Origin of the sequence: Pseudomonas sp. Larv2_ips (genome assembly GCF_963879675.1) — a bacterium.
Lineage (GTDB): Bacteria > Pseudomonadota > Gammaproteobacteria > Pseudomonadales > Pseudomonadaceae > Aquipseudomonas.
Map to the genome: position 1 here is coordinate 1 of NZ_CAWOAW010000031.1, position 50004 is coordinate 50004.

The window sequence follows — 50004 nt, forward strand, 5'->3', positions numbered from 1 at the left end:
TTTGTTTACCAAGGAGTTTTCCGTTTCGACTGCGCCGGAAGTGGGGCGAATTATAGACTTCCAGAATCTGCCGTCAACACCTTTTTTCACATTTCTGTCATATCGGTCAAAAACCCCGCAGAAACACGAAAGCCGGCCCCAAGGGGCCGGCTTTCAGCCCACCTTACAAGCTAGGAAAGGCAAACTGCGACGCTTCATGGCTGGCCCGTTGCGGCCAGCGCTGGGTGATCGCCTTGCGACGGGTATAGAAACGCACCCCATCCGGCCCATAGGCATGCAAGTCGCCAAACAGCGAGCGCTTCCAGCCGCCGAAGCTGTGATAAGCCACTGGCACCGGCAGCGGGACGTTCACCCCGACCATGCCCACTTCGATCTCGTCACAGAACAGGCGCGCCGCCTCACCGTCACGGGTAAAGATGCAAGTGCCATTACCGTATTCGTGATCATTGATCAGCTGCATCGCCGCTTCCAGGCTATCTACCCGAACGACACACAGCACCGGCCCGAAGATCTCTTCTTTATAGATGCGCATCTCAGGGGTCACATGATCAAACAGGCTGCCGCCCAGGAAGAAACCTTCCTCATGCCCGGCAACACTTAAACCACGGCCGTCGACCACCAGCTTGGCACCCGCCGACACGCCATCTTCTATATAGCCGCTGACCTTGTCGCGCGCCTGGCCCGTCACCAACGGCCCCATATCCAGGCCGCAGGACGTGCCCGCACCAATCTTCAGCGCTTTGACCTGCGGCACCAGCTTGGCGATCAACGCATCCGCCACCTGATCACCCACGCACACCGCCACCGAGATCGCCATGCAACGCTCACCGCACGAACCATACGCCGCGCCCATCAAGGCACTCACGGCATTATCCAGGTCTGCATCCGGCATCAGCACCGCATGGTTCTTCGCCCCGCCCAGCGCTTGCACACGTTTGCCGCGCTTGGTCGCTTCGGAGTAAATGTATTCGGCAATGGGCGTCGAGCCCACAAAGCTCAGTGCCTTAACTTCCGGCGCTTCGATCAGCGCATCCACCGCGCCCTTGTCACCGTGCACCACGCTCAACACACCCTTAGGCAGGCCGGCTTCCTGCAGCAACTGCGCGATCAGCAGCGTAGAACTTGGATCACGCTCCGACGGCTTCAGGATGAAACAGTTGCCGCAGACAATGGCCAGCGGGTACATCCACAATGGCACCATCGCCGGGAAGTTGAACGGCGTAATACCAGCCACCACGCCCAACGGCTGGAAATCCGACCAGGCATCAATGTTCGGCCCCACGTTACGGCTGTACTCGCCCTTGAGAATCTCCGGCGCCGAGCACGCGTACTCGACGTTCTCGATCCCGCGCTTCAATTCACCCGCCGCGTCCTCCAGCGTCTTGCCATGCTCCTCGCTGATCAACTGAGAGATGCGTGCTTCGTTCTGCTCCAGCAATTGCTTAAAACGAAACATCACCTGGGCACGTTTGGCCGGCGGGGTATTGCGCCAGGCCGGGAACGCGACCTTGGCCGAGTCGATCGCCTGTTGAATGGTTTCACGACTGGCCAGTGGCACTTGGTGAATCACCTGACCGGTAGACGGGTTATATACGTCGGCACTCCGGCCGCTGTCATTGACCAACTCACCGTTGATCAAATGCTGGATAAGGCTCATGCAGGGCTCCTGAAAAGGTGTTCTATATAGAAGGAGAAATCAGTCGATCTTGTTCAGCACTTCGCCGACCGCGTCAAACAGGCGATCCAGGTCCTGCGGCTTGCTGTTGAAGGTTGGCCCGAACTGCAGGGTGTCGCCGCCAAAGCGCACGTAGAAGCCGGCTTTCCACAAGGCCATGCCGGCCTCGAATGGACGCACGATGGCATCACCGTCACGCGGAGCAATCTGGATCGCGCCGGCCAGGCCGTAGTTACGAATGTCGATCACGTTCTTGCTGCCCTTCAAACCGTGCAGCGCATTCTCAAAGTGTGGCGCGACTTCGGCCACGCTCTGCACCAGGTTTTCCTTCTGCAGCAAGTCCAATGCCGCCAGGCCAGCCGCGCACGCCACTGGGTGCGCCGAGTAGGTATAGCCGTGGGGGAATTCCACGGCGTACTCCGGCGTCGCCTGGTTCATGAAGGTCTGATAGATCTCGCTGCTGGCAATCACCGCGCCCATCGGGATCGCGCCGTTGGTGACTTGCTTGGCGATGCACATCAGGTCCGGGGTCACGCCGAAGCTGTCGGCGCCGAACATCGAGCCGGTACGGCCGAAACCGGTGATCACTTCGTCGAACACCAACAGGATGTTGTGCTGATCGCAGATCTCACGCAGGCGCTTGAGGTAACCCTGTGGCGGCACCAGCACGCCAGCGGAGCCGGCCATCGGCTCAACAAACACGGCGGCAATGTTCGACGCGTCGTGCAGTTCGATCAACTTGAGCAGCTCATCGGCCAAGGCAATACCGCCCTGCTCCGGCATGCCACGAGAAAACGCATTGCTCGCCAGCAAGGTGTGAGGCAGGTGATCCACATCCATCAAGCCCTGACCAAACAGCTTCCGGTTACCGTTGACGCCGCCCAGGCTGGTGCCGGCGATGTTGACACCGTGATAGCCACGGGCGCGGCCAATCATTTTGGTCTTGGTCGCCTGCCCCTTCAGCCGCCAGTAGGCGCGCACCATCTTCACCGCGGTATCGGCGCACTCGGAGCCGGAATCCGTGAAAAACACGTGATTCAGATTGCCCGGCGTCAGGTCGGTGATCTTTTCTGCCAGCTGGAACGACAGCGGATGGCCGTACTGGAAGCCCGGGGAGTAGTCCAGGGTGCCCAGTTGCTTGGCGACCGCTTCCTGGATTTCCTTGCGGGTGTGCCCGGCGCCGCAGGTCCACAGGCCCGACAACGAGTCGTACACCTTGCGGCCCTTGTCATCGGTCAACCAGCTGCCTTCGGCGGCCACGATCAGGCGCGGGTCACGCTGAAAGTTACGGTTGGCGGTGTAGGGCATCCAGTGCGCATCCAACTTCAATTGGCTGGCCAGGGACGTCGGGGCGTTTTCGGGCATGTTCATCAGCAAAACCTCGCAGGGCAAAAGGCAGCGTCGGGATTGAAAAGCGTTCTTGCAGCTAAATTGCCACGGGGATAAAGTCGGTGAAATTCAACTCTTCTAACCTTCAGTCAGGCCTTCACTAAACTATGAGCAGCCGCCGACCCGACCCTCTGGCCCAAGTCAGTGACTTCGATATCCGCCTGTTGCGCATCTTTCGCAGCGTGGTGGAGTGCGGCGGCTTCTCGGCAGCAGAAACCGTGCTCGGCATTGGCCGCTCGGCCATCAGCCAGCAGATGAGCGACCTCGAACAGCGCCTGGGATTGCGCCTGTGCCAACGCGGGCGTGCCGGTTTCTCGCTCACCGAAGAAGGCCGCGAGGTCTACCAATCGGCCCTGCAGCTATTAAGTGCCCTGGAAAGCTTTCGCACTGAGGTCAACGGCCTGCACCAGCATTTGCGCGGCGAGCTGATCATCGGCCTCACCGACAACCTCGTCACCCTGCCCCACATGCGCATCACTCACGCGCTGGCACAGTTGAAGGAGCGTGGCCCGGACGTGCAGATACAAATCCGCATGATCGCCCCCAATGAAGTCGAGCAAGGCGTACTCGACGGCCGCCTGCATGTCGGCGTTGTCCCCCAGGCCAGCGCGCTGTCGGGCCTGGAATACCAGCCGCTCTACAGCGAACGGTCGCTGCTCTATTGCGCGGTTGGCCACCCGCTGTTCTATGTCGACAACAAACAACTGGACGACGCCCGCCTCGACAGCCAGGACGCCATCGCCCCCACCTTCCGCTTGCCCGCCGAGATCCAGGCGCATTACCAGGCACTCAACTGCACCGCCAGCGCCTCGGACCGCGAAGGCATGGCGTTCCTGATCCTCACGGGCCGCTACATTGGTTACCTGCCTGACCACTACGCCAGCCTGTGGGTGCAACAAGGCCGACTGCGCGCGCTGAAACCGACTACACGTTTTTACGATTTGAGCCTCGCATCGGTCACGCGCAAGGGCCGTCGCCCTCATTTGGTGCTGGAAAGCTTTCTCGAGAGTCTGGCGGCAACGCGCTAGCTCGGGCCTTTCGCCAAAAGCTGAGCAACTGGACAGCTTTTTGCAAGGCACAAGGACCTTGAACCGTCCGCCCTGAGTTTGCCCGCCATGCCACCAGAAACCTCCAGCCCCAGCGACCTGATCTACGGCCTCAACGACCGCCCGAAACCCATCCCGGCGATACTGGCCGCCGCGCAACACGTGCTGGCGGCCTTCGTCGGCATTATCACGCCGCCCTTGATTATTGGCTCCACGCTGGGCCTCACCGCCCATTTGCCCTACTTGATCAGCATGGCGTTGATGGTCTCCGGCGTCGGCACCTTCATTCAGGCACGCAGACCCTTTGGCATCGGCGCCGGGATGATCTGCCTGCAAGGCACCAGCTTTGCGTTTCTCGGCGCGGTGTTGTCGGCAGGCTTTCTGGTCAAGCAACGCGGTGGCAGCCCGGAAGACATCATGGCGATGATCTTCGGCGTGTGCTTTTTCGGCGCGGCGGTACAGATCGTGTTGAGCCGCTTTATCGGCCAACTGCGCCGAGTGATCACGCCCCTGGTCACCGGGATTGTGATCACGCTGATCGGCATCAGCCTGATCAAGGTGGGCATCACCGACCTCGGCGGCGGTTTTAACGCGCCCGACTTCGGCGCTCCGGTGAACCTGGCGTTGGGCGTGTTCGTGGTGCTGACGATCATTTTGCTCAACCGCTCCAACACCCCGTGGGTTCGCCTTTCGGCGATCATCATCGGCTTGGCCCTCGGCAGCCTGGCCGCCTGGTTCAGCGGCAAACTGGTACCTCAGGCCCTGCCCGACTTGCCCTTGATCAGCGTGCCAATGCCCTTTCGCTTTGGTTTCAACTTCGACTGGAGCGCTTTTTTGCCCATCGCGCTGATTTATCTGATCAGCAGCATCGAGACCGTCGGTGACCTCACCGCCAATTGCATGATTGCGCGCCAACCCATCAGCGGCCCTTCTTATATAAGCCGACTCAAAGGCGGCGTCTTGGGCGATGGTGTGAGTTGCATGATCGCCGCTACCTTCAGCGCCTTTCCCAACACCACTTTCGCGCAGAACAATGGCGTGATCCAACTCACCGGCGTCGCCAGCCGTTACGTCGGCTTGTACATCGGCGTGCTGCTGTTCTGTCTCGGCTTGTTTCCGTTGATTGGTGCCGTGCTGCAGCAAATTGCCAAGCCGGTATTGGGCGGCGCCACCCTGGTGATGTTCGGCAGCGTGGCCGCTGCCGGTGTGCGCATCCTTGCGCAGGCGCCACTGGACCGGCGCAGCATGCTGATCATCGCCACCTCGTTCGGCGTCGGCCTGGGCATTGCCGCCCAACCGGACCTATTGCACTTGATGCCGTCCCTGGTGCAAAACCTGTTCGACTCAGCCATCACCAGCGGCGGCCTGACCGCCATCGTGTTGTGCCTGTTGTTACCGGAAACCAAAACGACCTGCGCTGCCGCAAACCACGCGCCGGAAAGCGACACGCTGGAACCGCTTTGACGGTTTTATTGCATCGGGACTTGTCTGAGGCTTGAGGGTGGGTTATCTGTGCACACGTCGTCTCTATCGATCAGCACGGAAACCTCCATGAGCCTCGAAGTTCCTGCCCACAGCAACCACGCCGGTAAACCCGCCAGCCGCATTCGGCAAAAGAACGAACAAGCGATTCTGCAGGCTGCTGAAGACGAGTTCGCGCGCCATGGCTACAAAGGCACCAGCATGAACACCATTGCCTCGAGTGCCGGGCTGCCCAAGGCCAACCTGCATTACTACTTCACCAACAAGCTCGGCCTGTACATCGCGGTGCTCAGCAATATCCTCGAACTGTGGGACAGCACCTTCAACGCGCTGACCGCCGAGGACGACCCGGCCGTGGCGCTCACTCGCTACATCCGCACCAAGATGGAGTTTTCCCGGCGTCACCCGCAGGCCTCGCGGATCTTCGCCATGGAGATCATCAGTGGCGGCGAATGCCTCACCGAATATTTCAGCCAGGATTACCGCGCCTGGTTCAGCGGTCGCGCTGCCGTGTTCCAGGCCTGGATCGACGCCGGCAAGATGGACCCCATCGACCCCGTGCACCTGATCTTCCTGCTGTGGGGCAGCACCCAGCACTACGCCGACTTTGCCACCCAGATTTGCCGCGTCACCGGGCGCACCAAGCTGACCAAACAAGACATGGAAGACGCCGGCAGCAACCTGATCCACATCATTCTCAAAGGCTGTGGCATCAAGCCCGCCCTATAAACGAAGCGACTTATGCCTTTCACGCTTACCGGCCTTTGCGAATTTCGTGAAGAAATACGCAAAAGCCGCTTTATTACCCTCGCGGCGCCGATCACCAGCGCGCAAGACGCCCAAGCGTTTTTCGAGCAACACAGCGACCTCAACGCCACGCACAACTGCTGGGCCTGGAAACTCGCCGATCAGTACCGCAGCAACGACGATGGCGAGCCCGGCGGAACCGCGGGGCGGCCGATTCTGGCCGCCATCGAAGCCCAAGGCTTTGATCAGGTCGCCGTGCTGGTGATTCGCTGGTACGGCGGCATTCAGCTGGGCACCGGTGGCCTCGCCCGTGCCTATGGCGGCGGCGCGAACAAATGCCTGCAAAATGCCGAGCGCATCGAGCTGATCAGCCGCGTGCCACTGAGCTGCGCCTGCGGCTTTTCGGAGCTGAACCTGGTGAAACTGCGTGTCGCCGAACTGGGTGGGCTGGTGGTGGACGAAACCTTTACCGCCAATGGTGTGGAGCTGCAGCTGGCACTGGGCGAGGCGGCTATCGACACGCTGCAAACCCAACTCGCCGACCTGAGCCGTGGGCGCATCCTGCTGGAGCGCTGAAACTGCCCACATCTACTGTGCACCTGCCTGTGGATAACCTGAGCACATCCGCCTGTAACCCTTCTGTCATAAGGGCTTACGGGCACCGGTCATTTTTTGATCAGTCTTCACGGGGACAATTTGCGCGATGCCCCACGCCCCCTCAAACAGCAACGTTACCCACAGCACCGCCGTCGCGCCCTGCATCAGCGCGTAGAGCTGCCAGGTCGCGAACAGTGCGCGGCCGGCCGCGTCATAGAGGCCAAACTGGCGCTGCGGGTCGCGAATTCGCAGCACTGCCCACACGCACACAATCGAGCCGAGCAAATTGGCCATCAGTACATGCGCCGGTGCAAACGCCGGCAACGTCCCCGGCAGGTTCAAACCCTGCAATACGCTGTGCACCAACACAAAGCTCCACGGTGTGACAAACGCCGCGGTCACGATCAAGTCATACCAGGCGCTGGCGCGCACCAGTGTTCGGTATTGGGCAGCGGTCCACATATCGGCAAGCTCCTTGAATTAAGAAGCCAGCAGGCTAAAGCCTGGAGTATGCTCCAGGGTCAAGCCCTTTCGAGCCCGCCCCATGCGTATTGGCGAACTAGCCCAGGCCAGCCAGGTCAGCCGCGACACACTGCGTTTCTACGAGCAGCGTGGGTTGATCGCAGCACAACGCAGCGCCAATGGTTACCGCGACTACCCGCCGGACATGGTGCAACTGGTGCTCTACATCAAAACTGCGCAACGCCTGGGCTTCAGCCTGGGCGAGATCGGCAGCAGCGTCGCCGCCCTCTGGCAGGCGCCCGACCCCGACAGCGCTGTCACACAATTGCTGCAAGACAAGCTCAACCTGATCGAAACCCGTATCAGCGAACTCGGCCACCTGCGCCAGGAGTTGCAGCAAAGGCTCGGGCAACGTTGTCCACTGAATCCGTGAACCTCCATTCCAAAGGATGCCTTTCATGTCTACGCCAAAAACCGCACTGATCATCGGCGCCTCGCGCGGGCTGGGCCTTGGCCTGGTCAAACAATTGCTTCAGGACGGCTGGGATGTGACCGCCACCGTGCGCGACCCGAACAAGGCCGATGCGCTCAAAGCCGCAGGCCCGGTACACGTCGAGAAGCTGGACATAGACGATCAGCAAGCCGTGATCGCTCTGAGCCAGCGCCTCAAGGACCGCACCTTTGACCTGCTGTTCGTCAACGCCGGCGTCAAAGGCCCCGCCAATCAAGAGCCTGGCCACGCCACCCTGGCGGAAGTCGGCCAGCTGTTCTTCACCAACGCCGTGGCGCCGATCAACCTGGCCCAGCGTTTTGTCGGGCAGATTCGCAAAGACAGCGGCGTGCTGGCCTTCATGAGCTCGGTGCTCGGCAGCGTGACCATTCCCGACGGTGCGGACCTGGCGCTGTACAAGGCCAGCAAGGCTGCACTCAACTCCATGACCAACAGCTTTATCACCCAACTCGGCGACCACAAGCTCACCGTGCTGTCGCTGCACCCGGGCTGGGTGAAGACGGATATGGGCGGTGAAAACGCGCTCATTGATGTCGACACCAGCGTGCGCGGCCTGATCGATCAGGTAAATGCCTACACGGGCAAGGGCGGCCATCACTTCGTGGACTACAAAGGCGACACCATCGCCTGGTAATACCCCGGTTCTACATGCGGGAGCGGGCTTGCCCGCGAAGACGTCGGCCCAGCCAACATTAATGTTGACTGGCGCACCGCTATCGCGGGCCAGCCCGCTCCCACAGGGGACTGCTTAACTGAACGGCATTGGTGACTCAAGAGCACCTCGCGCCTACAGCTGGACCGGATCCGGAACTCCACGTAATCTATCGACCTCGCCTTAACCGGCGACCCTGGATCAGCAGACAGGGCAACACTGAGCTGGCAAACCTGAACCCATCATTCAGAGGAGCCGGCCAATGCCTGCGACCCGTATCTGGTTAAAAAACCCCCTCGCGATTTTCACTGCCAATGGCCTCGATGCCCGTGGCGGCCTGGTGCTGCAAGACGGTGTGATCACCGAACTGCTGGGCTGGGGACAAGAGCCTGCGGTGCCCTGCGCACAGGTGTTTGACGCGCGCGAACATGTGATCCTGCCGGGGCTGATCAACACCCATCATCACTTCTACCAGACCCTGACCCGCGCCTGGGCACCGGTGGTCAACCAGCCGTTGTTCCCGTGGCTCAAAACCCTCTACCCGGTGTGGGCCCGGCTGACCCCGGAAAAGCTCGCCCTGGCGTCCAAAGTCGCCTTGGCGGAATTGCTGCTCTCAGGCTGCACCACCGCGGCCGATCACCACTACCTGTTCCCTGACGGCCTGGAAAATGCCATCGACGTGCAAGTGCAAAGCGTGCGCGAACTGGGCATGCGCGCCATGCTCACCCGCGGTTCCATGAGCCTAGGCGAAGCCGACGGCGGCCTGCCGCCGCAGCAAACCGTGCAACAAGGCCAAGTGATCCTCGACGACAGCCAACGCCTGATCCGCGAATACCATGAGCGCGGCGACGGCGCGCAGATCCAGATTGCCCTGGCGCCCTGCTCGCCGTTTTCGGTCACCCCGCAAATCATGCAAGCCAGCGCCGAACTGGCCAACAGCCTCGATGTGCGCCTGCACACGCACCTGGCGGAAACCCTCGACGAAGAAGACTTCTGCCTGCAGCGCTTCGGTCTGCGCACCGTGGATTATCTCGACAGCGTCGGCTGGCTCGGCCCACGCACCTGGCTGGCCCATGGCATTCACTTCAACCCGGATGAAATCGCGCGCCTGGGCGCCGCCGGTACCGGTATCTGCCATTGCCCAAGCTCGAACATGCGCCTGGCCTCCGGCATCTGCCCGACCCTGGACCTGCTCGCCGCCGGTGCGCCGATTGGCCTTGGCGTGGACGGCTCCGCGTCCAACGATGCCTCGAACATGATCCTCGAAACCCGCCAGGCCTTGTACATCCAGCGCCTGCGTTACGGCGCGGAAAAGATCACCCCCGAAGGCGTGCTGGGCTGGGCGACCAAAGGCTCGGCGCAATTACTGGGGCGTACGGATATCGGTGAGCTGGCCGTGGGCAAACAGGCTGACCTGGCACTGTTCAAGCTTGATGAGCTGCGTTTTTCCGGCAGTCACGATCCGATTTCGGCGCTGCTGCTGTGCGGCGCCGACCGGGCGGATCGGGTGATGATCGGAGGCAAATGGCGGGTGATTGACGGGCAGGTTGAAGGCCTGGATTTGAAAGGTTTGATTGCCGATCACACACAGGCGGCGAAACAGCTGATCGCCGGAACCTAAGCCAGGCATATCAAAATGTGGGAGCTGGCTTGCCTGCGATAGCATCATCTCGGGGCAACTGAAAAACCTGGGTGTCTGCATCGCAGGCACGCCAGCTCCCACAAAACCCAGCTCCCACATTGAGTTCTGCGGTTTCTACAACCCCAACAGCGACAGCATAATAAACGTCGCAAACAACACGAAATGGGTCATCCCTTCGATGGCGTTCGTCTCGCCATCGTTGAGGTTGATCGCACTGACAACCAGCGTGATCAACACCATCACGGTTTGCACCGGCGTCATCGCCATCTGGAACGGCTGGCCGGTGTAGAGCGCCATGGCCTCCATCACCGGCACCGTCAAAATCACCGTCGACAACGATGCACCGAGTGCGATGTTGACCACCGACTGCATGCGGTTAGCCAAGGCTGCCCGCAAGGCCGTCAGAATTTCCGGCGCCGCCGAAATAGCCGCCACCACAATCGCCGTGATCACCGGCGGCGCGCCCGTGCCTTCCAGGCCCAGGTCGAGGGTCTTGGACATCACCTCGGCCAGTGCGCCGATCACAACCACGCCAAACACCAATGTGCCAATGGAGAAGGCCAGGCTGATTGGCGGTTCCTGCTGTTCTTCGGGCTGTTTCTTGCGGCGTTTTTCCGGGTAGCTGTAGCTGAAGAAGTAACTGTGCGGCCCCACCTGCATGCGCAAAAACAGGGTGTAAAGCAGCACCATCGCGCCGATGGTGAACGCCGAGTAAATTTTCCAGTCGGCCTGGGGGATGAATTCCGGCACCACCATCGACACGCCCATGGCGGTGAGGATCATCACGCTGTAGCTGCGTGCCGAGTCATCGTTGTAGGACTGTTCGCCATGTTTGATGCCGCCCATCAGCGCAGCCAGGCCGAGGATGCCGTTGATATCGAGCATCACTGCCGAATAAATCGTGTCGCGTACCAAGGTGGGCGATGGCTCGTTGCTCATCATGATCGCCAGGATCACCACTTCCACCAGCACCGCGGCGAGGGTCAGGATCATGGTGCCGTAAGGGTCACCGACCTTTTCCGCCAGTTGCTCGGCGTGGTGGGCAACACGCATCGAGGCCACGACGATGAAGACGATCAACGCCACGCCGCTGAGCAACGCCACCATCTGCCCGCTGTGCAGCATCCAGTGCTCCAACGGGTAGGCGACGATGGCGGCAATCAGCGCCAGCACCATGTATTTTTCTTGCTTGAGGGATGTGAACATTCCGGGCCTTTTCATGCAGCAAATCAGTCATTGATGGGGTACAGACTGCACCACGCCGCTAACGTTTCGTTACACCTTAGTTCACGTGGCCCTTGCACGAATAAAACCAATACTCTCCTGCTGGTCAGGTTTTGCCGATTATTTCGGCCATGGCCTGTAGAATGCCGCCATTGCACCTGATGAGAATTTAGAAAATGTACGATTGGCTCAACGCCCTGCCCAAGGCTGAATTGCACCTGCACCTGGAAGGCTCGCTGGAGCCTGAGTTGCTGTTCGCACTGGCCGAACGCAACAAGATTGCACTGCCTTGGAACGACGTCGAAACCCTGCGCAAGGCTTACGCCTTCAACAATCTGCAAGAGTTTCTCGACCTGTATTACCAGGGCGCCGATGTGCTGCGCACCTCCCAGGATTTCTACGACCTGACCTGGGCCTACCTGCTGCGCTGCAAAGAACAGAACGTGATCCACACCGAACCCTTCTTCGACCCGCAAACCCACACCGACCGTGGCGTGCCGTTCGAAGTCGTGCTCAACGGCATCGCCGCTGCGCTCAAAGATGGCGAGCAGCAACTGGGCATCACCAGCGGTTTGATCTTGAGTTTCCTGCGCCACTTGAGCGAAGCCGAAGCCGAGAAAACCCTCGACCAGGCGCTGCCGTTCCGTGACGCGTTTGTGGCTGTAGGCCTGGACAGCTCGGAAATGGGTCACCCGCCGAGCAAGTTCCAGCGCGTGTTCGATCGTGCCCGCCACGAAGGCTTCCTCACCGTGGCCCACGCCGGCGAAGAAGGCCCGCCCGAGTACATCTGGGAAGCCATCGACCTGCTGAAAATCCAGCGTATCGACCATGGCGTGCGCGCCATCGAAGACGAGCGCTTGATGCAGCGGATCATCGACGAGCAGATCCCGCTGACCGTGTGCCCGCTGTCCAACACCAAGCTGTGCGTGTTCGACGACATGGCCCAGCACAACATCCTCGACATGCTCGAGCGTGGCGTGAAAGTCACGGTGAACTCGGATGACCCGGCGTACTTCGGCGGTTACGTCACCGAGAACTTCCACGCGCTGTACACCTCGCTGGGCATGACCCAGGACCAGGCCAAACGCCTGGCGCAGAACAGCCTGGATGCGCGGCTCGTGAAGCCTTAAGCAACAACCGCTGACACGACAAAATCAATGTGGGAGCGGGCTTGCTCGCGAAGGCGATGTATCAGTCAATACCTGTGTCGACTGAAACACCGCCTTCGCGAGCACGCCCGCTCCCACAGTGGTGGTGTGCTGTTCCTCAGACTTCGGTCAGTTCTTCCAGCGTCTTGCCCTTCGTCTCCCGCCCAAATACCCACACCACCAGCGCCGCTACGGCAAAACACAGCGCGCCCAAGGCAAACACCCCGCCCTGCCCCGTTATCGGAAACACCAGCCCCGTTACCAACGGCCCGAGCAACGAGCCCACGCGACCAATCGCCGAAGCGAACCCAGAACCGGTTGCCCGCGCCGACGTGGGATACAGCTCAGGCGTGTAGGTGTACAGCACCGCCCACATGCCAAACAGAAAGAACTGCATCAACAGCCCCGACGTAATCAGCAGCCCCACGTTGCCGCCAAACACAGCGCTTTGCCCGTACACAAACGCCATCACGCCACCGCCCAGCAAGGTCACAACGCAGACCGGCTTGCGCCCCCAACGCTCCACCAGCCAGGCGGCCATCAGAAAGCCGGGAATCCCGCCCAGGGAAATGATCACCGTGTAGTACACCGACTGAGTGACCGCAAACCCCGATTGCTGCAACAACGCGCTCAACCAGGAGGTGAGCCCGTAGAAGCCGAGCAATGCAAAGAACCACACACTCCAGATCATCATCGTGCGTTGCCGATACTGCGGCGACCACAGCTGCTCAAACGCCGAGAAAAACGTCCCCGGCACGCTCTCAACCCGTGGCAGGGCAATTGGCGCAGGCAAGTCGGCGCTCCCCAGCGAAACGCGCACTTTTTGCTCGATACGCTGCAACACCTTATCCGCCGCCGCGTGCCGTCCGGCCTGCTCAAGCCAGCGCGGCGACTCCGGGATAAAAAACCGGATCGCCAACACAAACACCGCCGGTACAGCCAACACCAAAAAGATGTCACGCCAACCAATCACTGGCAGCAGGAAGTAAGACAGCACACCCGCCGCCACAAAACCCAACGGCCAGAAGCCATCCATCAGGGCGATGTAGCGCCCGCGCCCCTTGGCAGGAATCAACTCCGAAAGCATCGACTGCGCAATCGGGAACTCCATGCCCATGCCGATCCCCAGCAACACGCGAAACAGCGTCAGCGTCTCCACCGTCTGCGCCGTGGAACACAGGTAGCTGGCAACGCCCCACAGCACGATGCTCCATTGGAACACTGGCTTGCGTCCAAACCGGTCCGCCAACATTCCGGATAAAGATGCACCGACCACCATGCCAAAAAAACTCGAACTGGCCAGCAACCCGGCCTGGGCCGTACTGAGGCCGAACTCGGTTTTGATCGACCCCAACAGGAAAGTCATCATCGCCAGGTCCATGGAGTCGAAGAAAAACGCCAGCGCGATGATGATGAAGATGATTCGGTGATAGCCGCTGATGGGCAACCGTTCCAGCCGTTCTGCTGCGCTATAGCCTTGCATGCCCATGCCGCACCCCCTGTATGAAAAATCCCCAAAGCGAGTGTGCGGTATCGTTTTGCCTGGTTATTGCTGGATGCGACCTGACTGAAACTCTGAGCGACCATTGCCTTCCTGGGGCGCGGCGAGGCGGTTGATTTCCCCAAGCCCGACGTCGGAGAACTGCAGGGCGTGGGACTCGTTGACCACGCTGACCCAGCCCGACTGCAAAAACAGCTGCAACAGCCCCGCCCCCAAAGCGCCCCCCAAGTGCGGTTGCTGCTGACTCCAGTCAAAGCAGTCGCACGCCAGGGGCGAGGCCAACGCGTGGGTGAAAATGCCCAGGCCTGCCAGGCGCTGCGCGCCTGTGACGGTGACCTCAGTACGTTGTTCATGACGGTCGATCCATCCCGCCTGAAACATGCGCTGGTAAAGCCCTGCGCCCAGTTCCCCGCCCAGGTGGCCATGGCATAACCGGGCTCGGCGCAACGACGCGGGCGCCACCAGCGCCGGCGGCACACCCTGCTGCGGCGCACTGCGCACGGCGCTGGCCATGGTGGTACTGGCCAACGCGTCGATGGCAACGCTGACGTCAACGGCGGCGACACGAAACACGCGCTTGCCACGCTGGGCTTCAACCCGCAGCAAACCGCTTCCAGTCAGGCGCGACAAATGCGCGATCGCCGAAGCCGACGACAGCCCGGCCAGCATCGCCAGTTCCTCTGACGATTTCGCCGACCCGTCCATCAAGGCCCAAAGCATGGCGGTGCGCTTGGGCTCGCCGAGCAAGCTGGCAATGTGACTGATGCAGGGTGCTTCTTCCATGTATTCACTCCTTGTTAAACCATTTGTCTGCTGCGGTTGGAACCGAAGTATAGGGGCGCAAACCGCCCGTTCCGCGGCGTCTGACAGCGCGGATAGGGACAGGATCTGAGTGAAATTTCTTGCTTTGATGGAGGCTATTGCGCGGTGCTCAATCGCTCCGGCCATTGCGCAGTCAATGTCGCACAGCGGGCCACGAGCATTTCCCGCAACAGGTTGATGGGCTTGCTCAATTGCGCACGATGCGCGCACAGCAGGTTGAGCGGCGTGCGCTCACCGCGCAGCTCCGGCAGGATCACGCGCAGACGCCCGGCCAGCACGTCGCTGCTCACATCCAGCCAGGACTTGTAGGCGAGACCGACACCCGCCACTGCCCAGCGCCGCACCACATCGGCGTCATCACTGAAGCGGTCGCCGCTCACCGTCAGGCTGACTTCACGCTTGCCATCGTGAAAACCCCAGTGGTCGTGTACGCGGCTGCCGAGCATGTACAGCAGGCAATTGTGTTGCGCCAATTGCTCCAGATGCCGCGGCTCGCCATGCCGTGCGAGGTAGCTGGGCGCGGCACACAGCACACGCCTGTTGTCCGGGGCGATGGGCAGCGCGATCAGGCTGGAGTCTTCGGGCTCGCCGTAACGCAGGGCGATATCCACCGGCTGGCGGAACAGGTCGGCGATCCGGTCGCCCAACAGCAGGCGCACGGTGAGTTGCGGGTACTCGCGCTGGAATTCATCGAGCCAGGGCAACAGTTGGTTGCGCCCGAAATCCGACGGCGCCGACAGCTGCAGCACACCGCTGACATGGTCCTGGCCGCTGGCCAACAAGCGCCGCCCTTCGTCCAGCGAACTCAAGGCTGCGCGGGCATATTCCAGAAAGCCTTCACCTTCGGCGGTCAACCGCAGGCTGCGGGTAGAGCGCGCCAGCAACCGCGTGCCCAATTGCTCTTCGATGCGCTTGAGCGCCGCGCTGGCCACGGCGGGCGACAGGTCCATGACCCGCGCGGCAGCCGACAGACTGCCCAGGTCTGCCGCGCGTACAAACAACTGCAAATCATCAAAACGCAGCATGCATTACCGCCGATTATCAAAATTTTATTGAAACAGACTGCTGTTTTAGCGGGTTTTATCTTCACGGGAAATAGCCAATCATCTGCCCATCCCGTTCACCACGTGCCAGGAGTTGAATATGTCCACTGCCTTTAACGTCATCGCCACGCTGATCGCCAAACCCGGCCAAGGGGCAACCCTGGAGACCCTGCTGCGCGGTCTGCTGGAACCGACCCGCCTGGAAGCCGGTTGCGAGCAATACGACCTGCACCAGGACCTGCAACATCCCGAGACCTTCTACATGCTCGAACGCTGGAGCGATGACGCAGCGCTGGCCGACCACGACCAGAGCGCACACATCCAGAACTTCCGCGCCAAGGCCGCTGATGTGATCGAACACTTCGAACTCAAGCGCCTGAAATTTCTTGCCTGATCACTGCCCTTTTCCGGAGTCCCCATGAAAGCCATTGCCTACTACGCTGCACTGCCCATCACCGATCCAAACTCCCTGCAAGACATCGAGCTGCCGGAGCCAGTCGCCGGCCCGCGCGACCTGCTGGTGGAAGTCAAAGCCATCTCGGTCAACCCGGTGGACACCAAGGTGCGCCAGAACGTCGCCCCGGAAAACGGTGCCGCCAAGGTGCTGGGCTGGGACGTGGCGGGTGTGGTGAAGGCCGTTGGCAGTGAAGTGACCCTGTTCAAAGCCGGAGACAAGGTGTTCTACGCCGGCTCGCTGGTACGCCCGGGCGGCAACAGCGAACTGCACACCGTGGATGAGCGCATCGTCGGTCATATGCCCAATAGCCTGGGGTTTGCCGACGCCGCCGCGCTGCCGCTGACCGCCATCACGGCCTGGGAGTTGCTGTTCGAACGCCTGCAAGTGCGTGAAGGCAAGGAAGATGAAGGCCAGAGCCTGCTGATCGTCGGCGCCGCCGGGGGTGTGGGTTCGATTCTGACCCAGCTGGCCAGCCAGCTCACTGCACTGAAAGTCATCGGCACCGCCTCGCGTCCGCAAACCCAGGAATGGGCCAAGGCGCTTGGCGCCGACCTGGTGATCGATCACAGCCAACCGCTGAGCGAAGCGCTGAAAAACGCCGGCCACCCACAGGTGACCCACGTCGCCAGCCTGACCCAGACCGATCATCACCTCGACCAGTTGGTGGAAGCCCTGGAGCCACAAGGCAAGCTGGCGTTGATCGACGATCCGAAGTCGCTGGATGTGAGCAAGCTCAAGCGCAAGAGCCTGTCGCTGCACTGGGAGTTCATGTACACGCGCTCGATGTTCGAGACGCCGGACATGATCGAACAGCACAACCTGCTCAACCGCGTGGCTCAACTGATCGACGCCGGCACCTTGAAAACCACGGTGGGCGAGCACTTTGGTGTGATCAATGCCGAGAACCTGCGCCGCGCGCACGCGCTGCTCGAAAGCGGTAAGGCCAAGGGCAAGATCGTGTTGGAAGGGTTTTAAAACGGTCTGTCAGTGTCGTCCTTTATTCCTCTGAGTAATGGACGACACCGCTAGTCAGAGAGTTGACCTTTGTCATATTTGTGAGCGCATTCGGGTTTATATTGGCCGCCTTTGCCACGATTCTTTTACGTGAGGAAGTCAGCAATGAAGATCCTGATAAGAGCGTTAGCAAAATCCCCAGGCAACAAATGGCAGGTCAGCCTCGACGGCGACGCGTTCACCTTCCGCACTGAGGCCGAGGCCCGTGCCTTCGCCGACACCCTGCAAGCGCGCATCCAGGCGCCGCACCGCATTCCCCTCAGCCAGCAACGCTCCGCCGCTGGCTGATCCACACTTCAGACCTGCGCTTGCACGGCCCTTGCCCGTTGCAGGCGCTGGGTCGACATTGCAATCGTTACGGCCAGTACACCGCACAAGCTGATGACCATCGCCATCGGCATCGCCGTGCCGTCGTGCAACACGCCGACCAGCGACGCCGCGCCCGCCGCCACACCAAACTGAATGCAGCCCAGCAGCGCCGAGGCGCTGCCGGCCCGTGCGCCCTGCCCGCTCATGGCGCAGGCCGAGGTATTGGGCAAAATGCAGCCTAGGCTGGCGATGCAAATAAACAGCGGCACCAGAAGCGGCCACAACGCGTCGGTGCGCAAGGCGGCAATGCCCGACAGCGACAGCGCCGCCGCCACATACACCCACACCGTGCGCGACAACAGAAACGCCGGGCCACGCTTGGCCAGCAACCGCGCATTGAGCTGCGCCACCAGGATAAAGCCGGCCGCGTTGGAACCGAACAGCCAACCGTAATGCTCGGCAGGCACGCCGTAGAGCTTGATGAACACAAAGGGTGAGCCGGCAATGTAGGCAAACATCCCGGCAATCGAGATGCCGCCGGTCAGGGCGTAGCCCAGGTACACGCGGTCCGACAACAGCGCGCCGTAGCGGCGCAGCGAACCGGACAGTGGCTGGCGCGGCTGATGGGCCGGGAAGGTTTCCGGCAAGCCGACTGCCACGGCGATGGCTGCCATCACGCTGAATATCGACAGCGCCAGGAAAATCGACTGCCAGCCCCACAACCCGACCATCACGCCACCCGCCAACGGTGCGAGGATCGGCGCCAGGCCGGTGACCAGCATCAGTTGCGAATAAACCTTGGCTGAGCCCACGGCATCACATTTGTCGCTGACCACCGCACGGGAAATCACCATGCCCGCACACCCGCCGAGGGCTTGCACGAAGCGCGCGCCGATCAGCCAGTCCAGGGACGGCGCATACGCGCAGGCAAAGGAGGCGACGGTAAACAGCGTTACGCCACTGAGCAGCGGCACGCGCCGGCCAAAGCGATCGGCCAGCGGCCCGTAGATCAATTGGCCGATGGCCAGACCGCCGAAATACACCGCCAACGTCAGCTGGATATGTTTTTCGTCGGTGGCGAACGCCGTGGCCATTGCCGGAAAGCCCGGCAAGTAAAAGTCGATCGCCAACGGCGCGAAGGCGCTCAAGGCGCCCAGGATCAGGATTATGCGGAGGTTCATCAGACACCCAAGTGAGTCGGCAGCCCGACAGTCTAGCCGCGCTTGGGTGCCATGAACATTACGTTAGCTCGCTAACTATCAGAAAACTCACGCGAGCTTGGCGCTGTAGCCTTCTTCGGTGATCAGCTCGATAACCTGCTCGGCAGACAAGCGACTTTCAACACCGACTTCCTTCGCCGCCAGGTTGACGTTGACGCTCGCCGCAGGATCCTTGCTCTGCACCGCCTGGGTCACCGCCCGCACGCAATGGCCGCAGGTCATTCCTTCCACGTTGAATACTTGCATGACATGACTCCTTTGATGAGGTGGGCGCCAGTCTCGACCTTGCCACGATGGCAAGGTCAAGTTTCAAAAACATCCGCCGGGCTGGTATTCAGCCGCCGCCTCGGCCAAGCTTCATCCCTCTTGGATTTGAACCACGGAGCATTCGCCATGCGCTGGTCGTTTTTGGCCCTTATCGGCCTGTTGAGCTTGTCTGCCGCTGCGCCCATGGCCTTCGCCGATGAAGACTATGCGGTGCTGATCATCTCCCGCGAGCGTCTGGAAGTGCCGACCAGCTGCGAGATCGGCCTGTATATCCAGGACCAGTTGGCCGGGCGCCTGTTCCAGGAACAGGCCACGTCGTTCAACTTGCCGGCGGGCAACGTGTCACTGCGCTTGAAACTGCTGCCGGGCCAAGCCCCTGGCTGCTTGCCGGGCATGCTCGCGCCGCCCGCGCAGAACATCACGCTGAAGGCCGGTGATGTGCGCAAGTTGCGTATTGCCCAAGGCCCGGACGGCATGTACCTGAAACCCGCCGCCCTCGAATACTGAACACCTGCCTTGCCGGCCTCGGGTCCTTGTGTGCGCGCCTGATTCACGGTCGTCATCGCCGGGCAGCCAACCGCCTGAGGCAAATAGCCCCTTGACCTTCCCCACAGGTCAAGGTTGATCCTAGGGGCATCGTCTTCTGGAGGACTGCCCCATGAATGGATCGACCACGTTTGAGCTGCCCATCAGCGGCATGACCTGTGCCAGCTGTGCCGGCCGTGTCGAGCGCGCGCTGGGCAAGGTGCCGGGAGTGCAACGTGTCAGCGTCAACCTGGCCAACGAACGCGCCCACGTCCAAGTGCTGGGCCAAATGGACCCCGGCGTACTGATCGCCGCCGTCGACAAGGCTGGCTACACCGCCACCCTGGCGCAAAGCGAAACCGCCACCGACGCCAATCAAGCCCAACGCCTGCATCGCGAGCGTTGGTCGCTGCTGTTGGCGATCGTGCTGGCCCTGCCGCTGGTGCTGCCGATGCTGGTGCAGCCCTTCGGCCTGCACTGGATGCTGCCCGCCTGGGTGCAGTTCGCCCTGGCTACGCCGGTGCAATTCATCTTGGGTGCGCGCTTCTACAGCGCCGCATGGAAAGCCGTGCGCGCTGGCGCCGGCAATATGGACCTGCTGGTGGCCATTGGCACCAGCGCCGGTTATGGCCTGAGCATTTATGAATGGCTCACCACGCCCGCTGGCAACATGCCACACCTGTACTTTGAAGCCTCGGCTGTGGTGATCGCGCTGGTGCTGCTCGGTAAATACCTGGAAAGCCGCGCCAAGCGCCAGACCGCCAGCGCCATCCGCGCCCTCGAAGCCTTGCGCCCGGAGCGGGCAATTCGAGTGCTGGACGGCCGCGAAGAAGACGTCGCCATCAGCGCGTTGAAGCTCGGCGACCGGGTGCTGGTCAAACCCGGCGAGCGCTTCCCGGTGGACGGTGAAGTGATGGAAGGCCAAAGCCATGCCGACGAGGCCTTGATCAGCGGCGAGAGCCTGCCGGTGCCGAAACAGCCCGGCGATAAGGTCACCGGCGGCGCCATCAACGGCGAAGGTCGGTTGCTGGTGCGTACCCAGGCGCTGGGCGCCGAAAGCGTGCTGGCACGCATCATTCGTCTGGTGGAAGACGCCCAGGCGGCGAAGGCACCGATCCAGAAACTGGTGGATAAGGTCAGCCAGGTGTTTGTGCCCGCCGTGCTGGTACTGGCGCTGATCACCCTGGTGGGCTGGTGGCTCTACGGCGCGCCGCTGGAAACCGCGATCATCAATGCCGTGGCGGTGCTGGTGATTGCGTGCCCGTGTGCGTTGGGCCTGGCCACGCCCACCGCGATCATGGCCGGCACCGGCGTCGCTGCGCGCCATGGCATCCTGATCAAAGACGCCGAAGCCCTGGAACGCGCCCATGCAGTCAGCGCCGTGGTCTTCGACAAGACCGGCACCCTCACCTCCGGCGCGCCGAAAATTGCGCACTTGGCAGCGGTGGATGGCGATGAGTCGCTGCTGCTGCAACGCGCCGGCGCACTGCAGCGCGGCAGCGAGCACCCGCTGGCCAAAGCCGTGCTGGATGCCTGCAACGCCCAAGGCTTGAACGTGCCAGATGTGACTGCCAGCCAAGCGCTGAGCGGGCGCGGTATTGCGGGCACCCTCGACGGCCGACAACTGGCGTTGGGCAATCGCCGGCTGCTGGAAGAAAACGGCTTGAGCGCGGGTGACCTCGCGGCGTCCGCCAGCGCGTGGGAAGCCCAAGGGCGCACGTTGTCCTGGTTGATCGAACGAGGCGCGCAACCGCGCGTGCTGGGCCTGTTCGCCTTTGGCGATACGCTCAAGCCCGGCGCACTGGAGGCCGTGGAACAACTCAGGGCCCGGCGCATCAGCAGCCACTTGCTCACCGGCGACAACCGCGGCAGCGCCCGTGTGGTGGCCGAGGCACTGGGCATCGACGATGTACACGCCGAAGTACTTCCGGCCGACAAAGCCGCCATCGTCGCGCAGCTGAAAAAGACCGGCGCAGTGGCGATGGTCGGCGACGGCATCAACGACGCTCCGGCCCTGGCAGCTGCCGATATCGGCATCGCCATGGGGGGCGGCACCGACGTGGCGATGCACGCGGCGGGCATCACCTTGATGCGCGGCGACCCGCGCCTGGTGCCGGCCGCGCTGGAGATCAGCCGCAAGACCTACGCAAAAATCCGCCAGAACCTGTTCTGGGCCTTTGTGTATAACTTGATCGGCATCCCACTGGCGGCATTCGGCTTGCTCAACCCGGTGCTGGCGGGCGCGGCCATGGCCCTGTCCAGCGTCAGTGTGGTGAGCAATGCGTTACTGTTGAAAACCTGGAAGCCCAAGGATTTGGAGGATCAACGCCCATGAACATCGGCCAAGCCGCCCGTCAGAGCGGGCTGAGCGCAAAGATGATTCGTTACTACGAATCCATCGGCCTGCTTAAAGCCGCCCACCGCACCGACAGCGGTTACCGCGTGTACGGCAGCGACGACTTGCACACACTGGCGTTTATCAAACGCTCGCGGGATCTGGGATTTTCGCTGGAGGAAGTCGGCAAGCTGCTGACCTTGTGGCAAGACCGCCAGCGCGCCAGCGCCGATGTAAAAGCCTTGGCGCGCGAGCACATCGAGGCACTGAACCAGAAGATTCTGGAGCTGGGGCAACTGCGCGACACATTGCAGGACCTGGTGGAGCACTGCCAGGGCGATCATCGGCCCGATTGCCCGATTCTCAAGGAGTTGGCGTCTGGCAGCTGTTGCGCCTGATCAATGCTGATCAGACACCTCAGAACTACATGTGGGAGCGGGCTTGCTCGCGAATGCGTAGTGTCAGTCATACATCATTTGACTGAGCCATCGCATTCGCGAGCAAGCCCGCTCCCACATCAGCTCTTCCCCAGGCCGAAGGCCCGCTGTTAGGTCACTGCATCCAGGGCGGCGGCGGTTCTTCCGCGGTCTTGGTCGGTGGCGCATCATCCGCCGCGCGAATCGCTTGCTTGCGCTCTTCGTCCAACCGCGCCGCTTCAATCTCGCGAATAACACCGCCCACGTCCGCCAACTCTTCCGGCTCGTCGAACTCGCCGGTTAACGCGCTGGCCGGGTGCAAGGTGCCGGCTTCGTACAACGCCCACATTTCCTTGGCGTACTTGGTCTTCTTCAACTCCGGGGCAAAGCGCCCGAAGTAGGAAGCCATGTTGCCCACATCCCGCTCCAGCATGTTGAACGCGTGGTTGTTGCCCGCCGCATCCACCGCCTGAGGCAGGTCGATGATCACCGGGCCGGTCGGCGTGAGCAGCACGTTGAACTCGGACAAGTCACCGTGCACCAGACCGGTACACAGCATCAGCACGATCTGGGAAATCAGGAAGGCGTGGTATTCGCGCGCCTGGTCCGGCTCCAGCGTCACGTCATTCAGACGTGGCGCCGCATCGCCGTACTCGTCGGCCACCAGTTCCATCAACAGCACGCCTTCAAGGAAGTCGTACGGCTTGGGCACGCGAACACCCGCACCGGCGAGGCGGAACAGCGCCGCCACTTCGGCGTTCTGCCAGGCATCTTCGGTTTCTTTCTTGCCGAACTTGGAGCCTTTGGCCATGGCCCGGGCCTGGCGGCTGTTACGGACCTTACGGCCTTCCTGGTATTCGGACGCCTGACGAAAACTTCGTTTGTTCGCCTCCTTGTAAACCTTGGCGCAACGCAATTCGTTGCCGCAGCGCACCACATAAACAGCTGCTTCTTTACCACTCATGAGTGGGCGCAGCACTTCGTCGACCAGACCGTCTTCGATCAGGGGTTCAATGCGTTTAGGAGTCTTCATCAGCTTTTATTGTGGGTCCTTTATTACCAAACACGCGTATGGCACTCGTTATACGGCAATCGGCTCGCCTCGGGGAGAGGCTAGCGACCTTTGGCACTCAAGAATGCATCCAATATGCCAATTTTTCTGCGCAACTCAGCGCTCGATAATCGCCGTCACGCCCTGCCCGCCCGCGGCGCAGATCGAAATCAGCCCACGGCCCTTGCCCGCCGCGTCCAGCAGCTTGGCCAGGTTGGCGACAATGCGCCCGCCGGTGGCCGCAAACGGATGCCCGGCAGCCAATGAACTGCCCTTGACGTTGAGCCGGCTGCGGTCGATGGCGCCCAGCGGCGCGTCCAGCCCAAGACGGGTTTTGCAGTATTCAGGGTCTTCCCAGGCTTTGAGCGTGCACAACACTTGGGCAGCGAACGCCTCGTGAATCTCGTAGTAATCAAAGTCCTGCAGCGTCAGGCCATTGCGAGCCAGCAAACGGGGCACGGCGTACACTGGCGCCATCAGCAGGCCTTCGGCGCCGTTGACGAAATCCACGGCCGCCGCTTCGCCATCGCGCAGGTACGCCAGGATCGGCAAACCGCGCTCCTTGGCCCAGGCTTCACTGCCCAGCAACACCAACGAGGCGCCATCGGTCAGCGGCGTGGAATTGCCGGCCGTGAGCGTGCCCTTCTCGCTGCGCTCGAACACCGGTTTGAGGCTGGCGAGTTTTTCCAGGGTCAGGTCCGGGCGCAGGTTGTTGTCGCGGGTCAGGCCGAGAAAGGGCGTGAGCAAATCGTTGTGCCAGCCTTCGGCGTAGGACGCGGCCATTTTCTGATGGCTTTCAAGCGCCAACTGGTCTTGTTCGGCGCGAGGAATCTGCCAGGTCTGCGCCATCAACTCGCAGTGTTGACCCATGGACAGCCCCGTGCGCGGTTCGCCGTTGCGCGGCAGTTCCGGTTTGAGGTGATGGGGACGAAGTTGTAACAAGACTTTTAATTTGTCCGCCATGGACTTGCTGCGGTTGGCCTGCAGCAGGATCTTGCGCAGGCCTTCATTGACACCGATCGGCGCGTCGGACGTGGTGTCGACGCCACCGGCAATCCCGCACTCTATCTGCCCCACGGCGATCTTGTTGGCCACCAGCAACGCCGCTTCAAGCCCGGTGCCGCAGGCCTGTTGAATATCGTAGGCCGGGGTTTGCGGCGAGAGGCGCGAACCCAGCACGCATTCGCGCGTGAGGTTGAAGTCGCGGGAATGCTTGAGCACCGCACCCGCGGCCACCTCGCCAATGCGCAGGCCGTGCAGGTTGTAGCGTTCGATCAGGCCTTCCAGGGCTGCGGTCAACATCGCCTGGTTACTCGCCGTGGCATACGGGCCGTTGGATCGGGCGAAGGGGATGCGATTACCGCCAATGATCGCTACACGGCGCAATTGAGTCATGGAAAGCTCCCTGAAGGTTGTGGGTGGAATCATCCAGCCTAGCCTAGGCTGATCGAACGACTACCGCACCGGGGTGGTCAACCCTTTGAACCCCAGCCTTCGGAGAGCGTTCCATGTCTGACCGTTATATCGACTTCGCCAACTCAAGCCTCGGCCATCGCCTGGTCGCCGCCATTGGCCTGCCGTCACCGGTACGCCTGGAACGCTGGCAGGCCGGGCGCCTGCGCCCGGTGGAAGGCGCGCTGCTGCTGGGCGGCGGCGCACTGGCGGCCAACGTGCTGCCGTTTGCCAATAAGCTCACGGACGCTATTTACAGTTACGGTACCGCACCGCTGACCGCACCTGCCTGGATCCCCGGACACGGCCCCAAGCTCAAGGCCGTGGTGTTCGACGCCAGCGACCTGCAGCACACCGATCAGCTCAAGCAACTGCGGGAATTTTTTCAGCCGCTGCTGAAGAATCTCGACCACAGCGCGCACCTGGTGATTCTTGGCCGAGCGCCGGAAAGCCTCAGCGATCCTTTTGCAGCCAGTGCACAGCGTGCCCTGGAGGGTTTCAGTCGCTCGCTGGCCAAGGAACTGCGCAGCGGCGGCGTGTTGCAATTGTTGTATGTGGGCGAAGGTGCCGAGGACCAGCTGGAAGGCGCGTTGCGGTTTTTCCTGTCGCCTAAAAGCGCCTACATCTCTGGCCAGGTGATCCGCCTGCAAGCCTGCGCCACGCCGGTCGAGGATTGGACTCGCCCATTGGCCGGGCGCAAGGCGCTGGTCACCGGCGCGGCGCGTGGGATTGGCGCCTCGATCGCCGAAACCCTGGCGCGCGACGGCGCCGAGGTGATCGTGCTTGATGTGCCGCAGGCCAAGGCCGATCTCGACGCCCTCGCTGCACGCCTGGGCGCCCGCACCGTGGTGCTGGATATTTGCGCCGAAGACGCGGCAACGCAATTGATCGAACACCTGCCGGACGGCATCGACATCGTGGTGCACAACGCCGGCATCACCCGCGACAAAACCCTGGCCAATATGACCCCGGAATACTGGGACGCGGTGCTGGCGGTCAACCTCAACGCGCCGCAGGTGCTGACCAAGGCCCTGCTCGACAGCGGCACCCTGCACGACAACGGGCGCGTGGTGCTGCTGGCGTCCATCAGCGGCATCGCCGGCAATCGCGGGCAAACCAACTACGCCGCGAGCAAGGCCGGGCTGATCGGCCTGGCGCAGGCCTGGGCACCCTTGTTGAGCGAACGCGGGATCAGCATCAATGCCGTGGCGCCTGGCTTCATCGAAACCCAGATGACCGCGCACATTCCCTTCGCCCTGCGCGAGGCCGGGCGGCGCATGAGTTCACTGGGCCAGGGCGGCTTGCCGCAGGACGTGGCCGAAGCAGTGGCCTGGCTCGGCCAACCGGGTTCCGGAGCGGTCAGCGGCCAAGCGTTGCGGGTGTGTGGGCAAAGCCTGCTGGGAGCGTAAATATGGAATGGCAGACCTTAGGCACGACCCCGTTTCTACCGCCGCTGTACTGGCGTGCAGCGCTCAAGCGCAAGATCACCGGCAGCACCTTGCCCGAACAGGGATTGCGCTGCCGGGTAAGCGTCAATCCCAAGGCCGTGGCGGCCTATCGCAAGGTCTGCGGCTTTGCTGACAGCCCCATTCTGCCGGCCACTTACCCGCACATCCTGGCGTTCGGTTTGCAGATGCAATTGCTCACCGCAAAAAACTTTCCGTTCCCTTTGCTGGGGTTGATTCACCTGAGCAACCGTATTCGCATCCATCGCCCATTGGGCGCGGTCAGCGAGCTGACGGTGGCCGTGCATGCGCAAAATCTCAAGCCGCACGCCAAGGGCGCAACCTTTGAAGTGGTCACCACCGTCGAGGACGCCCTTGGCCTGCTGTGGGAAGCCGAAAGCCAGATGCTCTGCCGGGGCGTGAAGCTCGAAGGCGAGTCGGTAAGTGACGCTTTGCCCAGCCCCACGCAGGTTACCGAACTGAGTCGCTGGAAAGCTCCCGCCGATATCGGCCGCCGCTACGCCCGGGTGTCGGGCGACTACAACCCGATCCACTTGAGCGCCCTGACCGCCAAGGTATTCGGCTTCCCCCAGGCTATCGCGCATGGACTCTGGAACACGGCACGCACCTTCGCCGCACTGGGTGAACACTTGCCTGCGGCCACTATTGAAATCGTGGTCGAGTTCAGAAAGCCGGTCCGCCTGCCCAGTGAAGTAACGTTGCTCGCCAGTGCGCCAGGTTCCAGTGGCGAGTTGCTGTTAACGGGCGCCGGCAACATTGAACACATGGTAGGAAAGTGGCAACCGATTGCGTGAATAACGCTGATTAATTGTATATATATAGCTTAAGTTATAGCGGACCTTTAAAGGTCCGCTTTTTTATTCAAGCCATTGATTTAAAACAGATATACCTCCCCTCTCTATACCTTTGGCATTAGTCGCTAAGCACTGACGGGCGACCCGTATATAAATCGTTAATACCAAGTTGAGCGTTGCGAGAAAGAGTGCCCGGGTCTGTGATAACACCACGGACAAACGTATCGCTATCCCTAGAAGTAACGAGCGTTTGAAAACAACCAAGGTTGTACAGGTGCAAGGGAACTCAATCATGAAAACTCAAACTCAAGTAGTGCTATGGAAAGCAAGTACCGCGCTGGCCCTGATCATGGCGATGAGCCTCGGTGGCTGCAGCAGCGGTGGCGGTGGACATCACAGCAGCGTCGCCGCGTCGTCGCCTGACGCAGGCGCCGGAACCGGCACAGGTACCGGAGGCGGTACAGGCGGTGGCTCCGGTGGCGGCACTGGCGGCGGAACTGGCACTGGCGGCGGTACGGATGGCGGTACCGGTGGTGGTACTGGTGGCGGAACCGGCGGAGGTACCGGCGGTGGCACAGATGGCGGTACTGGCGGTGGTACTGGTGGCGGCACCGGCGGTGGCACTGGTGGCGGCACCGGTGGCGGTACTGGCGGCGGCACTGGTGGCGGCACCGGCGGCGGAACGGGTGGTGGCACTGGAGGCGGCACTGGAGGCGGCACCGGCGGTGGTACTGGCGGTGGAACCGGCTCGATTACAACCCCACTGGTAACCGGCCAGATTGCGGGCACCCTGGGCACCACGGTGGGCAATGTCGGTACAGCGGTCGGTGAAATTGGCTCGACCCTGAACGGCGTACCTATCGTCGGCGTCACTGCCGGCGGCCTGGTGACCTCCGCCGGTAATGCAGTGACCAGCATCGGCACCGGTGTGACGACCGGTCTGGGCTCATTGGGCACTGACAGCAACTCCCTGGGCAAAACAGTTGCCGGTGTGGCCAACGGCGTTGCCGACCTGGGCACCGGTGTTTCAGGCGCTGGCAAATCCCTGGGCACCACACTGGGTGGCATCCCTGTTGTCGGCGGCCTGACCGGTGGTGTCGGCACTGCGGCGGGGGGGCTGGTGAATAACGTCGGTCAAGCGGTCACGATGCTCGGCGACACCCTCAGCACGTCCAGTACCACGGGCCCATTGGGTTCGCTGACTAACACCGTTGGCGGCAAAGTACTGGTGCCTGTGGTGTCCCTGGTGGAAAACACCACCGGCAACCTCGGCAAGGCAACGGGCCTGGGCAATCCGGTCAATGGTGTGCTGGATAAAGTTGGCGCCACTGTCACCGGCCTAGGCGGCCAGGTTGCCAGCGCCGGCGGCACCGGCAACCCGGTCACCACAATCGTCGGCGGTGCGCTCACCGGCGTCGGTGGCGTGCTCGACAAGTCGGGGGGTTATGTCGCCCCAGCCAGTGGCGCTGCGGCGCCTGGCTTGCCGGAGCTGGTGGGTGGCCTGGTGGCCAACGTGGGTAATGGTCTGAATGCCGGCAACACCAACGGCACTGTGAGTGCAGCGGGTGTAACCGGTGGCGCAGTGGGCAACACGGTCGCCTCGCTCGGCACCGTACTGGGCGGGACCGGCGTCGCCAACACCGCCGCTACAGCGCCGGTGGCTGGCCTGGCCACTAACGTTGGTGCGGCACTCAATCCTGTGACAACCGGGGTTAGCACCTTGACGCAGAACATCGGCACCACCACAGGTATCGGCGCTCCCGTCAACGGCCTGGTGACTCAAGTCGGCGGCGCAGTCAGCGGTATCGGCACCAACCTGACCGCTGCCAATGCCAACCCGATCACTAACGCTGTAGGCACCACCGTAACGGCCGTCGGCAACACCGTAGGCGCAGTGGGCGGCTTAGTCACCGGTGGCACCAGTGGCGCAAGTGGCAGTGGTGGTGGTCTGCTCGGTGGTCTGACTGTAGGCGCTGGCGCCAGCACTTCGGCCAGTGGCAGTGCAAGCACAGGCACAAGCGGCGGTCTGGGAGGTTTGCTGAACGGCCTGACCGGCAAAAAATAGAATTGCACCTGGCCGATTAGACGGCCTCCCCTACAGCGCCTACGCTTGGTTGAGACGAGAGACCCTTATAAGTCTCTCGTCTTTTTTATGGGCTGGCGTTAACGACTGCCGCGCCCTCCCGCACCGCGTCCAAGAACCCGGCGGGCCCGAAACGCTGCTGCAGTTTGACCATGGAGTGTCCTATGCGCGTGTTGACGCCGTTGTTATTGCTTACCCTCAGTGCCTACGTCCAGGCCGAGACCCTTCCCAGCTTTCTTAACAGCAACGACACCATTCGCACCCTGCCGGTGCCTAACCTTCCCGCCGATGCCTATCGACCGGTCACACCACAGACCCAGGTGCCGCAGGCGCCTGCGACCCAGAACCAGCCCTTGCAGATGGACACCAAAGTCACCATCCGCAAGCTGCAGATCGAGGGCGGTACGGTCTACCCGCTGGCGGACACGGCCAAGGCCTACGCATCGCTGATTGGCCATGAGACCAACCTGGCGCAACTGATCGAAGCCACCCGCAGCATCACCCGTCGCTATCAGGACGACGGCTACCTGTTGTCCTACGCGTTCTTGCCGCAACAGTCCTTCGAAAACGGCCTGGTGCGCGTGGTATTGGTGGAGGGTTACATCAAGGATTATCAGCAAAGCGGCGACATCGGCTCGGTGTCGGCCTACGTCGATAAACTCGCAGCAAAACTGCTGGCTGAACGCCCTCTCACGCGCAAGACGTTCGAGCGCTATACCACCCTGATGGGCCGTATCCCCGGCGTAACCCTGCAAGCGCAAGTGCCACCGCCGGGCACCACGGATGGCGCCACGCACATGAACATCGAAGCCACACGCAAGCCGTTTACAACCAGCATGAGCCTGGTCGACGAAAACCGTGGCGGCACCCAAGCCTTGCTCACCGCCACCAGCAATGCCCAGACGTCCATGGGCGAACAGCTCAACGTCAGCGGCCTGTTCCCGCCGGGCGACGATAAAGAACACTACTACCGCGTGGGCTACAGCCAGTTCATCAATGCCGAGGGCAGCCAGCTGGTAGTGGGCGCCGAGCGCTACCGCGCCGACCCCAAAAGCAACATACAGCTGGACGGCGGCTTCGAACTCAAGCCGCATCAGGCGATCGATCGCTACACCATTGGCCTCAGCCATCCGCTGATTGCCTCACCCACCGAATCCTTGACCCTGGGCACGCGCCTGTATGCCGTTGACCAGACCACGCGCTATCAACTGGTGGGCTACCCCAACCGTTTCGACATCGAAACCAACCTGCGCGCGCTGGCGTTCGAGGCCGACTGGCGCAAAGCCGACACTCGCCAATTACGCATCCTCAGCGCCGGCCTGTACCAAGGCATCAACGGTCTGGGGGCCACGACCCGCAGCGACCTGGAAGTCACCAAGCCTGACCTGGACTTCTTCCGCCTGCGCCTGTCCGGCGTGCAAAGCGACAAGTTTTTCGATAACTGGCAAGGCGTGCTGTCGGGGGCGTTCTACTGGAGCGACGACACCTTGCCCGACAGTGAACGCGCCACCTTCGGCGGGCAGAATTTCGGCCGCGGCTATCCCGACGACCAAGCCTCGGGCGACAAGGGTTGGGGCGTGGCCTATGAGGTCAACTACAGCTTCAACCGTGCCGGCGACTGGGTAAAGGTCCTGCAACCCTACGTGGTTCTCGACCGCGCCAAAACCTGGTTCAACGAGCTGCCGGTCAAAGGAAACGACATGTCATCGGCGGCTGTGGGACTGCGCTTTGGCGACAACAAGTACTACAACATCGCCCTTGAAGCCGCCAAGCCGATGTCGGACATCGCCCTGGACAGCTTCAACCGGCGGCCGCGGTATACGCTGAGTTTCAGCTATCAACTTTGAGTGTTTGCGGTAGCAGGCGTGTTCATGGCCAATGGACTTGTCTTTGGCCAAGGGGGCTGATCTGTGGCCAGTGGTTTGTCCTTAGCCAGTGGGTTGGTCTGTAGCCATTGGCTTTGTCTTTGGTCAGTGGGTTTGTCCGTGGCGAGCGGGCTTGCCCCGCGTAGGGTCGCGAAGCGGCCCTGACCTAGTCGCCGCATTTTCCCCTTCAAAACCGCGTTGGCAGGGTTAGGCGCCGCTTCGCAGCGCAACGCGGGGCAAGCCCGCCCGCCACAGGCAAGCCCGCTCGCCACGGACACGCCTCTCGCCGCGGAAAGCCCGCGCCTACAGTTTGTGTTTGATCAGCGGAAACAGGCTGTTGAGGGTATCGATCAACCGCACCAGATAGATGGGTTTGCGAAACAGGTCCAGCACCTGCAAGCGCAGCATGTCGCTGACGTCATCCATCTCGGCATGGCCCGACATCACGATGACCGGCAGGTGTTGGCGATCGGTATGTTCGCGCAAGCGCTTGATCAGCGAGATCCCGCTTTCTTCAGGCATGCGCAGGTCGGTGATGACCAGCGCGATGTCAGGGTTGAGGGTCAGCTCCTGCAGCGCGAAAGTCACGGAGGTGGCGGTAAAACAAACGAAGCCCTCGTTCTCCAGCGACTCCGCCAGTTCTACGAGGGCATCTTCTTCGTCGTCCACCAACAGGATTTGTTGGCGAAAAGGTGCGGATGCAGCATTCATGGGTACTACCTGGCATTGCCAATCAATAACGAGCGTACTCACAGGATGCTGCCTGCGACTTACGTCGTGGTAATGGCGCTCTGAATTTTACCGAAGAAGATCGTGATCTGAGGCCCCAGTGTCGTGCCTGCGGCGAGTACAACCAGCGCCACAATGGCCACGAGGATGAGGTATTCAATCGCCGTCGCTCCCTCTTTATTGTGCAAGAGCAACTGAAGCTGAACATGCAGTTTCATCAGCAGATCAAGAACCATCGTACTTCTCCTCTGGCGACTGAACGCCATATCAAGGGATTGCACAGTCATTGTTTACGTTGTGGTAATCGCGGTCTGGATTTTGCCAAAGAACGTCGTGATCTTTGGTCCTAGCGTAGTACCGGCTGCCAGTATCACCAACGCTACAATTGCCACGAGAATGAGGTATTCAATCGCCGTGGCGCCTTCCTTGCGATGAAAAAGCAGCTGGAGTTGAACGTGAAGTTTAATCAACAGATCAAGGATCATTGTACTGCTCCTTTGGCGACCAGGCGCCCTATCACGGTGTCCTGCACAGTAATTGCGATGTGCCACCTGAGCATTGTCAACAAACCCCGCGCTCACAACTGTAAGAACGAATTAATTACAAAGTAGAGGTCGCCTTACTGACGCCTTAAATCCGTGATTTAAAAGGCTACTTATGGCGGGGCGAAGAAATCTTTCTGTCAGTAATGGCATTTCGTCCTAGCTGAACTACCTTCAAATAGCGAAATAGTTAGTCAGCTGTTCATAGCAGCCGGTTGCGTGATTGGCCTGTTCGGATAGACGGGCTGTGGTGCAACAGGAAAGGGAGAGCCGTCGTGAACACACGTCTGAGTATGATACTGGCCGGCGTGCTTTTGGTCGGCGCACTGTTTGCCGGTTATTGGGGATTGGTGCTCAGTCGTGAACCTGCCCCGGCGCCGCCACCGCCGCCCCAGACCGCGCCGGTCGAAAAAGCCGTCGCCGTGGTCGAAGACCAGACCCGCCAGCCGGTGGTCGTGCTGGCCCACGATGTCCCCCCCTTTGTCGCCTTGAATGCCGCCGACCTCAGTGTAGAAAAACTGCGCACGGTGCCAGCTGGCAGCATGACCAGTGTCGACCAGGCCATTGGCCGCACGCCCTGGCGCGCGTTGCAGGCCGGCACCTGGCTCAACGAAGAAAGCTTCACGCCTGGCGGGCCTTTGGCGCGCATGATCCGCCCCGACGAACGCGCCCTGGCGGTGGCCGTGGATGAAGTGATCGGCGCAGCCGGCCAGTTGAGCCCCGGCGACTACGTGGACGTGTTGCTCTATCTGCGCCAAGACACCGCCAACCTTGAACAGTCTGCCCAAGTGGTCGTCCCCGCCATGCGCTTGCTCAGCGTCGGCGACCAAATGGGCCTGACCAACGACGGCACTCCCGCCTCCCCGCCTGCGATGACCGCCGAAGAAAAAGCCCAACGCCGCGCGCCCTCGCGCACGGTTGTGCTGGCAGTGCCCGAGCAACTGTTGAGCCGGCTGATGCTCGCCTCCCAGGCCGGCACGTTGCGCCTGGCCGTGCGCAGTGCCGACGAACGCTTGCTGAGCCAGTACTGGGCCGGCGAAAGCGACGCACCGGGCAAGCTGCAAAGCGCCAACCGCGACCTCTATCAGTTCACGCAACTGGCCTTTGCCCAAGCCCCGAAAAAAGTCGCCCAGAGCGCTCCGCACCGCACCGGTGTGGAGGTGATTCGCGGCAACCAAGCAACCCAACAAACGCCTGATTGAACAAGGATGCTGTGCATGAGCCGACGTTTCGCACCGGTGTTCACGCTGAAAATTGCCTGTGCCCTGCTGCTGTCGAACCTGTCGGTGGGCGGGGCCGTGGCCGCCGCCGGCAACTGCAGTAGCTTGGGCCAATTACCCGTAGCCCTTTCGGTGGGCGAAGGCCTGCAACAGGAGCTGCAATCACCGGTGGCGATCACGCGCCTGGCCATCGGCGACCCGAAAATCGCCGACGTGCACCTCAACGGCGATCGCGGTTTCCTGCTGACCGGCATCGCCTCCGGCACCACCAGCCTGATGGTCTGGACCGCCTGCTCCAACACGCCGCGCCAGAGCATGGTGTTCGTCAAAGGCAAGGCCACAGCGGCGCTGACCAGCCTGTCACTGGCACCCGCGGATGACCCCTCGCTGCCCAGCCAAGTGCAGACCGACATCCGCTTTGTCGAGGTCAGCCGCACCAAACTCAAGGAAGCCAGCACCAAGATCCTGGGCATGGGCAAGAACTTCTTCCTCGGCAGCCCCAACCTGTTATTTCCCACGCCCAGCACCTTCAAGCTGCCGGTGAGCGCTGACCAGTTCAACATCGGCTTTGGCGGCGGGCGTGTCTCGGCGATGATCAACGCCCTGGAAAGCAGCGGTTTTGCCTACACCCTGGCACGCCCAAGCCTGGTGGCCATGAGCGGGCAAAGCGCGACCTTCCTCGCCGGTGGCGAGATCCCGATCCCGGTGCCCAGCAGTGGCAGTGACACCATCTCCATCGAGTACAAAGAGTTCGGCATTCGCCTGACCCTGACCCCCACCGTCATCGACCGCAACCGGATTTCCCTCAAGGTGGCACCGGAAGTCAGCGAGCTGGACTACACCAACGCCGTGGTCATTCAAAACATCCAGGTACCGGCGCTGACCATCCGCCGCACCGACACCAGCGTGTCCCTGGCCGATGGCGAAAGCTTCGTGATCAGCGGCCTGATCAGCAGCAACAACACCACCAACATCAGCAAGTTTCCGGGCCTGGGTGACATCCCAATCCTGGGCGCGTTCTTTCGCGATTCCTCGGTCAACCGCCAGGACAAAGAGCTGCTGATGATCGTCACGCCGCACCTGGTTCAGCCGCTGGCCGCCAACGCTCAACTGCCGTCATTGCCTGGCGAGAACCTGCGCAACTACGACCCGAACTGGTACCGCCTGTACTTCCTGGAAAACGGTAATTTCGACCGCAACAATGGGTTGTCACAATGAGCGATAGCCTGAGCCAGACCTTTCTGGCAATCACCCGCAACACCACTGACCTTGAGTGGCTGCAGGGCGCGCTGGCACCGCTTGGCCAAGTGGTCAGTGCCGGCAGCGGCACGCTGGACGAGTTACTGGCGCTGGTCGACGTGACCTTCGCCAACCTGGTGTTTGTCGGCCTCGACCGCGAGCATGTGGTGGCCCAGAGCGCGCTGATCGAAGGCGCGCTGGAAGCCAAGCCGATGCTGGCCATCGTCGCCCTCGGTGACGGCATGGACAACCAGTTGGTGCTCAATGCGATGCGCGCCGGGGCGCGGGATTTTGTCGCCTATGGCTCACGCTCCAGCGAGGTGGCCGGGCTGGTGCGCCGCCTGAGTAAACGCCTGCCGCCCGTGACCACCAACACCCAACTGGGCGGCCTCACGGTGCTGTACGGCACTCAAAGCAATGCCGACGGCGCCCTGCTCGCAGGTCACTTGGCGCTGGTTGTACAAAAAAGCGGCCAGCAAACCCTGCTGCTGGACCTGGGCCTGCCACGCGGTGACAGCCTGGCGCTGCTGGGGCTGGAAAGCTCGTTCAATTTTGGCGATGCCCTGCGCCACCTGCGGCGGCTGGACGCGACCTTGATCAACAGCGCCTTCACCTCTGCCGAGGACGGCCTGCGCATCCTCGCCTACGCCCCCAACGATGAGCCCCTGGAACAGACCAGCGCCGCCGAGCTGTACATGCTGCTCAGCGCCCTGCGCCAGCACTTCCAGCACATCGTGGTCAACCTCGCCGGCCAGCAGGACAGCGAAGCGCTGCGCACCTTTGTCAGCCACTGCGACAAGCTGCTGTGGTGCACCGATCAGAGCGTGCTCGACTGCCGTCGCAACCTCGCGATACTCAACCAGTGGCGCGAAAAAGGCATGAAACTTGAGCACGCCAAGCTGCTGGTCGATCGCTATATCAAAAGCTGCGCGCCCGATTCCGAGGCGCTGGGAAAGAGCTTCGGGCTGGAGGTAATTGCCGTGTTGCCATTGAGCCCGGAAGTACGCCTGAATGCGAAAAACCAGGGCCAGACCTTATTCGCCCTGGCCCCGCGAGAACCGCTGACCCTTGGCCTGAAAACCCTGGGCGAACGCCTGGCAAAACGCTCCGAAGGCATGAAAAAACAATCTCATAACTGGCTTGACCGCCTGTTGGGCACCGGCAAATGAACGGCGAAAAACTCTTCGGCGCCCCCGCTCGCGGCATCGGTGGCAACACCGACCACGATGGGCTCAAGTTGGTGCTGCATCGGTACATCATCGATGCCATCGAAGAGTCGGGCAAGAATCTGCTGGAAGGCTCACGCCCGCTGCTGGCGCAATTTGTCATCGACAAAGTGGCCGAATACATCAACCGCATGCACCTGGCGATCTCGCGCTATGAAATGGAGCGCCTGGCCGAAGAAATCGTCGATGAACTGACCGGTTTCGGCCCACTGGAAGTGCTGCTGCGCGACCCGTCGGTGACGGAAATCCTGGTCAACGGCCCCCACCGGGTGTTTATCGAGCGTGACGGTTTGCTGCATCAAAGTGACCTGCGCTTTATTGACTCGCACCACGTGGAGCGCGTCATGCAGCGCATCCTCGCGCCTCTGGGCCGGCGTCTGGACGAGTCGTCGCCCATGGTGGATGCGCGCCTGCCCGATGGCAGCCGGGTCAACGCGATCATCCCGCCGATTGCCCTGGACGGGCCGTGCCTGTCGATTCGGAAATTTCGCAAGGACATGCTCAAGAGCAGCGACCTGGTGGCCATGCAGACCATCGACCAGAATATCTTCGATTTCTTCCAGGAGGCGGTGGGCAAGCGCTGCAACATCCTGATCAGCGGCGGCACCGGCACCGGTAAAACCACGCTGCTGAATATTCTCAGTCAGCTGATCAACCCGCATGAGCGGCTCGTCACCATCGAAGATGTGGCCGAACTGCAACTGGGTCACCCTCACGTCGTGCGCCTGGAAACCCGCCCGCCGAACGCCGAGGGCCATGGTGAGGTGAAAGCCAGCGACCTGATCCGCAACGCCCTGCGGATGCGCCCCGACCGCATCATTCTGGGTGAGATTCGCGGCGTGGAAGTGCTTGATGTACTGACCGCCATGAACACCGGCCACGACGGTTCCATGAGTACCGTGCACGCCAACAACGCGGCAGACGCGTTGCTGCGCCTGGAAACCCTGGTGGGCTTGACCGGCCGTGTGGTGGCGGAGAAAACCCTGCGACAAATGATCTGTGCGGCGCTGGACGTGGTGATTCAACTGACCCGCCTGCCGGACGGCCGCCGTTGCGTCAGCGAAGTGGTCGAGGTGGTGGGCATCCGTGAAGACGTGTACGTGACCAACACCCTGTTCCGCCATGACCGGCGCACCGGCTTCGGCTTCCTGCGCGAGGCGGTCAACCCGGCCGGTGAAAAACTGCGCCGCGAACCGTTACTGCCTTGAAGGGGACGCAAGCATGACCGGGGCCATCCTGCTGCTCATCTGCCTGATTCTGATCGGCCTGTCGATTCGCTCCTTCCAGATCGGTTTGCGCCGCGCCCAGACCGAACGCGTGCTCGGCCGCCTCGCCGAAGGCCAGCCGCAGCTCGTCGAAGAGAACAGCCAGTGGAGCGGCGTGGAGCGCATGTTCCTGCGCGCAGGCCTGGGCAAACCCAGTGACAACCTCGGCCTGTGGCTGGCGATCTGGGCGCTGGGCGCAGTCCTGGGCCTGCTGGTTGCCGGCTGGATCGGTCTGTTGGTGATGTTGGTGTTGCCGCTGCTGTTACTGCGCCTGTACATCGCCTGGCGCTATCAACGGCGGATCAAGCGCATGATCGAACAACTGCCGCAATTGCTCGACCACACCGTGCGCAGCCTCAAGGCCGGGCGAACCCTGGCCGACGCGGTGCTGGGCGGCATCGAGATTACCGAAGACCCGCTGCAACAAGCCATGGGCCGTATCCGGCGCAACGTGCAACTGGGCGTGAGCCTGCCGGAATCGGCCCACGACTTTGCCGAATTCTACGAGCGCGATGAGTTTCGCCTGTTCGCGCTGGGTTTGAAGGTCAACCACCGCTACGGCGGCAACGCCAGCGAGCTGTTGGAAAACCTGATCAAGATGATCCGCGAACGTGAGCAAGCTGCCCGCCAGTTGCGCGCGTTGACCGGCGAAACGCGCGTCACGGCCTATGTGCTCACGGCCCTGCCGATCTCGATGATCGGCTACTTCCTGGCGGTGAATCCCGCGTACCTGATGACCATGTGGAACGACGGCACCGGGCGCATTCTGTTGTTCGTGGCGCTGGTGATGCAGTTGTTGGGCTGCTTCACCTTGTGGCGCATGTTGCGGAGCGTATGAGATGGCGATTGCACTGCTGATCAGCGCTGTACTGTTCATCGCCGCCCTCGGGTTGGTGCTGGCCAACCTGATAAAACACCGGCGCGGCCAGCGCCTGGTTGCCCAACGTTTGCAGGGCCAGATGGCGCGCGAACACACGTTCGGCACGCTGATGCGCCAGCTGGGTAGCAGCCCGCTCGCGCAACGCTCGGTGAGCCTGGACAACGAAACCCAGATCCTGCTCAACCGTGTCGGTTGGCGCAAAGCCAACCAGCGCTCGATGTTCGCCGCCTTCCAGGTCGGTACGCCGTTGCTGCTGTTGATCATTACCCTGGTGGTCCAGGAGGTGACGTACCCCGCGACCGGCTCGCCGTGGCTGGCGCCGTTGCTGGCGCTCGGCATCGGTTATCTGTTGCCCAAGCGCATTCTGGCCAGGGCCGCCAAGGCGCGCCAGCAACGCATCTCCCGCGAGGTATCGACCTTCATTCCGCTGCTGCGCATCCTGTTCGAATCCGGCATGGCGGTTGAACAAGCGCTGCGCGTGCTGAGCATTGAAGCGCAACGTCTGTTGCCGGCGCTGACCCATGAGTTGCGCTTGATCCTGACACGGGTCGACTCGGGCCTTGAGCTGAGCGAGGAGCTGGGCAAGACCGCTCGGCTGCTGGCCGTGGATGAATTCACCGACACCTGCACCATCCTCCAGCAACTGGTGCAGCAAGGCGGCGGCGCGATGAAATCGCTGCTGTCGCTCAAGCAATTGCTCGACGACCGACGCCTCACGCGGATCCAGGAATTCGTCTCGAAGATGTCGGCAAAAATGTCCGTGGTGATGATGGTGTTTTTGTTTCCCGCCTTGCTGATCGTGCTCGGGGGGCCCGCCTTTATTGGCATCACCCGGGCCTTGAGTAACTTATGAGGAGCGCCCGATGAAAGCCTTGATAGCCGGTTTGAGCCTGTTGCTGCTGAGTGGCTGCGCCACCAATGGCCAAACCCCGTGGGGCGCGTTTACCGGCACCGGCAGTTGCCCCAAGCCCAGTTCCGATCAAGAGCTGTCGTTGAACCTGGCCGATGAAATGGCCGGCGACGGCAAGCTGCACGCCAGCCTCGCCAACCTGCAAAGCTTGCCGGCCAATCTGCCCCAGGTGCGTCTGCGCCAGGCCAAGGCCTATCGCCTGCTCGGGCGCAGCGAAGCCGAGCCGTTGTACCGCAGCCTGATCGGCACCTGCATGGCCGCCGAAGGCGAACACGGCCTGGGGCAGATCGCTTCGGCCAAGGGCGATAACGGGCAAGCAATGGCCCACTTGCAACGCGCCGCCCGGCTGGCGCCCACCGACGAGAAAATCCGCAACGACCTGGGCGTGGTGTACCTCAACCAACTGCGCCTGGAAGACGCACGCTTTGAATTCATGACCGCCATGGAACTCAAGCAAAGCGACCCGCTGGCGGCGGTCAACCTGGTGACGCTGTTGATTTATCAGGACAACTGGAAGCAGGCCGCGCAACTGGTCAGCCAGATGGGCCTGAGCCCCGAGCAAGTCACTGAGGCCCAGGCCCGCGCCGAGAAACTCAAAGGCTCAGGCACGCCCGTCGCCAAAGCCAAGGATCAAGTCGCCGCCGTCAGTGATGCCGCAAGCCCCCCGAGGAATTGATGATGAAAACACCTTATCTCGCCAGCCTGGCCATGCTCGTGTTGCCCTTCAGCGCCATGGCCATCGAGCCCGGCCCGTCGTCGCCGCAGCAGGCCTTGACCGAGCAATGGCTGACGCTGCAGGTCACGGGCAGCGCGGCGTCGCAAACGCCTCAAAAGGCCTCTGCGGCCGAACGTGACAAGGCGCACCAGCGTTTACTGGACAGCTACAAGTATCCGATTCCGGAATATTTCGATCAGAAGGTGGGGGGCAAAACTCAAGGGAGTAATTGAGAAAAAACCTGCCAGGTCTCCATCAACAGGTGGGAGCGGGCTTGCCCGCGATGACGGTGTGTCAGCTAATACAGCCGTGACTGATCCACCGCCATCGCGGGCAAGCCCGCTCCCACATTTTGACCGAGTTTAAACGGGCAGATCAGTGCGCCGTCACTCGCTGGCGCAGCGCTGAATTATTTGGCGATAACGCCAATGCCAATTGCGTGCGGTTGTGCATGTGCGTCAGGCGCAGCACTTGGGACACGTACAGCTTCACCGTGTTTTCAGTGATGCCCAACTCACAGGCAATCTGATAGTTGGTCTGCCCCTTCCCCACCAGCCGTGCAACATCCAATTGGCGTGGCGACAACTGGTTGAAGATCGCCGGGATTTCCACCGGCCCGGCATCCTCGGGCGACACCTCGTCGTTTTCCCGCCCAGGCCGGCTGCTGCGCACTTTATCGAGGTCTTGATACAGGTCGTTGATGGACTCGGAAAGAAACTGCAGTTTCTGGTTCAAGTTACCCAGCTGCAGGTCCTTTTTGCGCTCTTGCAGCGCGGCTTCCTGGCGCTGCAAGCCTTCGAGCAACTCGTGCAGGTTGATCGGTTTCTGGTAGTAGTCCGCGATGCCTGCGCGCAGGGCCTTGATCACGTCCTGCTTGTCGGCACGACCGGTCAACATAATGGCTTCGAACGCGCGCTGCTTACCGGCGATTTTTTGCAGGGCCTGCACCAACTCGATGCCATCCATCTCCGGCATATGCAGGTCGCACAGCACCAGGCCGATGTCGGCATCTTCGCTGAAACGCTTCAGGGCCTGTTGGCTGGATTCACATGGGACGCAGCGGTAACCGCTGCTTTCAAGAAATTCACAGAGCTCTTCCACGATCAGCGGCTGATCATCGACAACGAGCACTTTTACCGCAGAGGTAAGCTTGTTCACGCGCTACTCCATGCATTTCAAGCCAAAAGATTGACCATCCCTTTACGACACATATTCCCGTACATCTACTCATTAAACGTAGACGCACTTTCTGACTATGTACATAGCGTTAATACCCCCTGACGACTAATGGATCCAAAACCACGCAACACTAAAACCCACCAGTAAAAACGGGGCGAATGGCTGCTTTTTTGACACACCGGGCGCCAGATAGCCCATGTGCTTTTTAAGATGTTGATTCATATGCGGCCAAAGCGTTGGCGCAACGATCAGCCAGACTAAGTTGGCGACTGCCGCCCCTACAAACGACCACAGCAAGTACTTCGCATCCGACACCAGCGCCAATGCTGCAAGCAGCTTTACGTCCCCCGCGCCCAGACGACCGACGGCGTAGCCAGGCAAGGTCAGCAGCAGCGCCAGAAAAAACGCCAACAGCCCCTGCCCGGTCGATGCCCCCAGCCACGTGGTGCCCGTCCAGAACAGATAGATCATCGCCAACAAGGCAACGCCCAGCGTCAGACGATTGGCGAGTAACCGCTGCCGAACATCCTGCGCTGCACACAGCACCAACCACACCATCACCACTGCGCCATGGATCACGTAAAAAACATCCCTTTTTGCCGATTGATTCTATGCTGATATCAAGTAGTAGCCGTCAGGGTAGACGCGGTGATGAAAACAAGCCTCCCGGATAAGCAAAAAGGCGCGGCAGCAATCGAATTCATTGCTGTGTTCGTGATTTTTTTCGCCGTGTTCTACGGCATGGTCAGCTATAGCCTGCCGCTGCTGTTGTTGCAGTCGTTCAACCAGGCGACGGCAGAAGCCGTACGTCTGAGCGTGGCGCTGGACCCCAACATGCAGGGCTACGCCGCCGCCGTGCAAAACACCGCCAAAACCGCAGTCGCCAACCGTTTGCTGTGGATCCCGCCCGCCTACAAATTCGACGCCGCCACGCAAGTCACCACCACCTTCAACAGCGGCTTGTTGTTAGTGAAGATCAACTACCCCACCGCCAACCTGCAGGCGGTAATGCCGTTTATTGTCCTGCCCGGCATCGGCACCGTACCGCAGCTGCCGACGACGCTGCAGGCCACCTCGAGCCTGCAGTTTTGACCTCGGGGGACAAACTCTTCGGGCGCCTGCTCGGCCGAAGCAGCGCGCTGGCCCTGGACACGCCTGCGCCGCCGGCCGCCGGGCTGCACCTGTGGTTGGACGCGCACGGCCGCGTGCTCGAAATCAGCGGTGCACTGCGTCCACATCTGGCGCAGTACACGGGTTCACCGCCCCTCCTGGACCTGTTGTGTGCCCACAGCGCGAGGGTGGTAGAAGGCGTTCCTGCCGATTGGCAGCGCCACAGCCTCGACCTGGATTTTCGCGGCGTCGCCGGGCAAGTCCTGCAAACGCGAGGCACGATTGAAGCCCAGGATAACGGCTGGCTGCTGCATGCCGTGGACATCGGCGATTTGCTCAATGGCCGGCACCTGGCAGAGCAGCGCGAACAGAATCAGCAATTGGCCAGCCTTGTGAGTGAACACCTGAGTGTGTGCAGCCTCAGCCGGCTGCCCGACGTGTTCAACGAACAGTTGGCCAGCGTGGCGCAACGTTGGCGCATCCCGTGCGTGGCCCTCGCGCTGCTCGATCAAGAGGACCAGGACTGGGTGATCTACAGCCAGTACGCCAACCACGATGCGCCCCTGTTCTGGCACGACGGGCAGCGCCTCGGCACCTGCCTGGACAGCCTCAACGGCACTGCCCCGCTGAGTTTGCAGGCACCTTATGGACGCGGAGAACACCCGCGGCTGCACAGCGTATTCGGCAATGCCGACGGGTTTCTGGTGCCGTATCGCGATGGCCAGGGCGTGGCCGCGTGGTTACTGTGCGGCGCGTACAACGGCCAGCCGCACATGCGCGACCGCGATTGGCTGAACCTCGCCGCCGCCCTCGCCGCGCCGTTGCTCGGCCGCCTGCGTGAGCAACGCCACCACCAACAATTGGAGCGCCTGGAAGCCCTGCAAGGCCTGCTGGGCACCGGCTGGTTCGAGTTGCTGCCGGCCAGTTCAGAAATCCAACTCGCGCCGCAATTGATGCGCAACATCGGCTCAGAGCAAGCCCAAACCCGGCAAGCCCTCGACACCTGGCTGGCGTTCATCCACCCCGCCGACCGGGAGGAACTGCACAGCCGCCTGCGCGACCTGCAGACCCTGGGCAAGCCGTTGCTCGCCAGCGTACGCCTCAACCGTGGCGACAGCGCCCAACCGCCGACCTGGTATCGAGTGCAGGGCCAAGTGCTGGGCGTGGGTGAGCAACGCCGCTGGGTCGGGTTCATGCTCGACATCAGCGACATCAAGAACCAGCAGGTGCAAGCCGATGCCGCCCATGCTCGCCTGGATAACCTGATTGCCAGCTCACCGGCGGTGATCTACGTGCAGCGCTACGTGAACGGCGCTCTGCTGCCGGTGTTTTTCAGTGACAGCCTGCTGCCGTTGCTGGGCCGCACCCTGGCCGAGTGCAGCCACGACAGCCTGGTGCAATGGGTGCATCCCGACGACCGCGACCTGTACTTTCAGCGCACGCGCCAACTGCTGCGCGAAGGCAGCGTGCGCAGTCGTTACCGTGTGCAGGACACACACGGCGATTACCACTGGCTGCTCGACGAAGCCAAATTGCTGCGCGACGACCTGGGCCTGCCGGTGGAAGCGATTGGCCTGTGGCTGGACGTCACCGACGCGACCTTGGCCGCGCAACAGGTCAAGGACAGCGAGGAGCGTTACCGAATTCTGGTCGAAGACTCCCCGGCGATGATCTGCCGCTACCGTCCGGACCTGACCCTGACCTTCGGCAACACGCCATTGGCCAACTACCTCGAATGCCGGCCCGCACAGTTGCGCGGGCTGAACCTGGGCGACTGGCTCTCAGCCGAACAGCGCGAGGCGTTTGTGCAGCGTATCGGGCAGTTGACCCCGGAGTTTCCAGTCAGCACCGCCGAAATCAGCCTGCAACTGCCCGGGCGCGAACACGCCTGGTGGGTCTGGTCGGACCGCGGCGTGTTCGATGAGCACGGTGCCCTGGTCGAGGTGCAGGCCGTGGGCCGCGACAACACCGAAGTGCGTCGCTCGCAGCAGCAACTGACGCAAAGCGCAAAAATGGCCACCCTCGGCGAAATGGCCACCGGCCTGGCCCATGAAATCAACCAGCCGCTGAACGTGATGCGCATGGCCGTCGTCAATGTGCTCAAGCGCCTGGGCAATGGCGACGTGCAGGTCGATTACCTCACTGAAAAACTCCAGCGCATCGACGCCCAGGTTCAACGTGCAGCCCGGGTGGTGGACCATATGCGCGTGTTTGGCCGCCGCTCGGAGGTCGAGCAGCAACCGTTCGACCCGGCGCAGGCGGTTGAGGGCACCCTGTCGCTGCTCAGTGAAGGCCTGCGCGGCAAAGGCGTGGAAGTTCGCCTGACCCAGGCGGACGTTCCCGTGCAGGTCCAAGGCTACGTCGACCAGCTTGAACAGGTGCTGATCAACCTGATGGTCAACGCCCGCGATGCCCTGCTGGGCCAGCGCGAAAAAAACCCTGAGCTGCGCCCGTGGATTGCCGTGCACACCGAACACGATAGCCGCCACGTGCGCATCTGGGTCGAGGACAACGGCGGGGGCATTGACCCGCGCTTGCTCGGGCGGATCTTCGAACCGTTCTTCACCACCAAGCCGATCGGCGTGGGCACCGGGTTGGGCCTGTCGGTGAGCTACGGCATCGTTGAAAACATGGGCGGACGCCTCAGCGTCAGCAATGGCGAACACGGCGCGCGGTTTTGTGTGGAACTGCCCAGGGCCACCGACGCTTAAATCACCAGGTAGGCCTCGCCGGTCTGGCCGCAGGTCAGGTTGGCGCCCACGTTCACATTCGTCAGGCTGATGCCCAACATATTCAACAGGTTGTTGAGGATCGGGTTAAGCAGCGGCCCCAGCAGGCTGTCCACCACCGGGGTGACGATGGCGCTGACGCCGCCGAGCAGCGACACGACGCTTGCCGCCAGCGCGCCCAACGGGTTACTGCCGACCGGCTGGTACGCCGTAATGCCTACGCCATTAAGCGTGGTCGACAGGCTGCTGACCACATTGGTCGCCGGCGCGACAGCCTGATAGGTCGGGGTGAGGCCCACATTAGGTGGCGTGGCGAACGGCGCAGTACTGGAGAACACCAGGGTCTGATTGCTCGCCGCAATCGGGCTTAGCACCTTGATCGCGACGCCACCGCCGGCGAACGGCACACGCGTACCGCAGGTGCCGATTCCGAGGATTTCATGGCAGGTCTTGGTGCCGATATCGATCAGCGCCAAAGGCGCCACGGTCATCGGTAAGGTGCTGGAAAACGCATTGGTGATAGCGCCCACATTCAGCGACGCCAGCGAGGTGGTGGTGTAGGCCGTCAGGCTCTTGGTGCCAGCGCTGCCCGTCGGGCAACTGTAGGCGGTGACATAGCTGCTGGCGCCGCCGGCATCCAGCACGATATTGAGCGGCAGGTTGCCCGGCAACGCCAGCAGGTCCAGTTGTTGGCAGCCGGCCCCCAGCAAACACAGCGCCGAGTTGATCGTGCTCACCAGGTTCAGGCTCAACAGGCTGTTGATCACCGGCGTCAGCGGCCCCACCAGGTTATTCACAGCCGTGGTGAGCCCCGACAAACTGCTCAGCACCGGCAGGCTGACCGTCACCTCGGTGCGCACCTGGGCGGTGCGCACATAGATCGCATTCGGCCCCTGGGGGTTGGCCGCGGCCAACGCCGGGTCGCCAATCGCCGAGAGTTGCGGCGGCTCGATCACTTTGACCTGCGTGGTGATATTGGCCAGCCCCAGCAGGCTGACAGGCAAGGTCGCGGCAGCCGCACTCTGGCTGTTGGACAGCTGCACCACGCCCTGAATCAGCTGGAACACCTGCAGGTTGGCATTCAGCGCGGCGGCGGTAGTGCCCGTCTGCAACTGCAGGATCTGCCCGAGGGTCAGCGGTGCCTGGTTGATGGCGGCGATTTTCAAGCTGCCCAGGGCCGTCAGTACATCCGCCGTCGCGCCGTTGGCGGTGAGCACCGTGATTGCGGCCTGGATCAACTGCGAGGCGGTGACATTGGTGTTGAGCAGTTGGGTGTAGTTACCTGCGGTCACGCCCAGGTTGATCGCCAGTTGATCGAGGTAACTGAGCAGGCTGATATTGGTATTGAGCAAGCCATTCCAGCCGGCGAGTGTCAAGTTGAGGTTGCCGCCGAGCAAGCCGCTGAACAAGGGGTTCAACAGGCTTGCGCTGGCGGTGTTGACGCTGGCCAACGTGCTGTTGATGGTCAGTTGGGCCAAGGATGGCGTGGGCTTGGCCGCCACCGCCGTGGCTGACAGGACCGTGTTGAGGCTGACCGGGTTGCCGGAAAACAGGGCCCACACGCCGCCGGCCACGCTGGTCGTGACGGTTTTGCTGACCACTACCTGAATGGCTGACGACAGCGCGGGGTTTGCGCTGAACGTGCGCTGGCCCGAGGCGCCAGTGGTGACGGAGCCACAGCGGGTCACCAGGGTGTTGCCGTTGCCCACCACGAAATAATTGCGCGCCACGCTTTGCCCGGCGTAGGCCGCCGCACTCAACCCTGCCAGGCAGGTGCCATTGCGGCTGACAGCTTCCAGCGCTGCCGTGTCCGCCACGCCTTGCAACTTGCGCTTTTCCAGGTACAAACGGCCGCTGTCGATCACCAGCAAGGTAAACGCCAACACCACCGCCAATACGCCGGCGGCCATCAAGCCAATGGCGCCGCGCTGCTTGCAATGAAATCGGGGAGACATCGAGCACTCCTGTGCCGGCGAGTCGCCGAGCGCTTACTCTCCTGGGGTGTCTTTGAGTGTAGACAAGGGCTGAGGGATGCGCTGACTCAAGGCTGCAGGAGATCCAATGTGGGAGCGGGCTTGCCCGCGATGGCGGTGGGTCGGTCACAGCATTATTGACTGACACTGCGCTATCGGGGGCAAGCCCCCTCCCACAGGGAATTGGGGAAAGGTTTAGTGCGGCGGGTAGTTGGAGAGGATTTTGCTGACGGTGGTGCGGATGGCGTTGTTGCGGTCCTGTGGATTTGGGCTGCTGGCCATCATCTGCTCGTCACTGCCGCGCCACACCAGCTTGCCGTCCTTGCCGTCCAGCAAGTCGATCTGGATGGTTGCGACTTTGTAGGTGATGTTGCGCGTTTCGTTGTACATCGGCGCGCCCCAATAGCCATTCCATGGGCCACCCCAGGCGCCGCCGTAGTTGGTGGTGACTTGTTGCTGGCGGTCTTCGACGATCAGGTAAGCCTGCACGTTCAGGTCAGCCTTGGTGCCGGCGGCGGCGGGGCGCAGGCCGCGTTGGTCAAGTTGTTCGCCCACGGCCTGACGGATGCGCTGCTCGGTGAGGTCGCTCTTGATCCGCGGATCATCCGGGCGATATTGCAGCGCCGGGTCTTTCCAGGCCCAGTTGCGGTAGGCGCCGAAGTCGCGGCTGGCGTCAAAGTCGTGGTTGACCTGGTTGGACTGGCAACCGCCCAGCAACACGACAACAGCAAGTGCAGCAATGCGACGAAACATGGTTTATCTCCAAAATACATTCAGCCTGAGATGAGAATAGCTGCTAACTGGGTGGATAGGCGCTCATTGCCTTCTGCATCGCTTCGCGCAAGGCATCGGCCCGTTGGCTCAGGCTGCCCTGGCTGGCGGTTTCGGCGCTGGTGCTCCACACCGGCTGGCGTGTGCGGGCATCGAACAGGCTGATGCGCGCCACGGCGACCGTCACTTCATACGTGCGCACCACCGGCACGGTGTTGTACATGCCGTAGCCATTGCCATAGCGGTTATAGCCGCCGTAACCGTAGCCATAGTCGTCCTGGACCTGGCGCAGCCGTTTTTCCAGACGCACATCGGCGCTCACCAGCAGGTCGGGCGCACGGTTGTCATGCAAGGGTCGCAGGCCACGCTGGTCGAGCGCGCCACTGACCGCCTCGGCAATCTGCGCCGAGTCGGCCCAGGCCGTGCCCGCCGGCAGTTGGCCGTTGAGCCAGCCCCAGCTGCGGTAGGCGCCATAGTCGCGCACCGGCGCCGGGTAGGCGCTGGCATCAAAGGTGTTGGCCGCCTGGGCCGGTGCCGGGGGCATCGGCGCGGAAGCGGCCACGTAGGGATTGGGGCTGGAGCAGGCGCTCAAGCCCACCGACAACAGGATCAAACAGAGACGACGCATTTCGACCTCCGCAGACTGGGCCGCTTAAACCGGACGGAAAATCCAGTGTAAATAACGCCCAAGTCCGGCAAAGCTTGGGTGACGACGGTGAGCGAGTTCCATCTCCAACAAATCCTGCACATCGGCGCGGGCCTGGAATTCCACCGGCATGTAGTCGTGGAACACCCGCACGCCACTTTGGCTTTCGACCTGCCAAAGCCCCTCGAGTTGCGCCGCCAACTCCCGCGGGTCGAGCGGCTGCTGCGGGGTGAGGCTCTGCTTCTCGCCGGCCATGTCGTTCTTGCGCATTTTGCGAAAGTGACCTTTGAGCAAGTTGCGGTAAATCAGCGCATCGCGGTTGTAGAACGCCAGCGACAGCCAGCCGCCCGGCACGGTGAGCTGGTGCAGCACCGGCAGGATCGCATGGGGTTCGGCCAGCCATTCCAACACAGCGTGGCACAGCACCAAATCGTAGGGCTGGGTGAGTTGGCCGAGCAGTTCTTGCCAGGGCGCATGGATAAAGGTTGCGCTCTGGCCGGCGTCGGCGAAGCGTTGGCGCGCGCCTTCGAGCATCGGCTCGGCGGGCTCGGCCAGGGTCACTTGGTGGCCGCGCTCGGCCAGCCACAGCGACATATGCCCCAGGCCTGCGCCGATATCCAACACCCGCAATGGACGGTCCGGCAGCGCTTCGATCAGGTCGGCCTGGAGCACCGCCAGGCGAATTGCGCCTTTGGCACCGCCGTAGATTTTCTCGGCAAAGCGCGTGGCCAGCTGGTCGAAATGACGATCACTCATGGGCAAACCGCCGTTCGCTGTCGGCCAGCTTGGCGCGTACCACCTCGTTCATGTCCAGGCCCAACTCGCTGCACAGCAACAGCAGGTACAACACGATATCGCCGACTTCCTGCCCGGCGTGGGCGAGTGTGTCGGCGGGTAGCTGGCGCGATTGGTCTTCGCTCAGCCATTGGAAGATTTCCACCAGCTCAGCCATTTCCACACTGGCGGCCATGGCCAGGTTTTTCGGGCTGTGGAACTGCTTCCAGTCGTTGTTATCGCGGATGCGGTGCAGGCGTTCGGTGAGGTGTTCGAGGTTCATGCGGGGGCTCCTGAAGGTGTATAGCTTCGGGGGGATCAGGGATGAAGGCAAGTGAATCCCGGTGGTGTGTTTGAGGGCGCCATTGCGGGTAAGTCAGCTCCCACAGTTGAATCGGGTGTAGATCAAACTTGGGAGGGGTTGCTGGGGGCGCTATCGCGGGTAAGACAGCTCCTACATTTGAATCGGGTGTAGATCAAACTTGGGGGGTTGCTGAGGGCGCCATCGCAGGCAAGCCAGCTCCCACATTTGAATCGGGTGTACATCAAACTTGGGGGGGGGTTGCTGAGGGCGCCATCGCAGGCAAGCCAGCTCCCACATTTGAATCGGGTGTACATCAAACTTGGGGGGGGGGTTGCTGAGGGCGCCATCGCGGGCAAGCCCGCTCCCACAGTTGAATCGGGTGTAGATCAAACTTGGGAGGGGTTGCTGGGAGCGCTATCGCGGGTGAGGCTGCGCCTGCATTTGATAGGTGTTTGCGGGCTTGTTGTGGCGAGCGGGCTTGCCCCGCGTTGGGGCGCGAAGCGGCCCTGAAATCTGACGACGCGAGACATGAGTCTTCTGGGGCTGCTGCGCAGCCCAACGCGGGGCAAGCCCGCTCGCCACAATGGGGTGGGGTGG

Annotated in this window: 49 protein-coding genes; 28 read left to right on the forward strand and 21 right to left on the reverse strand. The window is 61.9% G+C overall.

All coding sequences use genetic code 11. The features are described from left to right. Window positions 1-163 precede the first annotated feature (163 nt). A complete protein-coding gene (locus AACV02_RS25700; RefSeq protein WP_119737723.1) occupies window positions 164-1657 on the reverse strand; it encodes a CoA-acylating methylmalonate-semialdehyde dehydrogenase in 1494 nt (497 codons plus the stop codon). Between the two features lie 39 nt (window positions 1658-1696). After that, window positions 1697-3046: an aspartate aminotransferase family protein gene (locus AACV02_RS25705; RefSeq protein ID WP_106577754.1), complete on the reverse strand. Its 1350-nt coding sequence runs from the start codon at window positions 3044-3046 to the stop codon at window positions 1697-1699. Between the two features lie 125 nt (window positions 3047-3171). Between AACV02_RS25705 and AACV02_RS25710 the strand changes: the two genes are divergently transcribed. The 4 genes from AACV02_RS25710 (at window position 3172) to AACV02_RS25725 (ending at window position 6915) form a co-directional block, all read left to right on the forward strand. Then, window positions 3172-4092 carry a LysR family transcriptional regulator gene (locus AACV02_RS25710; protein ID WP_119737725.1) on the forward strand — a complete coding sequence of 307 codons (921 nt, stop codon included), beginning with the start codon at window positions 3172-3174 and terminating at the stop codon, window positions 4090-4092. Window positions 4093-4179: 87 nt separating this feature from the next. Further along, entirely contained in the window at window positions 4180-5574 is a 1395-nt protein-coding gene (locus tag AACV02_RS25715) for a uracil-xanthine permease family protein (RefSeq protein WP_119737727.1), read from the forward strand. An 87-nt stretch (window positions 5575-5661) separates the two neighbouring features. After that, the gene (locus AACV02_RS25720) at window positions 5662-6321 is read left to right on the forward strand and encodes a TetR/AcrR family transcriptional regulator (protein WP_106577751.1); all 660 of its coding nucleotides are present in this window, start codon (window positions 5662-5664) and stop codon (window positions 6319-6321) included. A 12-nt stretch (window positions 6322-6333) separates the two neighbouring features. Continuing rightward, a complete protein-coding gene (locus AACV02_RS25725; RefSeq protein ID WP_119737729.1) occupies window positions 6334-6915 on the forward strand; it encodes an IMPACT family protein in 582 nt (193 codons plus the stop codon). 66 nt (window positions 6916-6981) lie between these two features. On the opposite strand, the gene AACV02_RS25730 is transcribed toward AACV02_RS25725, so the two are convergent. After that, a complete protein-coding gene (locus AACV02_RS25730; protein WP_119737731.1) occupies window positions 6982-7398 on the reverse strand; it encodes a hypothetical protein in 417 nt (138 codons plus the stop codon). Window positions 7399-7480: 82 nt separating this feature from the next. On the opposite strand from AACV02_RS25730, the gene AACV02_RS25735 reads away from it, so the two are divergent. The 3 genes from AACV02_RS25735 (at window position 7481) to AACV02_RS25745 (ending at window position 10182) form a co-directional block, all read left to right on the forward strand. Further along, window positions 7481-7831, forward strand: a complete 351-nt coding sequence (locus tag AACV02_RS25735; protein WP_106577748.1) for a MerR family transcriptional regulator — start codon at window positions 7481-7483, stop codon at window positions 7829-7831. 25 nt (window positions 7832-7856) lie between these two features. Beyond that, window positions 7857-8543 carry an SDR family oxidoreductase gene (locus AACV02_RS25740; protein WP_106577747.1) on the forward strand — a complete coding sequence of 229 codons (687 nt, stop codon included), beginning with the start codon at window positions 7857-7859 and terminating at the stop codon, window positions 8541-8543. A gap of 280 nt (window positions 8544-8823) precedes the next feature. Then, window positions 8824-10182, forward strand: coding sequence for an 8-oxoguanine deaminase (locus AACV02_RS25745; protein ID WP_106577746.1), 1359 nt, complete (start codon window positions 8824-8826; stop codon window positions 10180-10182). 135 nt (window positions 10183-10317) lie between these two features. On the opposite strand, the gene AACV02_RS25750 is transcribed toward AACV02_RS25745, so the two are convergent. Beyond that, the gene (locus tag AACV02_RS25750) at window positions 10318-11409 is read right to left on the reverse strand and encodes a calcium:proton antiporter (protein WP_119737735.1); all 1092 of its coding nucleotides are present in this window, start codon (window positions 11407-11409) and stop codon (window positions 10318-10320) included. Between the two features lie 194 nt (window positions 11410-11603). Here AACV02_RS25750 and AACV02_RS25755 point away from each other — a divergent pair, with 194 nt between their 5' ends. Next, window positions 11604-12557, forward strand: a complete 954-nt coding sequence (locus AACV02_RS25755; protein WP_119737737.1) for an adenosine deaminase — start codon at window positions 11604-11606, stop codon at window positions 12555-12557. A gap of 136 nt (window positions 12558-12693) precedes the next feature. Here AACV02_RS25755 and AACV02_RS25760 read toward each other — a convergent pair whose 3' ends face one another. The 3 genes from AACV02_RS25760 to AACV02_RS25770 all read right to left on the reverse strand — a co-directional run bounded on the left by AACV02_RS25760 (window position 12694) and on the right by AACV02_RS25770 (window position 15923). Then, a complete protein-coding gene (locus AACV02_RS25760) occupies window positions 12694-14064 on the reverse strand; it encodes an MFS transporter (RefSeq protein ID WP_119737739.1) in 1371 nt (456 codons plus the stop codon). 57 nt (window positions 14065-14121) lie between these two features. Continuing rightward, the gene (locus AACV02_RS25765) at window positions 14122-14859 is read right to left on the reverse strand and encodes an ArsR/SmtB family transcription factor (RefSeq protein WP_119737741.1); all 738 of its coding nucleotides are present in this window, start codon (window positions 14857-14859) and stop codon (window positions 14122-14124) included. 134 nt (window positions 14860-14993) lie between these two features. Next, a complete protein-coding gene (locus AACV02_RS25770) occupies window positions 14994-15923 on the reverse strand; it encodes a LysR family transcriptional regulator (RefSeq protein WP_119737743.1) in 930 nt (309 codons plus the stop codon). A gap of 118 nt (window positions 15924-16041) precedes the next feature. On the opposite strand from AACV02_RS25770, the gene AACV02_RS25775 reads away from it, so the two are divergent. From AACV02_RS25775 to AACV02_RS25785, 3 genes are all read left to right on the forward strand, one after another. Then, window positions 16042-16335 carry a putative quinol monooxygenase gene (locus AACV02_RS25775; RefSeq protein WP_119737745.1) on the forward strand — a complete coding sequence of 98 codons (294 nt, stop codon included), beginning with the start codon at window positions 16042-16044 and terminating at the stop codon, window positions 16333-16335. A 24-nt stretch (window positions 16336-16359) separates the two neighbouring features. After that, window positions 16360-17373 carry a zinc-binding alcohol dehydrogenase family protein gene (locus AACV02_RS25780; RefSeq protein WP_119737748.1) on the forward strand — a complete coding sequence of 338 codons (1014 nt, stop codon included), beginning with the start codon at window positions 16360-16362 and terminating at the stop codon, window positions 17371-17373. A gap of 144 nt (window positions 17374-17517) precedes the next feature. Next, window positions 17518-17700 carry a hypothetical protein gene (locus AACV02_RS25785; RefSeq protein ID WP_106577738.1) on the forward strand — a complete coding sequence of 61 codons (183 nt, stop codon included), beginning with the start codon at window positions 17518-17520 and terminating at the stop codon, window positions 17698-17700. Between the two features lie 8 nt (window positions 17701-17708). On the opposite strand, the gene AACV02_RS25790 is transcribed toward AACV02_RS25785, so the two are convergent. After that, on the reverse strand, window positions 17709-18902 hold the full coding sequence (locus AACV02_RS25790) for a multidrug effflux MFS transporter (RefSeq protein ID WP_119737750.1): 1194 nt from the start codon (window positions 18900-18902) through the stop codon (window positions 17709-17711). Between the two features lie 87 nt (window positions 18903-18989). Next, complete coding sequence (locus AACV02_RS25795; protein ID WP_106577736.1) at window positions 18990-19187, reverse strand: heavy-metal-associated domain-containing protein; 198 nt, start codon at window positions 19185-19187, stop codon at window positions 18990-18992. A 147-nt stretch (window positions 19188-19334) separates the two neighbouring features. Here AACV02_RS25795 and AACV02_RS25800 point away from each other — a divergent pair, with 147 nt between their 5' ends. From AACV02_RS25800 to cueR, 3 genes are all read left to right on the forward strand, one after another. Then, complete coding sequence (locus AACV02_RS25800; RefSeq protein WP_106577735.1) at window positions 19335-19715, forward strand: hypothetical protein; 381 nt, start codon at window positions 19335-19337, stop codon at window positions 19713-19715. Between the two features lie 151 nt (window positions 19716-19866). Continuing rightward, window positions 19867-22068, forward strand: a complete 2202-nt coding sequence (locus AACV02_RS25805; protein WP_119737752.1) for a heavy metal translocating P-type ATPase — start codon at window positions 19867-19869, stop codon at window positions 22066-22068. Beyond that, window positions 22065-22466 carry a Cu(I)-responsive transcriptional regulator gene (cueR, locus tag AACV02_RS25810; RefSeq protein WP_106577733.1) on the forward strand — a complete coding sequence of 134 codons (402 nt, stop codon included), beginning with the start codon at window positions 22065-22067 and terminating at the stop codon, window positions 22464-22466. The genes AACV02_RS25805 and cueR overlap by 4 nt, the downstream gene beginning before the upstream one ends. 154 nt (window positions 22467-22620) lie before the next feature. On the opposite strand, the gene AACV02_RS25815 is transcribed toward cueR, so the two are convergent. Together AACV02_RS25815 and AACV02_RS25820 are read right to left on the reverse strand one after the other, a co-directional pair. Then, a complete protein-coding gene (locus tag AACV02_RS25815) occupies window positions 22621-23517 on the reverse strand; it encodes a PA4780 family RIO1-like protein kinase (protein ID WP_106577732.1) in 897 nt (298 codons plus the stop codon). 135 nt (window positions 23518-23652) lie between these two features. Next, a complete protein-coding gene (locus tag AACV02_RS25820) occupies window positions 23653-24930 on the reverse strand; it encodes an acetyl-CoA C-acetyltransferase (protein ID WP_119737754.1) in 1278 nt (425 codons plus the stop codon). 113 nt (window positions 24931-25043) lie between these two features. Here AACV02_RS25820 and AACV02_RS25825 point away from each other — a divergent pair, with 113 nt between their 5' ends. The 4 genes from AACV02_RS25825 to AACV02_RS25845 all read left to right on the forward strand — a co-directional run bounded on the left by AACV02_RS25825 (window position 25044) and on the right by AACV02_RS25845 (window position 31177). Then, window positions 25044-26396, forward strand: a complete 1353-nt coding sequence (locus AACV02_RS25825) for a 3-oxoacyl-ACP reductase (protein ID WP_119737757.1) — start codon at window positions 25044-25046, stop codon at window positions 26394-26396. A gap of 2 nt (window positions 26397-26398) precedes the next feature. After that, entirely contained in the window at window positions 26399-27247 is an 849-nt protein-coding gene (locus AACV02_RS25830) for a MaoC family dehydratase (protein WP_119737759.1), read from the forward strand. A gap of 292 nt (window positions 27248-27539) precedes the next feature. After that, window positions 27540-29312 carry a collagen-like triple helix repeat-containing protein gene (locus AACV02_RS25840; protein ID WP_256680432.1) on the forward strand — a complete coding sequence of 591 codons (1773 nt, stop codon included), beginning with the start codon at window positions 27540-27542 and terminating at the stop codon, window positions 29310-29312. A gap of 182 nt (window positions 29313-29494) precedes the next feature. Next, window positions 29495-31177, forward strand: a complete 1683-nt coding sequence (locus AACV02_RS25845; RefSeq protein ID WP_119737761.1) for a ShlB/FhaC/HecB family hemolysin secretion/activation protein — start codon at window positions 29495-29497, stop codon at window positions 31175-31177. Window positions 31178-31498: 321 nt separating this feature from the next. Here the strand turns inward: AACV02_RS25845 and AACV02_RS25850 are convergent, their stop codons facing one another. Genes AACV02_RS25850 through AACV02_RS25860 form a run of 3 tightly spaced genes read right to left on the reverse strand, consistent with a single transcriptional unit; the run spans window position 31499 to window position 32409 of the window. Beyond that, window positions 31499-31906, reverse strand: a complete 408-nt coding sequence (locus tag AACV02_RS25850) for a response regulator (RefSeq protein ID WP_119737763.1) — start codon at window positions 31904-31906, stop codon at window positions 31499-31501. A gap of 59 nt (window positions 31907-31965) precedes the next feature. Continuing rightward, on the reverse strand, window positions 31966-32160 hold the full coding sequence (locus tag AACV02_RS25855; protein WP_106577726.1) for a Flp family type IVb pilin: 195 nt from the start codon (window positions 32158-32160) through the stop codon (window positions 31966-31968). A gap of 54 nt (window positions 32161-32214) precedes the next feature. Continuing rightward, window positions 32215-32409 (reverse strand): Flp family type IVb pilin, encoded by a 195-nt coding sequence (locus AACV02_RS25860; RefSeq protein ID WP_119737765.1) that lies wholly within the window; start codon window positions 32407-32409, stop codon window positions 32215-32217. Between the two features lie 332 nt (window positions 32410-32741). Between AACV02_RS25860 and cpaB the strand changes: the two genes are divergently transcribed. The 8 genes from cpaB to AACV02_RS25900 are packed head-to-tail and all read left to right on the forward strand — an operon-like array spanning window position 32742 to window position 40154. Continuing rightward, window positions 32742-33668, forward strand: coding sequence for a Flp pilus assembly protein CpaB (gene cpaB / locus AACV02_RS25865; RefSeq protein WP_106577724.1), 927 nt, complete (start codon window positions 32742-32744; stop codon window positions 33666-33668). Window positions 33669-33683: 15 nt separating this feature from the next. Then, entirely contained in the window at window positions 33684-34904 is a 1221-nt protein-coding gene (locus AACV02_RS25870; RefSeq protein ID WP_119737767.1) for a type II and III secretion system protein family protein, read from the forward strand. Beyond that, window positions 34901-36094, forward strand: coding sequence for an AAA family ATPase (locus tag AACV02_RS25875; RefSeq protein WP_106577722.1), 1194 nt, complete (start codon window positions 34901-34903; stop codon window positions 36092-36094). The genes AACV02_RS25870 and AACV02_RS25875 overlap by 4 nt, the downstream gene beginning before the upstream one ends. Beyond that, window positions 36091-37359: a CpaF family protein gene (locus tag AACV02_RS25880; RefSeq protein ID WP_106577721.1), complete on the forward strand. Its 1269-nt coding sequence runs from the start codon at window positions 36091-36093 to the stop codon at window positions 37357-37359. The genes AACV02_RS25875 and AACV02_RS25880 overlap by 4 nt, the downstream gene beginning before the upstream one ends. A gap of 13 nt (window positions 37360-37372) precedes the next feature. Then, the gene (locus AACV02_RS25885) at window positions 37373-38254 is read left to right on the forward strand and encodes a type II secretion system F family protein (RefSeq protein WP_106577720.1); all 882 of its coding nucleotides are present in this window, start codon (window positions 37373-37375) and stop codon (window positions 38252-38254) included. Between the two features lies 1 nt (window position 38255). Then, a complete protein-coding gene (locus AACV02_RS25890; RefSeq protein WP_119737769.1) occupies window positions 38256-39149 on the forward strand; it encodes a type II secretion system F family protein in 894 nt (297 codons plus the stop codon). Between the two features lie 10 nt (window positions 39150-39159). After that, complete coding sequence (locus tag AACV02_RS25895) at window positions 39160-39882, forward strand: tetratricopeptide repeat protein (RefSeq protein WP_119737771.1); 723 nt, start codon at window positions 39160-39162, stop codon at window positions 39880-39882. A gap of 2 nt (window positions 39883-39884) precedes the next feature. Then, the gene (locus tag AACV02_RS25900) at window positions 39885-40154 is read left to right on the forward strand and encodes a DUF3613 domain-containing protein (protein ID WP_119737773.1); all 270 of its coding nucleotides are present in this window, start codon (window positions 39885-39887) and stop codon (window positions 40152-40154) included. A 142-nt stretch (window positions 40155-40296) separates the two neighbouring features. Here AACV02_RS25900 and AACV02_RS25905 read toward each other — a convergent pair whose 3' ends face one another. Beyond that, entirely contained in the window at window positions 40297-41079 is a 783-nt protein-coding gene (locus tag AACV02_RS25905) for a response regulator transcription factor (protein WP_119737776.1), read from the reverse strand. A 126-nt stretch (window positions 41080-41205) separates the two neighbouring features. Then, window positions 41206-41679 carry a prepilin peptidase gene (locus tag AACV02_RS25910; protein WP_119737778.1) on the reverse strand — a complete coding sequence of 158 codons (474 nt, stop codon included), beginning with the start codon at window positions 41677-41679 and terminating at the stop codon, window positions 41206-41208. Window positions 41680-41751: 72 nt separating this feature from the next. On the opposite strand from AACV02_RS25910, the gene AACV02_RS25915 reads away from it, so the two are divergent. Continuing rightward, the gene (locus AACV02_RS25915; protein ID WP_106577714.1) at window positions 41752-42192 is read left to right on the forward strand and encodes a TadE/TadG family type IV pilus assembly protein; all 441 of its coding nucleotides are present in this window, start codon (window positions 41752-41754) and stop codon (window positions 42190-42192) included. Continuing rightward, the gene (locus tag AACV02_RS25920; protein ID WP_119737780.1) at window positions 42189-44921 is read left to right on the forward strand and encodes a PAS domain-containing sensor histidine kinase; all 2733 of its coding nucleotides are present in this window, start codon (window positions 42189-42191) and stop codon (window positions 44919-44921) included. The genes AACV02_RS25915 and AACV02_RS25920 overlap by 4 nt, the downstream gene beginning before the upstream one ends. Here AACV02_RS25920 and AACV02_RS25925 read toward each other — a convergent pair. From AACV02_RS25925 to AACV02_RS25945, 5 genes are all read right to left on the reverse strand, one after another. Then, window positions 44918-46894 (reverse strand): pilus assembly protein TadG-related protein, encoded by a 1977-nt coding sequence (locus tag AACV02_RS25925; RefSeq protein ID WP_119737782.1) that lies wholly within the window; start codon window positions 46892-46894, stop codon window positions 44918-44920. The two genes, AACV02_RS25920 and AACV02_RS25925, sit on opposite strands and share 4 nt — an antisense overlap. 213 nt (window positions 46895-47107) lie before the next feature. Continuing rightward, window positions 47108-47665 (reverse strand): DUF4136 domain-containing protein, encoded by a 558-nt coding sequence (locus tag AACV02_RS25930; RefSeq protein WP_119737784.1) that lies wholly within the window; start codon window positions 47663-47665, stop codon window positions 47108-47110. Window positions 47666-47708: 43 nt separating this feature from the next. Further along, entirely contained in the window at window positions 47709-48311 is a 603-nt protein-coding gene (locus tag AACV02_RS25935; RefSeq protein WP_106577710.1) for a DUF4136 domain-containing protein, read from the reverse strand. A 24-nt stretch (window positions 48312-48335) separates the two neighbouring features. Further along, window positions 48336-49085: a methyltransferase gene (locus AACV02_RS25940; protein ID WP_119737786.1), complete on the reverse strand. Its 750-nt coding sequence runs from the start codon at window positions 49083-49085 to the stop codon at window positions 48336-48338. After that, window positions 49078-49386: a MazG-like family protein gene (locus tag AACV02_RS25945; RefSeq protein WP_119737788.1), complete on the reverse strand. Its 309-nt coding sequence runs from the start codon at window positions 49384-49386 to the stop codon at window positions 49078-49080. The genes AACV02_RS25940 and AACV02_RS25945 overlap by 8 nt, the downstream gene beginning before the upstream one ends. Window positions 49387-50004 lie beyond the last annotated feature (618 nt).

Bases quoted from the DNA above. Each gene is read 5' to 3' on its own strand.
- AACV02_RS25825 (WP_119737757.1), top strand. From the start codon at position 25,044: ATGTCTGACCGTTATATCGACTTCGCCAACTCAAGCCTCGGCCATCGC.
- AACV02_RS25915 (WP_106577714.1), top strand. From the start codon at position 41,752: ATGAAAACAAGCCTCCCGGATAAGCAAAAAGGCGCGGCAGCAATCGAA.
- AACV02_RS25720 (WP_106577751.1), top strand. From the start codon at position 5,662: ATGAGCCTCGAAGTTCCTGCCCACAGCAACCACGCCGGTAAACCCGCC.
- AACV02_RS25855 (WP_106577726.1), bottom strand. From the start codon at position 32,160: ATGGTTCTTGATCTGCTGATGAAACTGCATGTTCAGCTTCAGTTGCTC.
- AACV02_RS25735 (WP_106577748.1), top strand. From the start codon at position 7,481: ATGCGTATTGGCGAACTAGCCCAGGCCAGCCAGGTCAGCCGCGACACA.
- AACV02_RS25795 (WP_106577736.1), bottom strand. From the start codon at position 19,187: ATGCAAGTATTCAACGTGGAAGGAATGACCTGCGGCCATTGCGTGCGG.
- AACV02_RS25900 (WP_119737773.1), top strand. From the start codon at position 39,885: ATGAAAACACCTTATCTCGCCAGCCTGGCCATGCTCGTGTTGCCCTTC.
- AACV02_RS25800 (WP_106577735.1), top strand. From the start codon at position 19,335: ATGCGCTGGTCGTTTTTGGCCCTTATCGGCCTGTTGAGCTTGTCTGCC.
- AACV02_RS25770 (WP_119737743.1), bottom strand. From the start codon at position 15,923: ATGCTGCGTTTTGATGATTTGCAGTTGTTTGTACGCGCGGCAGACCTG.
- AACV02_RS25785 (WP_106577738.1), top strand. From the start codon at position 17,518: ATGAAGATCCTGATAAGAGCGTTAGCAAAATCCCCAGGCAACAAATGG.
- AACV02_RS25925 (WP_119737782.1), bottom strand. From the start codon at position 46,894: ATGTCTCCCCGATTTCATTGCAAGCAGCGCGGCGCCATTGGCTTGATG.
- AACV02_RS25755 (WP_119737737.1), top strand. From the start codon at position 11,604: ATGTACGATTGGCTCAACGCCCTGCCCAAGGCTGAATTGCACCTGCAC.
- AACV02_RS25930 (WP_119737784.1), bottom strand. From the start codon at position 47,665: ATGTTTCGTCGCATTGCTGCACTTGCTGTTGTCGTGTTGCTGGGCGGT.
- AACV02_RS25820 (WP_119737754.1), bottom strand. From the start codon at position 24,930: ATGACTCAATTGCGCCGTGTAGCGATCATTGGCGGTAATCGCATCCCC.
- AACV02_RS25885 (WP_106577720.1), top strand. From the start codon at position 37,373: ATGACCGGGGCCATCCTGCTGCTCATCTGCCTGATTCTGATCGGCCTG.
- AACV02_RS25875 (WP_106577722.1), top strand. From the start codon at position 34,901: ATGAGCGATAGCCTGAGCCAGACCTTTCTGGCAATCACCCGCAACACC.
- AACV02_RS25745 (WP_106577746.1), top strand. From the start codon at position 8,824: ATGCCTGCGACCCGTATCTGGTTAAAAAACCCCCTCGCGATTTTCACT.
- AACV02_RS25715 (WP_119737727.1), top strand. From the start codon at position 4,180: ATGCCACCAGAAACCTCCAGCCCCAGCGACCTGATCTACGGCCTCAAC.
- AACV02_RS25700 (WP_119737723.1), bottom strand. From the start codon at position 1,657: ATGAGCCTTATCCAGCATTTGATCAACGGTGAGTTGGTCAATGACAGC.
- AACV02_RS25870 (WP_119737767.1), top strand. From the start codon at position 33,684: ATGAGCCGACGTTTCGCACCGGTGTTCACGCTGAAAATTGCCTGTGCC.
- AACV02_RS25890 (WP_119737769.1), top strand. From the start codon at position 38,256: ATGGCGATTGCACTGCTGATCAGCGCTGTACTGTTCATCGCCGCCCTC.
- AACV02_RS25790 (WP_119737750.1), bottom strand. From the start codon at position 18,902: ATGAACCTCCGCATAATCCTGATCCTGGGCGCCTTGAGCGCCTTCGCG.
- AACV02_RS25805 (WP_119737752.1), top strand. From the start codon at position 19,867: ATGAATGGATCGACCACGTTTGAGCTGCCCATCAGCGGCATGACCTGT.
- AACV02_RS25765 (WP_119737741.1), bottom strand. From the start codon at position 14,859: ATGGAAGAAGCACCCTGCATCAGTCACATTGCCAGCTTGCTCGGCGAG.
- AACV02_RS25840 (WP_256680432.1), top strand. From the start codon at position 27,540: ATGAAAACTCAAACTCAAGTAGTGCTATGGAAAGCAAGTACCGCGCTG.
- AACV02_RS25940 (WP_119737786.1), bottom strand. From the start codon at position 49,085: ATGAGTGATCGTCATTTCGACCAGCTGGCCACGCGCTTTGCCGAGAAA.
- cueR (WP_106577733.1), top strand. From the start codon at position 22,065: ATGAACATCGGCCAAGCCGCCCGTCAGAGCGGGCTGAGCGCAAAGATG.
- AACV02_RS25860 (WP_119737765.1), bottom strand. From the start codon at position 32,409: ATGATCCTTGATCTGTTGATTAAACTTCACGTTCAACTCCAGCTGCTT.
- AACV02_RS25730 (WP_119737731.1), bottom strand. From the start codon at position 7,398: ATGTGGACCGCTGCCCAATACCGAACACTGGTGCGCGCCAGCGCCTGG.
- AACV02_RS25725 (WP_119737729.1), top strand. From the start codon at position 6,334: ATGCCTTTCACGCTTACCGGCCTTTGCGAATTTCGTGAAGAAATACGC.
- AACV02_RS25880 (WP_106577721.1), top strand. From the start codon at position 36,091: ATGAACGGCGAAAAACTCTTCGGCGCCCCCGCTCGCGGCATCGGTGGC.
- AACV02_RS25935 (WP_106577710.1), bottom strand. From the start codon at position 48,311: ATGCGTCGTCTCTGTTTGATCCTGTTGTCGGTGGGCTTGAGCGCCTGC.
- AACV02_RS25760 (WP_119737739.1), bottom strand. From the start codon at position 14,064: ATGGGCATGCAAGGCTATAGCGCAGCAGAACGGCTGGAACGGTTGCCC.
- AACV02_RS25945 (WP_119737788.1), bottom strand. From the start codon at position 49,386: ATGAACCTCGAACACCTCACCGAACGCCTGCACCGCATCCGCGATAAC.
- AACV02_RS25850 (WP_119737763.1), bottom strand. From the start codon at position 31,906: ATGAATGCTGCATCCGCACCTTTTCGCCAACAAATCCTGTTGGTGGAC.
- AACV02_RS25705 (WP_106577754.1), bottom strand. From the start codon at position 3,046: ATGAACATGCCCGAAAACGCCCCGACGTCCCTGGCCAGCCAATTGAAG.
- AACV02_RS25780 (WP_119737748.1), top strand. From the start codon at position 16,360: ATGAAAGCCATTGCCTACTACGCTGCACTGCCCATCACCGATCCAAAC.
- AACV02_RS25895 (WP_119737771.1), top strand. From the start codon at position 39,160: ATGAAAGCCTTGATAGCCGGTTTGAGCCTGTTGCTGCTGAGTGGCTGC.
- AACV02_RS25710 (WP_119737725.1), top strand. From the start codon at position 3,172: ATGAGCAGCCGCCGACCCGACCCTCTGGCCCAAGTCAGTGACTTCGAT.
- AACV02_RS25775 (WP_119737745.1), top strand. From the start codon at position 16,042: ATGTCCACTGCCTTTAACGTCATCGCCACGCTGATCGCCAAACCCGGC.
- AACV02_RS25740 (WP_106577747.1), top strand. From the start codon at position 7,857: ATGTCTACGCCAAAAACCGCACTGATCATCGGCGCCTCGCGCGGGCTG.
- AACV02_RS25815 (WP_106577732.1), bottom strand. From the start codon at position 23,517: ATGAAGACTCCTAAACGCATTGAACCCCTGATCGAAGACGGTCTGGTC.
- AACV02_RS25750 (WP_119737735.1), bottom strand. From the start codon at position 11,409: ATGTTCACATCCCTCAAGCAAGAAAAATACATGGTGCTGGCGCTGATT.
- AACV02_RS25830 (WP_119737759.1), top strand. From the start codon at position 26,399: ATGGAATGGCAGACCTTAGGCACGACCCCGTTTCTACCGCCGCTGTAC.
- AACV02_RS25845 (WP_119737761.1), top strand. From the start codon at position 29,495: ATGCGCGTGTTGACGCCGTTGTTATTGCTTACCCTCAGTGCCTACGTC.